The sequence below is a fragment of the Streptomyces sp. NPDC031466 genome, from assembly GCF_055581265.1.
The window spans coordinates 580,425-622,783 of sequence record NZ_JBVIJT010000006.1 but is presented as its reverse complement, the minus strand read 5'-3'; the positions used below and the strand labels follow the sequence as shown (position 1 = coordinate 622,783).

The 42,359-nt window shown below is 72.6% G+C and carries 34 protein-coding genes (1 of these 34 only partly in view); 15 read left to right on the top strand and 19 right to left on the bottom strand.

Annotated features, from left to right (window positions below; all coding sequences use genetic code 11):
• Positions 1-324: 324 nt before the first annotated feature.
• A complete protein-coding gene (locus tag ACZ5GP_RS18005; protein WP_468751761.1) occupies positions 325-1,329 on the bottom strand; it encodes a stage II sporulation protein M in 1,005 nt (334 codons plus the stop codon).
• Positions 1,330-1,417: 88 nt separating this feature from the next.
• Between ACZ5GP_RS18005 and ACZ5GP_RS18000 the strand changes: the two genes are divergently transcribed.
• Positions 1,418-2,386 carry an RDD family protein gene (locus tag ACZ5GP_RS18000; RefSeq protein WP_468751760.1) on the top strand — a complete coding sequence of 323 codons (969 nt, stop codon included), beginning with the start codon at positions 1,418-1,420 and terminating at the stop codon, positions 2,384-2,386.
• Between the two features lie 35 nt (positions 2,387-2,421).
• Here ACZ5GP_RS18000 and ACZ5GP_RS17995 read toward each other — a convergent pair whose 3' ends face one another.
• The 8 genes from ACZ5GP_RS17995 to ACZ5GP_RS17960 all read right to left on the bottom strand — a co-directional run bounded on the left by ACZ5GP_RS17995 (position 2,422) and on the right by ACZ5GP_RS17960 (position 10,979).
• Entirely contained in the window at positions 2,422-3,036 is a 615-nt protein-coding gene (locus ACZ5GP_RS17995) for a hypothetical protein (RefSeq protein ID WP_468751759.1), read from the bottom strand.
• A 182-nt stretch (positions 3,037-3,218) separates the two neighbouring features.
• Positions 3,219-4,676 carry an adenosylhomocysteinase gene (ahcY, locus tag ACZ5GP_RS17990; protein WP_468751758.1) on the bottom strand — a complete coding sequence of 486 codons (1,458 nt, stop codon included), beginning with the start codon at positions 4,674-4,676 and terminating at the stop codon, positions 3,219-3,221.
• 341 nt (positions 4,677-5,017) lie between these two features.
• Complete coding sequence (locus ACZ5GP_RS17985) at positions 5,018-5,977, bottom strand: cation diffusion facilitator family transporter (RefSeq protein ID WP_468751757.1); 960 nt, start codon at positions 5,975-5,977, stop codon at positions 5,018-5,020.
• Positions 5,978-6,088: 111 nt separating this feature from the next.
• Positions 6,089-7,240, bottom strand: a complete 1,152-nt coding sequence (manA, locus tag ACZ5GP_RS17980; RefSeq protein WP_468751756.1) for a mannose-6-phosphate isomerase, class I — start codon at positions 7,238-7,240, stop codon at positions 6,089-6,091.
• Positions 7,241-7,391: 151 nt separating this feature from the next.
• Positions 7,392-8,591: an SIS domain-containing protein gene (locus tag ACZ5GP_RS17975; RefSeq protein ID WP_468751755.1), complete on the bottom strand. Its 1,200-nt coding sequence runs from the start codon at positions 8,589-8,591 to the stop codon at positions 7,392-7,394.
• Positions 8,592-8,675: 84 nt separating this feature from the next.
• Complete coding sequence (locus ACZ5GP_RS17970) at positions 8,676-8,852, bottom strand: Trm112 family protein (protein WP_358588566.1); 177 nt, start codon at positions 8,850-8,852, stop codon at positions 8,676-8,678.
• Positions 8,853-9,025: 173 nt separating this feature from the next.
• Positions 9,026-10,387 (bottom strand): phosphomannomutase/phosphoglucomutase, encoded by a 1,362-nt coding sequence (locus ACZ5GP_RS17965; RefSeq protein WP_468751754.1) that lies wholly within the window; start codon positions 10,385-10,387, stop codon positions 9,026-9,028.
• Positions 10,388-10,556: 169 nt separating this feature from the next.
• Positions 10,557-10,979 carry a DUF3499 domain-containing protein gene (locus ACZ5GP_RS17960; RefSeq protein WP_468751753.1) on the bottom strand — a complete coding sequence of 141 codons (423 nt, stop codon included), beginning with the start codon at positions 10,977-10,979 and terminating at the stop codon, positions 10,557-10,559.
• A gap of 261 nt (positions 10,980-11,240) precedes the next feature.
• Between ACZ5GP_RS17960 and ACZ5GP_RS17955 the strand changes: the two genes are divergently transcribed.
• Positions 11,241-11,693: a metallopeptidase family protein gene (locus tag ACZ5GP_RS17955; protein ID WP_468751752.1), complete on the top strand. Its 453-nt coding sequence runs from the start codon at positions 11,241-11,243 to the stop codon at positions 11,691-11,693.
• A 35-nt stretch (positions 11,694-11,728) separates the two neighbouring features.
• Here the strand turns inward: ACZ5GP_RS17955 and ACZ5GP_RS17950 are convergent, their stop codons facing one another.
• The 3 genes from ACZ5GP_RS17950 to ACZ5GP_RS17940 form a co-directional block, all read right to left on the bottom strand.
• Positions 11,729-13,225 (bottom strand): DUF5719 family protein, encoded by a 1,497-nt coding sequence (locus ACZ5GP_RS17950; RefSeq protein WP_468751751.1) that lies wholly within the window; start codon positions 13,223-13,225, stop codon positions 11,729-11,731.
• Positions 13,222-16,821: a glycosyltransferase gene (locus ACZ5GP_RS17945; RefSeq protein ID WP_468751750.1), complete on the bottom strand. Its 3,600-nt coding sequence runs from the start codon at positions 16,819-16,821 to the stop codon at positions 13,222-13,224. Before ACZ5GP_RS17945 ends, ACZ5GP_RS17950 begins: the two co-directional genes overlap by 4 nt.
• 237 nt (positions 16,822-17,058) lie before the next feature.
• Positions 17,059-17,322 carry a WhiB family transcriptional regulator gene (locus tag ACZ5GP_RS17940; protein ID WP_016642094.1) on the bottom strand — a complete coding sequence of 88 codons (264 nt, stop codon included), beginning with the start codon at positions 17,320-17,322 and terminating at the stop codon, positions 17,059-17,061.
• Positions 17,323-17,953: 631 nt separating this feature from the next.
• On the opposite strand from ACZ5GP_RS17940, the gene ACZ5GP_RS17935 reads away from it, so the two are divergent.
• The 3 genes from ACZ5GP_RS17935 to ACZ5GP_RS17925 are packed head-to-tail and all read left to right on the top strand — an operon-like array spanning position 17,954 to position 20,803.
• Entirely contained in the window at positions 17,954-18,469 is a 516-nt protein-coding gene (locus tag ACZ5GP_RS17935) for a cysteine dioxygenase (protein ID WP_468751749.1), read from the top strand.
• A 34-nt stretch (positions 18,470-18,503) separates the two neighbouring features.
• Positions 18,504-19,460 (top strand): 2-phospho-L-lactate transferase, encoded by a 957-nt coding sequence (gene cofD / locus ACZ5GP_RS17930; protein WP_468751748.1) that lies wholly within the window; start codon positions 18,504-18,506, stop codon positions 19,458-19,460.
• Positions 19,457-20,803 carry a coenzyme F420-0:L-glutamate ligase gene (locus ACZ5GP_RS17925; RefSeq protein ID WP_468751747.1) on the top strand — a complete coding sequence of 449 codons (1,347 nt, stop codon included), beginning with the start codon at positions 19,457-19,459 and terminating at the stop codon, positions 20,801-20,803. Before cofD ends, ACZ5GP_RS17925 begins: the two co-directional genes overlap by 4 nt.
• Positions 20,804-21,268: 465 nt before the next feature.
• Here the strand turns inward: ACZ5GP_RS17925 and ACZ5GP_RS17920 are convergent, their stop codons facing one another.
• From ACZ5GP_RS17920 to ACZ5GP_RS17910, 3 genes are all read right to left on the bottom strand, one after another.
• The gene (locus tag ACZ5GP_RS17920) at positions 21,269-22,264 is read right to left on the bottom strand and encodes a DNA-3-methyladenine glycosylase family protein (RefSeq protein WP_468751746.1); all 996 of its coding nucleotides are present in this window, start codon (positions 22,262-22,264) and stop codon (positions 21,269-21,271) included.
• A gap of 145 nt (positions 22,265-22,409) precedes the next feature.
• Entirely contained in the window at positions 22,410-23,492 is a 1,083-nt protein-coding gene (gene manB / locus ACZ5GP_RS17915) for a mannose-1-phosphate guanylyltransferase (RefSeq protein ID WP_468751745.1), read from the bottom strand.
• Between the two features lie 105 nt (positions 23,493-23,597).
• Positions 23,598-24,959, bottom strand: a complete 1,362-nt coding sequence (locus ACZ5GP_RS17910) for a peptidoglycan recognition protein family protein (protein ID WP_468751744.1) — start codon at positions 24,957-24,959, stop codon at positions 23,598-23,600.
• Positions 24,960-25,096: 137 nt separating this feature from the next.
• Here ACZ5GP_RS17910 and ACZ5GP_RS17905 point away from each other — a divergent pair, with 137 nt between their 5' ends.
• From ACZ5GP_RS17905 to ACZ5GP_RS17890, 4 genes are all read left to right on the top strand, one after another.
• Positions 25,097-25,849: a TIGR03089 family protein gene (locus tag ACZ5GP_RS17905; protein WP_468751743.1), complete on the top strand. Its 753-nt coding sequence runs from the start codon at positions 25,097-25,099 to the stop codon at positions 25,847-25,849.
• 198 nt (positions 25,850-26,047) lie between these two features.
• Complete coding sequence (locus tag ACZ5GP_RS17900) at positions 26,048-27,304, top strand: LCP family protein (protein ID WP_468751742.1); 1,257 nt, start codon at positions 26,048-26,050, stop codon at positions 27,302-27,304.
• Between the two features lie 226 nt (positions 27,305-27,530).
• Complete coding sequence (locus ACZ5GP_RS17895) at positions 27,531-29,279, top strand: LCP family protein (protein WP_468751741.1); 1,749 nt, start codon at positions 27,531-27,533, stop codon at positions 29,277-29,279.
• Between the two features lie 101 nt (positions 29,280-29,380).
• Positions 29,381-31,111, top strand: coding sequence for an LCP family protein (locus ACZ5GP_RS17890; RefSeq protein ID WP_468751740.1), 1,731 nt, complete (start codon positions 29,381-29,383; stop codon positions 31,109-31,111).
• Between the two features lie 15 nt (positions 31,112-31,126).
• Here ACZ5GP_RS17890 and ACZ5GP_RS17885 read toward each other — a convergent pair whose 3' ends face one another.
• Positions 31,127-32,164 carry a glycosyltransferase family 2 protein gene (locus ACZ5GP_RS17885; protein WP_468751739.1) on the bottom strand — a complete coding sequence of 346 codons (1,038 nt, stop codon included), beginning with the start codon at positions 32,162-32,164 and terminating at the stop codon, positions 31,127-31,129.
• Between the two features lie 205 nt (positions 32,165-32,369).
• Here ACZ5GP_RS17885 and ACZ5GP_RS17880 point away from each other — a divergent pair, with 205 nt between their 5' ends.
• Positions 32,370-33,854: an LCP family protein gene (locus ACZ5GP_RS17880; protein WP_468751738.1), complete on the top strand. Its 1,485-nt coding sequence runs from the start codon at positions 32,370-32,372 to the stop codon at positions 33,852-33,854.
• A gap of 17 nt (positions 33,855-33,871) precedes the next feature.
• Here ACZ5GP_RS17880 and ACZ5GP_RS17875 read toward each other — a convergent pair whose 3' ends face one another.
• Complete coding sequence (locus ACZ5GP_RS17875; protein ID WP_468751737.1) at positions 33,872-34,453, bottom strand: acyl-CoA thioesterase; 582 nt, start codon at positions 34,451-34,453, stop codon at positions 33,872-33,874.
• Positions 34,454-34,582: 129 nt separating this feature from the next.
• Between ACZ5GP_RS17875 and ACZ5GP_RS17870 the strand changes: the two genes are divergently transcribed.
• The gene (locus ACZ5GP_RS17870; RefSeq protein WP_468751736.1) at positions 34,583-35,935 is read left to right on the top strand and encodes an LCP family protein; all 1,353 of its coding nucleotides are present in this window, start codon (positions 34,583-34,585) and stop codon (positions 35,933-35,935) included.
• A 111-nt stretch (positions 35,936-36,046) separates the two neighbouring features.
• Complete coding sequence (locus ACZ5GP_RS17865; RefSeq protein ID WP_468751735.1) at positions 36,047-37,234, top strand: dipeptidase; 1,188 nt, start codon at positions 36,047-36,049, stop codon at positions 37,232-37,234.
• Between the two features lie 74 nt (positions 37,235-37,308).
• Here the strand turns inward: ACZ5GP_RS17865 and ACZ5GP_RS17860 are convergent, their stop codons facing one another.
• A complete protein-coding gene (locus ACZ5GP_RS17860) occupies positions 37,309-37,713 on the bottom strand; it encodes a VOC family protein (RefSeq protein ID WP_468751734.1) in 405 nt (134 codons plus the stop codon).
• A 187-nt stretch (positions 37,714-37,900) separates the two neighbouring features.
• Between ACZ5GP_RS17860 and ACZ5GP_RS17855 the strand changes: the two genes are divergently transcribed.
• Positions 37,901-39,112 (top strand): NAD(P)/FAD-dependent oxidoreductase, encoded by a 1,212-nt coding sequence (locus tag ACZ5GP_RS17855; protein ID WP_468751733.1) that lies wholly within the window; start codon positions 37,901-37,903, stop codon positions 39,110-39,112.
• 127 nt (positions 39,113-39,239) lie between these two features.
• Positions 39,240-40,142, top strand: a complete 903-nt coding sequence (locus ACZ5GP_RS17850) for an RNA polymerase sigma-70 factor (RefSeq protein ID WP_468751732.1) — start codon at positions 39,240-39,242, stop codon at positions 40,140-40,142.
• Positions 40,143-40,197: 55 nt separating this feature from the next.
• Here ACZ5GP_RS17850 and ACZ5GP_RS17845 read toward each other — a convergent pair whose 3' ends face one another.
• Complete coding sequence (locus tag ACZ5GP_RS17845) at positions 40,198-41,541, bottom strand: UDP-glucose dehydrogenase family protein (RefSeq protein WP_358587401.1); 1,344 nt, start codon at positions 41,539-41,541, stop codon at positions 40,198-40,200.
• A gap of 185 nt (positions 41,542-41,726) precedes the next feature.
• Between ACZ5GP_RS17845 and ACZ5GP_RS17840 the strand changes: the two genes are divergently transcribed.
• On the top strand, positions 41,727-42,359 hold the 5' portion of the coding sequence (locus ACZ5GP_RS17840; protein WP_468751731.1) for an acyl-CoA dehydrogenase. Its footprint extends 525 nt past the window's final position; the window shows 633 of its 1,158 coding nt (coding positions 1-633); the start codon lies at positions 41,727-41,729; the stop codon falls past the right edge of the window.

Sequence of the window (42,359 nt, the reverse complement as noted above, 5' to 3'; positions counted from 1 at the left end):
ATTTCGTGTTTCCAACCTTACCAGATCCGTTTTCCGTTCCGTTTCCGGTTCGGATTTCATTTCCGGTGGCCGTTGGAGGGCCTTTGCCTTTCGGCTGAACCGACTTTATCAGAGATTTTCCGCCGGTCTTACCGGCTTCAGTTCCGATTCATCGGGGGCGGCTTCTCGCGTTATGTGAATTCGAGAAGCAAGCAGACTTTAACTGCCGCCGCTGGACTTGTCCAGTTCTAGGCAACTGTTCGAATCTACCTCCCCGGTCCTGCCGTGTCAACGGTTTTTCCGGGGCGAAGAGGAGACTAGCAGCTCCCCCGGGGCTCGCGCACATCACGCAGCGGTGGGGACGGAGGCGCTGCGGTCCGGTCCGGCCAGGTCGCCCGTTTCGCCCGCGCGGGCCGCCCTGCCGCCCAGGATGTAGACGTACGCGAGGAACGCCAGCTCGGCGGCGACCCCGATGGTGACGCGGGCCCAGGTCGGCAGGCCGGAAGGGGTCACGAAGCCCTCGATGGCCCCCGACACGAACAGCACCAGCGCCAGGCCGATCGCCATGCCGAGGGCCGCCCGGCCCTCCTCCGCCATCGCTGTGCGGCGGGTGCGGGGGCCCGGGTCGATGAGCGTCCAGCCGAGGCGCAGGCCGGTGCCGGCGGCCACGAAGACGGCGGTCAGTTCGAGAAGGCCGTGCGGGAGGACCAGGCCGAGGAAGGTGTCGAGGCGGCCGGCCGAGGACATCAGGCCCATGCCGACCCCGAGATTGAGCATGTTCTGGAAGAGGATCCAGATGACCGGGAAGCAGAGGAAGGCGCCCAGGACGAGGCACATCGCCGCGGCTTGCGCGTTGTTCGTCCAGACCTGGGCCGCGAAGGACGCGGCGGGGTGGCTGGAGTAGTACGTCTCGTACTCACCGCCCGGTCGGGTCAGCTCCCGCAGTTCGCCGGGGGCGGCGATCGAGGACTGGACCTCGGGGTGGGTGGCGACCCACCAGCCGATGACGGTCGCGAGAACTGTCGAGAGCAGCGCGGCGGGGACCCACCAGTGGCGGGAGCGGTAGACCGCCGCGGGGAAGCCCTCTGTGAGGAAGCGGGTCGCGTCACGCCACGAAGCGCGGCGGGTGCCGGTCACGGTGCTGCGGGCGCGGGCCACCAGCTGGGTCAGGCGTCCGGTCAGCTGCGGGTCGGGAGCGCTGGACCGGATCAGGGAGAGATGGGTCGCGGTGCGCTGGTAGAGGGTGACCAGCTCGTCCGCCTCGGCTCCTGTGAGGCGGCGGCGGCGCAGCAGGGCCTCCAGTCGGTCCCACTCGGCTCGGTGGGCGGTCACGAAGACGTCGAGGTCCATCGGGTGGCTGCTCCTCGTACTGCGGCGCGTGACTGCTCAGCTTGGCAGACTGGCCCCTCCTACGGCAGGGCGGGGAAGGGCGGCGGGCGTGAGTGAGCTGGTGACGGGTGAGGCGGTGGCGTTGGAGCTGCGCCCCGCGAAGCTGCCGAGCCGGGCGCTGGCCCTGCTGCTCGACCTGGTCGTGGTGTGGGCGGTGTATCTGGCGGTGATGGTCGGGGTCGTCGCCTCGACGTCCTCGTTGGACGACGCGGCGGCCGCGGCGGTCGCCGTCGCCGCATTCGTCCTCATTCCGGTCGGCGGGCCGATCGCGGTGGAGACGCTCAGTCACGGGCGTTCGCCGGGGAAGCTGGCGTGCGGGCTGCGGGTGGTGCGGGACGACGGCGGGCCGATCCGGTTCCGGCACGCGCTGGTGCGGGGCGCCGTCGGCGTCGTGGAGATCCTCATGACGTTCGGGGTCGTGGCCTGCGTCGCGTCGCTGGTGTCGGCGCGGGGGCGGCGGCTCGGGGATGTGTTCGCGGGCACGCTGGTCGTACGTGAACGGGTGCCCGCGGGGCGGCCGGTATTCGTGCCTCCGCCGCCGCCCTGGCTGATGGGGCGGTTCGCCGGGCTCGATCTGTCCGGGGTGCCGGAGGGGCTGTGGCTCGCGATCCGTCAGTACCTGACGCGGATGGGACAGCTGGATCCGCGGGTGGGTTGGTCGATGGCGGAGCGGCTGGCCGGTGATCTGGCGGAGCGGACGGGGGCTCCCGCGCCCGAGGGCGTACCGCCGGCCGCCTATCTGGCGGCTGTCGTGCACGAGCGGCAGGCGCGGGATGCGCGGCGGATCTTCGGTGGGGAGGCCGGCCCCGGTGGGTTCCTGGCGGGGCCCGGCGGTGGAGGTGCGGCGCCTGGGCTTGTGCGGTACTCGCCTGCTTCCGATGCACCTGCTCCGGATACGGCTGCTCGGCCCCCCGCCGCTGCGGACTGGCCCGCTCCGAACGAAGTGGCGCCGCCACCGGGTGGGGCGGGGGGCCACGAGGCCGCGCCTCCGTCGACGGGCTTCGTACCGCCGGCCTAGCCGGGCGTCAGGCATCAGGTATCAGACACCCGGCTTCAGTTGAAGGTCGACGGCGGTGTTTCGAGGTGTTCGAGTTCGATGCCGGGGGCCGCGAGGACGACGTCGCCGGTGAGGTGGACCGCGTGCTGTTCGCCGGTGTCCAGGGCCGTGACCTGGTATTCGTCCACGGTCAGCGGGCCGTTGTCAGTGGCGTGTGTTTCCGTTTTCAGCAGGGCCCAGGACTGGTCGAGGGTGCGGGGGGCGAGGACCGGATCCGTGAAGGCGACCAGGCGGACGCGGGTCACGGGGGAAGCGGGGGTCAGCTGCAGGAGCCGGGCCGTCGCGACGAGGAAGGCGGGGGATGTGCCGGTGAAAGCGTGGGCGGGCGCGTTGTCCTCGGTGGCGTGGGCGCCGGTGGGGTCGGCGCGGACCCAGGTGACGCCGTTGAGGGCGGCGGCGCGGACCTGCCAGTCGCCCGCGTGCAGTTCGAGACGGATGGGGCGGCCCCGGTCGTCGAGCGCGAGGTCGACGGAGCCCGCGGGGGTGCCTGCGGAGGTGGTCCTCTGGGAGACGTAGCGCCAGCCGGAGGGGCCGGGTGCGCAGTGGAAGTGTTCTTCGCCGAGGGGGGTGTGATCGTGCGGATCATGGAGCGAATATCGGCCGCGGGGCATGGGCTTGGGTCCTGGTCCTCGGTCGGGTTGCTGCGGTGGGAATCCGGGTGGCCGCGGGGAAAGCCGCGCTACTTCACCGGGCGCTGATCGCTGACGCCGGGCGCCGTCGTGGGCAACGGGGGCAGGCCCCCGCCACGGGGGCGAGGGCCTGCTGAAGTGGGGCCGAACTGCGGGCGCAGCCGTCAGTAGCGGTAGTGGTCCGACTTGTACGGGCCCTCGACCTCGACACCGATGTACGCGGCCTGCTCGGGACGGAGCGTCGTGAGCTTCACGCCGAGCGCGTCGAGGTGCAGGCGGGCGACCTTCTCGTCCAGGTGCTTGGGGAGCACGTAGACATCGGTCGGGTACTCCTCCTGCTTGGTGAACAGCTCGATCTGGGCCAGGGTCTGGTCCGCGAACGAGTTGGACATCACGAAGGACGGGTGGCCGGTCGCGTTGCCCAGGTTGAGCAGGCGGCCCTCGGACAGCACGATCAGGACCTTGCCGTCGGGGAACGTCCAGGTGTGGACCTGCGGCTTGACCTCGTCCTTGACGACGCCGGGGATGGCGGCCAGGCCGGCCATGTCGATCTCGTTGTCGAAGTGGCCGATGTTGCCCACGATCGCCTGGTGCTTCATCTTGGCCATGTCCGAGGCCATGATGATGTCCTTGTTGCCCGTGGTCGTGACGAAGATGTCGGCCTTGTCGACGACCTCGTCGAGCGTGGTGACCTGGTAGCCGTCCATGGCGGCCTGCAGGGCGCAGATCGGGTCGATCTCGGTGATGATCACGCGGGCGCCCTGGCCGCGCAGCGACTCCGCGCAGCCCTTGCCCACGTCGCCGTAGCCGCAGACGACGGCGGTCTTGCCGCCGATGAGGACGTCGGTGGCGCGGTTGATGCCGTCGATGAGCGAGTGGCGGCAGCCGTACTTGTTGTCGAACTTCGACTTGGTCACGGCGTCGTTCACGTTGATCGCCGGGAACAGCAGGGTGCCGTCACGGTGCATCTCGTACAGGCGGTGGACGCCGGTCGTGGTCTCCTCGGTCACGCCGCGGATCTCCGAGGCGAGCTGGGTCCACTTCTGCGAGCCCTCGGTGATGGTGCGGTTGAGGAGCTCAAGGACGACGCGGTGCTCGTCGGAGTCGGCGGTGTCGGGCGAGGGGACCTTGCCGTCCTTCTCGTACTCGACGCCCTTGTGGACCAGGAGCGTGGCGTCGCCGCCGTCGTCCAGGATCATGTTCGGGCCGCCGGTGGGGGTGTTCGGCCAGGTCAGCGCCTGCTCCGTGCACCACCAGTACTCCTCGAGGGTCTCGCCCTTCCAGGCGAAGACCGGGACGCCCTGGGGGTTGTCCGGGGTGCCGTTCGGGCCGACGGCGATGGCCGCGGCGGCGTGGTCCTGGGTGGAGAAGATGTTGCAGGAGGCCCAGCGGACCTCGGCGCCGAGGGCGACCAGGGTCTCGATGAGCACGGCCGTCTGCACGGTCATGTGCAGGGAGCCGGTGACGCGGGCGCCGGCGAGCGGCTGCGTGGCGGCGTACTCCTTGCGGATCGACATCAGGCCGGGCATCTCGTGCTCGGCGAGCGTGATCTCCTTGCGGCCGAACTCGGCGAGGGAGAGGTCGGCGACCTTGAAGTCCTGGCCGTTGGTGGCAGTCGTCATGAGTTGAGCTGCTCCTCGTGTGGTGGGTCGAGGGTGGGCATGGCTGACCTGCGGCGTCGGGTACGAGGACGCACCGACGCGCGCAGCGCAGTCCGTCGGAGGCCCTCTCTCCCTCGGCCGGTCCGTGCGCGGACCGCCCGACCGCCATCAGCAGCGACGTCTGGCTCAGTCACCCAAGCTACACCGGGGGACCCGGCGAACCACAGCCCGCCTCCGCGGCCGCGGCCCGAAGCCGCCGGGCTCCGCTTGCGCGGAGGGGCTCCCCCGCACGCCGATGGGCCCCGCACCAGCGCGGTGCGGGGCCCATCGGCAGCGGGGTCCGGCGTGCGGACGGCAGACGGTCAGTGTCCGCCGGGGGTCTTGGCCGGATTGCTGCCCTCGGCCGCCGCGGTCTCGCTGTAGATGTCCGGTTCGAGGTAGATCACGCGGGCGATCGGGACCGCCGTGCGGATGCGGTCCTCGGCGGCGTTGATGGCCGCGGCGACCTTCGCCGCGGTCTCGTCGTGCCGGACGGCGACCTTGGCGGCGACGAGCAGCTCCTCGGGGCCGAGGTGCAGGGTGCGCATGTGGATGAGCTTGGTGACGGTGTCGCCGTCGACCAGGGCCTTCTCGATCTTCCTGACCTCCTCGACGCCCGCGGCCTCGCCGAGCAGCAGCGACTTGGTCTCCGCGGCGAGGATGATCGCGATGGCGATGAGCAGGACGCCGATGCAGAGCGTGCCGATGCCGTCCCAGACGCCTTCGCCGGTGGCGAGCGCCAGGCCGACGCCGCCGAGGGCGAGGATCAGGCCGACGAGCGCGCCGAGGTCCTCCAGGAGGACGACCGGCAGCTCGGGGGCCTTGGCGCGGCGGACGAACTCCCGCCAGGAGAGGTTGCCGCGCGTGTGGTTGGACTCCTTGATGGCGGTCCGGAAGGAGAAGCCCTCCGCGAGGATCGCGAACACCAGGACGCCGACGGGCCAGTACCAGTGCTCGATCTCGTGCGGGTGCTTGATCTTCTCGTAGCCCTCGTAGATCGCGAACATGCCGCCGACCGAGAAGAGGACGATCGAGACGAGGAAGGCGTAGATGTAGCGCTCGCGGCCGTAGCCGAAGGGGTGTTGCGGGGTCGCCTCGCGCTGGGCCTTCTTGCCGCCGACGAGCAGGAGTCCCTGGTTGCCGGAGTCGGCGAGCGAGTGGACGCTCTCGGCGAGCATCGAGGACGAGCCGCTGAAGATGAACGCGACGAATTTCGCCACCGCGATCGCGAGATTCGCGCCGAGTGCCGCGACGATCGCCTTTGTTCCGCCTGACGCGCTCATAAGTGCCGGGGGTCCCTTCGCCTTCGTGTGTGCTCGGCCGTCGCCGACGGGCAGTGCTTTGCCCGCCCTTTGCGGTGGGTCATTGTTGCAGCACGGCAGGGTGCTGCCGCGTCAGGCCACCACAGTGGCCCGGAAAACCGTGCCCGACCCGGACACTTCCGCCGTTTCTCCCGCGGGGACGAAGACGGACTGCCCGGGCGTCAGGGGCAGTGCGCCCGCGTGGACCTCGCCCGCGGCGCAGAGCAGGATCTGCGGGGTGGGGGCGGTCAGGTCGTGCGGGGCCGCGCCGTCGGACAGGACGAAGCGGGAGAGCCGGAACTCGTCGATCGGGGTGTCGTAGACCTCTTCGCCGGCCGCCGTCGCCTCGGGGCGCAGGACGCCGGGGTCGGTCGCCTCGAAGCGGACGACGCGCAGCAGCTCCGGCACGTCCACGTGCTTGGGGGTCAGGCCGCAGCGCAGGACGTTGTCGGAGTTGGCCATGATCTCGACGCCGAGGCCTTCGAGGTAGGCGTGCGGGACGCCGGCGCCGAGGAACAGGGCCTCGCCGGGCTGGAGTCGTACGTGGTTGAGCAGCGCCGCGGCGATGACGCCGGGGTCGCCGGGGTAGTGGTGGGCGATGGCCGCGTAGGGCTCGTAGACCCCGCCGAGGCGCTGGGCGGCGGCCGTGAACTCCGCGACCGTCGCGGCCATCTCCTCGGGGTCGGCGCTCAGCACGGCCGTCAGGACCTCGCGCAGGGCGCCTTCCTCGGGATGGGCGCGCAGCAGATCGACGTACGGCTTGAGGGAGTCGACGCCGAGGGCCTCCAGCAGGTCGGCGGTCCGCGCGGGGGCGCGGAAGCCGCACAGGCCGTCGAACGGCGTGAGGGCGCAGATCAGTTCGGGCTTGTGGTTGGCGTCCTTGTAGTTGCGGTTCGGGGCGTCGATCGGGACGCCCCGGCGCTCCTCGTCCTCGTACCCCTCCTTCGCCTGGGCCAGATCCGGGTGGACCTGGAGGGAGAGCGGGGCGCCGGCCGCGAGGACCTTGAGGAGGAAGGGCAGGCGCGGGCCGAACCTGGCGACGGCGGCCGCGCCCAGCTCGCGCTCCGGGTCCGCGTCGATGAGGTCGTGCAGCGCGCCGCGCCCGGTGCGCGAGGGCGCGCCCGGGTGGGCGCCCATCCACATCTCGGCCTGCGGTTCCCCGCTCGGCGCCACCCCCAGGAGCTCCGCGATGGCGGTGGTCGAACCCCAGGCGTAGGGGCGGATGGTGTTGGTGAGGCGGTCCACGGAGGGGGTCTCCCTTACTGGTGCTGCGTACGCGGCTGCTGGCGGGCGGGCGACGTCACCGCGGCCGGCATCCGTGCCGGGATCGGTACGGCCGGCATCGTTGCCGGAGCCGGTACGGCCGGTGGCGCCGCGGTCCTGGCCCGGTGTCCGGTCATGATCGGTCCCCGGCGGCGAGCGCCAGGTAAACGGCGGCGAAATCCGTGACGGCGATCAGTTCCGCGAGGGCTTCCAGTTCGTCGCCGTCCTCCGGCTCCAGCTCGCTGAGCGCGACGTCGTGGCCGTGCGCCAGTTCGCGGGCGGCGGGGGCCGCGGAGAGGCCTCCGGCGTCCACCGGCCGGTCGCGGAGCAGCACCACGCGCGCGCGAAGGGCGGCCGGGTCGTCGACGCGGTCGCGGAAGAAGTCGTCGGTGTCGTCGCCGCCGGCGGGGTTGCCCGCGAGCAGGCAGCCGTGGGCGGGCAGGGCCTCGGGCAGTTCGGCGGCGAGCGCGGCGCGCCCGGACAGTTCGGCGAGGGTGGCGGCGAAGCGGCGGCCCGCGGCGGCCGCGGACCGGCCCTCGGTCCAGATGAGCGGGAGCGCGTCGGCCAGCTCGGCGGCGAGTGTCTTGGCGGGGTTGCTGTACGTGGCGATGGCCGGGCCGCAGCGTTCGGCGACGCGGTCGAGGCGGTCGGCGACCTTGTGCAGCGCGTCGACCGGGGCCCCGATCAGGCCGGTGCGGTCCAGGAGCACGAGGAGCGGCACGAGGAGGGCCCACAGGGTGCCGGGAGCGCCGGGGGCGGCCTCGTCCTCCACGCGGCGCGCCTCGTACGAGAGGGAGTCGCGGTCGGTGTCACCGTGCGCGCCCTCGTAGGCGCCGTAGGGCGAGGTGGCCAGGGGGACGGTCAGGCCGTGGCTGCCCGCGACGCCCTCGGCCAGCGGGGTGCGCGCGGGGGCGACGGCCACGACCGTGCAGCCGCGGCGGTAGGCCTGCTCGGCGAGGAGCGTCAGGCCCGGTTCGGAGCCGTCCGGTGTGGCGATGAGCAGCAGGTCGACGGGGCCCGCCCAGCCGGGCAGCGCCCAGCGCAGGGCGCCCGCGGCGGGGGCGACGCCGGTGGGGGCCAGGCGTACGACGGGGCAGCCGGCGCCCGCGAGGCCGTCGAGCAGGTCGGCGACGCAGACGGCCGCGGTGCCCGGTCCCGCGATGAGGATGGCGCGGGGGCGGCCGTCCGGCTTCAGCTCGGTCAGACCCGATTCGGTGGCGTGCCGGACCGCTGTGCGGACCCGGGCGCCCGCCTCGGCCGCGCCGCGCAGCAGGCCTCGGCGGTCGGCCCGGGCCAGGGCCTCGGGGGTGTCGAGCAACGACTCGTCGAGCATGAGGTGCGGCCTCCGATCGCCGTACGCGGCTTTCCGCGCACGCTGCTGGGTCGTGCCGGAGCGTATGCCCTGCGCGGGGTGCCGTTACGCGGGGCGGCGGGCCTCGTCGACCAGCAGGACGGGGATGCCGTCGCGGACGGGGTAGGCCAGGCCGCACTCCTTGGCGTCCGCCGTGCAGATCAGCTCGGTGTCCGTCTCCTTGAGGGGGGCGTGACAGGCCGGGCAGGCGAGGATCTCCAGGAGGCCGGCTTCGAGCGCCATGGGGTGGGTCCCTTCGAGCTGATGCGGTGCGGTTCTCGCGGCGGACGCGAGGCGGTGTGCCGCTGACCCTGCGAGGCGCCGCGCCGCGGTCCCCCGGGTGCGGGGTTTAGCGGGGCCGCCTCACAGGATGCGGCCTGGTCAGCCTACCTCCGCGCGAGGCGGCCCGGGGGCCGTCAGCCGCGGATGATCGCGAGGGCCTCGTCGCGCACCTTGGCCATGGTGGGCTCGTCGCGGGCCTCGACGTTCAGCCGCAGCAGGGGCTCGGTGTTGGAGGCGCGGACGTTGAACCACCAGTCGGCTGCGGTCACCGTCAGGCCGTCCAGCTCGTCCAGGGTGACGCCGTCCTGGGCGGCGTACGCGCTCTTGATCGCGGCCAGGCGGGCGGTCTGGTCGTCCACCGTGGAGTTGATCTCGCCGGAGCCGGCGTAGCGGTCGTACTGGGCGACGAGCGCGGACAGCGGCCCGTCCTGCTCGCTGAGGGCCGCGAGGACGTGGAGGGCGGCGAGCATGCCCGTGTCCGCGTTCCAGAAGTCCTTGAAGTAGTAGTGCGCGGAGTGCTCGCCGCCGAAGATCGCGCCGGTCCTGGCCATCTCCGCCTTGATGAACGAGTGGCCCACGCGCGTGCGCACGGGCGTGCCGCCGTTCTCCTTGACGACCTCCGGGACCGACCAGGAGGTGATCAGGTTGTGGATGACCGTGCCGCCGCCGTGCTTGGCCAGCTCGCGGGAGGCGACCAGGGCGGTGATGGCCGACGGGGAGACGGGGGCGCCGTTCTCGTCCACCACGAAGCAGCGGTCCGCGTCGCCGTCGAAGGCGATGCCGAGGTCGGCGCCCTCGGCGCGCACCCGCTCCTGGAGGTCCACGATGTTGGCCGGGTCCAGGGGGTTCGCCTCGTGGTTGGGGAAGGTGCCGTCCAGCTCGAAGTACATCGGCACCAGTTCCAGGGGCAGGCCCTCGAAGACGGTGGGGACGGTGTGGCCGCCCATGCCGTTGCCCGCGTCGACCACGACCTTCAGCGGGCGGCTGCCGGTGAGGTCGACCAGGCCGCGCAGGTGCGCGGCGTAGTCGGTGAGGGTGTCGCGCCGGGTGAGGGTGCCGGGGGTCGCCGCGGGCTCGGGGGTGCCGGTCTCGGACCAGCCCTCCACCAGGGCGCGGATCTCCGCGAGGCCGGTGTCCTGGCCGACCGGGGCCGCGCCCGCGCGGCACATCTTGATGCCGTTGTACTGGGCGGGGTTGTGGGAGGCCGTGAACATCGCGCCCGGCAGGTTCAGCGCGCCCGAGGCGTAGTACAGCTGGTCCGTCGAGCACAGGCCGATCTCGGTGACGTCGACGCCGCGCGCCGCCGCGCCGCGCGCGAAGGCCCGCGAGAGGCCCGGCGAGGAGGGGCGCATGTCGTGGCCCACCACGATCGCGTCCGCCGATGTGACCTGCGCGAAAGCCGCTCCGAACAACTCGGCCAGGGTCTCGTCCCACTGGTCCGGGACCACCCCGCGAACGTCGTACGCCTTCACGATCTGGGACAGATCAGCAGTCACGGCCAACCCTCTCTGCAAGTTCCGCGAGTTATGTCGGTACGTCGGTCACCCCACGCCGGTCGTCCCAAACCTACCCGCACCGGACGACGACGAACGGGGGGCGACGAACTGTGAGCGGCGTCAAACCGCGGCGGGGTGAGGCGTGAGGACGTGCGGCCGCGGATTCCGGTCAGGAGTCGGGCGAGCGCAGCACGCGGAGGTGGCCGCGCCGGGCGACCTCCATGGGGTCCGCCCTGCGGGCTCCGCCGCCCGCCTCGGCCGCGCGCTCCTGGGGGCGGGCCGCCTCGCGCACGGCGTTGGCCAGCGCTTCGAGGTCGTCGCCGGAGGGGCGGGCCGGACCGGAGGCGTCGGCGAGCCGGACGACCTCCCAGCCGCGGGGCGCGGTGAGGCGCTCGGAGTGCTCGGCGCACAGGTCGTAGCAGTGGGGTTCGGCGTAGGTGGCGAGAGGGCCGAGGACCGCGGTCGAGTCGGCGTAGACGTACGTCAGCGTCGCGACGGCGGGACGGCCGCAAGCGGTGCGCGAACAGCGACGTACAGGGCTCACGACGTTGGACGGTACCGCACTCTTGAGCGGGCCGCGACGACTCTCCATCAGGTCACTCCACCGTGTCGTGCCGCGTCCCGCGATCCGGCCCGTCCCGCGAGTACGGCATTGACCTGCGCAGACGCCAGTTGCCGGTGGGGCACGTGGTGTTGAATCCGGTCACCACATGGCGCGAATCACGTCATTTGGCGTGAGATCGACGGTCTTGGAGAGATACGGAATTGAGTCCAAGTTCGGCCGGAACGGTCAGGAAGCGACATGCCGCGTACCGTGCGGAAAGGGCGATCTCGTGACTACGCTTCGTCAGTGATGGACGACCCCGTGCAGCCCCGTTCCGCAGACCCGAGGCCCCGCCGCCGCGACCGCCACGGCAGAGGCATGCGCGGGCCCGTGGCGCCTCCCCAGGTGCCGCTCTCGGCGAGCCGCGCCGAGGCCTTCACGGACCTCGTGCAGGACTCCGTGGAGCGTCTCGAACGGCGCTGGCCCCAGCTCGCCGACGTCGACTTCCTGGTGCTAGAGGTGCCGCCGCTCGGCGGGGCCGACGGGGAGTGGCGTGACGAGGTGGTGCCGCTGGGCGCCTCCCTCTCGGCGTCCGAGGGGCGCCCCGCCCGCGTCGTCATCTACCGCCGGCCGGTGGAGATCCGCACCAAGGGGCGCGACGAGCGCGCCGCCCTGGTGCACGAGGTGGTCGTGGAGCAGGTCGCCGACCTGCTCGGCCTCTCCCCCGAGTCGGTCGACCCGCGCTACGGCGACGACGACTGACCGGCGGGCCCGCGAGCCGGACGGGGCCCGCCCGGCTACTTCTCCAGCACCCGAAGGTCCCGCTTCGCGCGCGGCACCGCGACCGTCCCCCGGTCGTCCGGCAGCGTCTGCACGGTGAACATCGGGATGCCGTCCTCGGGCAGCGCCAGCATCCGCGAGCCGTGCACCTCGCCGCCGGACACCGGCTCCACGGTGAGGGCGTACGCGCCCTTGAGGCCGCTGGGCACCGGCGGGTGCGCGATCTCCAGGGTCGTGCCGCCCTTGACGGTGTACGTCTTGGCGACCGGTGAGCCGCCCTCGGTGCCGGACGAGGCCGTGACCTTCACCTTCGCCGTCGTGTCCGGGGCCACCAGGGAGAGCGTGGAGCCCTTGGCGCGGTTGTCGGCGACCGTCGCCCGCGCGCCGACCGCGTCCGTCGCCGGGATGAACGCCGTCTCCTGGGCGCCGCCCTTGCCCCGGGTGACGCGCAGCGCCGCCACCACGGGCACCGGCTCGTCGGCCGGGGACAGCAGCAGCGAACCGGCCTCGCCCTTGGTGACGTCGCCCAGATCGACGGCCGCCGTCATCCCGGCCTTCACATGGAGGGTCTCGTGTCCGGCCGGGGTGAGGGTGCCGGTCGGCGAGGCGAGCTGCACCTTCAGGTCCGCGTCCTCGGAGCCGGGCGCGAAGGCGATCAGCCGCACCGACGTGGCGTCCTTCGGGATGCCGGGCAGGACGGCGCCCGGCGAGGGGTCGGCGGCGGCCGGCAGCCAGTCGCCGCCGAGCTTGGCGTCGGAGGACTGCACGGCGGCGGCGACCCGGCCGCTGCGGGCGCTCACGTGCATCGTGAGGTTGGTGTACGCCTTGTCGGCGAGCGTGGACAGCAGCACCGGGACGCTGGAGTGCGGCTGGACCTGGATCGCCTCGCCCACGGGGGAGGTGACCTCGCCGTCCGGACCGAACAGCTCCACGTCGACGACGGCCGCGGAGTCGTCGGGGTTCGTCAGGTGGATGTAGTCGCTGCGCCCCTTGGCGGTGCTCGTGCCCGGGAACCAGAAGTCCGTGTCGGGCGCGGTGCAGTTGGTGCCCTGGGCGCCGCGGCCGCTTCCGGCGGAGTAGGTCGTGGTCTGCTGCACGGTCCAGCCGGGGGCGAGCGCGCCCTCGGCGGTGCCGATGAGGACGGGCGCCTCGCCCCCCGACTCCTCGCCGCCGACCGCCTCGCCCGCCGTGCCCTGGGTCAGGAAGGGCTTGGCGCGCTTGCCCTTGACACCCTCCTGCGGGGCGTCCGTGAGCTGCTTGGTGACGGGGACCAGCTCCGCCTTGCCGGTGCTCCCGGCGCCGCTCGTGCGCGGGCTGAAGGCGGTGTACGAGGTCTCGGCCAGGTCGGAGGCGCTGGGCGCCGGGCAGAGCAGGCTGGTGCGCTCGACGGGCAGGCGCGCGGCGGTCTTCGCCCGGTCCTCGCCCGCGCCGTCGGTGCCGCTGGACGCGGCGTACCCGGTGACGGCGCCGAGCACGACGACCACGGCGATCAGGGACTGGGTGGCGCGGTTCACTGTCGGCTCCCGTCGGGGCGCTCGCTGTCGGTGCCGTGCGGCGGCGGCACAGGGGGCTGCTGCTGGTCGTACGAGGGGTAGGAGACGTACGGGTCGTACTGGCCGCCCTGGTGGGGCTGCGCCCGGTACGGGTCCTGAGGGGCCGGCTCGTAGGTCTCGGCGGGGTAGGCGCCGTCCTGGTACTGCTGGTCGGCGCCGTACCCGCCGTAGTCGGCGCCGGTGGGGGCGGGCGCCTCCCAGGCGTCGTACGACTGCTGCTGCGGCAGGACGGCGTGCGTGTCCGGGGACGAGGGGGGCGGCGGCACGTCCTGCCCCACCTCCGGTCCGGCCTGCTCGCTCTGGGCCCGCAGCCTGCGCGCCCTGCGGCCCTCGCCCTCGACCGCCTGGGCCGGGACGACGGGCTCGTCGGGCAGGTCGTCGTCGACGTGGCGGCGGCGGCCCGGCAGCGCGAGCACCACCAGGACGACGGCGAGCGCGCCCTGCGCCCACAGCCAGGCGGTGTGGCCCAGCGGGGCGTCGTAGGTGACGTCGAGGCGGCCGCCCCCGGCGGGCAGTTCGAAGCCCTGCGCCCAGCCGTCCAGCGTGGTGCGCGGCAGCGGGCGGCCGTCGAGGGTCGCCGTCCAGCCCGGGGCGGCGGAGTCGGCGAGGCGCAGGACGCGGCCCGCCTCGCCCGAGGGGATCTTCGTGTGCAGTTCGACGGGGCCCGCGGCGACGGGCTCCGGGTCGCCGCCCTTGGGGATGATGGCGGCCCGGGAGACCTGCCGGTCCACGCGCCACAGGGCGCTGCCGTCCTCCTGGCTGAGCCGGGTCAGGCCGGGGGTGGCGTCGAGGGTGCGGCTCATCTGGCGGGGCGCGCCCTGGCGTACGAGGACGTAGCGGACGGCGTAGCCGCCGAGGTGGTCGGCCTGGTCGGCTCCGGAGCCCGCGACGAGGCGGGCGACGATGCCGTCGAGCCGGTCGTCGGTCCCGGCCGCCGCGGCCAGTTCCGCGTCGCCGAGCCGGGCGCCCGAGCCGCGTACGAGCGTGTAGGAGATCTCGGCCGGCGACCCGCTGTCGAGCACGAGGGTGCGGGCCTGGTCCTGCGTGCCGCTCTCCTCCGCCACGAACGCGGGGACCTGCACCGGGTCGCGCCGCTCCAGGGGCCCGTCGGCGCCGCGGATCATCCACCCGGCGGCGCCGAGCAGCGGACCGGCGGCCGCGGCGAACGCGATGAGCGCGGCGGTCGGCTGGCGCCAGCCGAAGCTCTGTTCGGCGACACGCGCGCGTGCCCCGTCGGCGCCGAGGGCGGCGGCGGCAAGGAGGGCGAGGCCGTAGCCGAGGGTGGCGGGGCCCGCCCACGCCGAGTCGTTCGACAGGACGGCGAAGACCAGCGAGACGAGGGCGGCCGTCCAGGCGGTGCGGATGGCCGGCTGCCGCTCGGCGCGCAGCAGGGCGCCGAGGGCGGCGAGGACGACGCCGGCGAGCAGCAGCCCGTGCACGGTGCCGGGGCCGCCGGGGCTGGTGCCGAGCAGGTCGAGCGCGCTCGCGGAGCCGGCGCCGAACTCCAGGCCCGCTTCCTTGAAGAAGCCGAACGGCAGCAGCGTCAGCGACCACGGGGCGAGCAGGAGCAGCGGGGTGCCGAGCGCGGCGAGGAAGCGCGGCCCGTATCCGACGAGGTCGCGGCGGCGCAGCACGAGCAGGGCGAGGCCGAGCACCAGGGCGATCGGCCAGACGATCGGCGTGAAGGCCGTGGCGAGGGTCAGCAGCAGCGCGTACGCCCAGGTGGCGCGCCAGGTCCCGCGGGCGCCCCCGGAGGCCGTGAGACCGGCGGCCGCGACGCCCGCGCGGGCGATGAGCGGCAGCAGGACGGCGAGGACGGCGGTGCCGATGCGGCCGCCCGCGAGCGCGCCGGTCGCGGCGGGCAGGAAGGCGTACGCGACGGACGCCCAGGCGCGCAGCAGGCGCGAGGTGACCAGGGGGCGCGAGGCGAAGTACGCGGCGAAGCCGGCCAGCGGCACGGACCCGACGAGCAGCACGGTGACCGCGAGGCCGGTGGAGCCGAACAGCAGGCTGGACAGGCTCGCGAGGAGCGCGAGGTAGGGCGGCGCGGCCTGGGTGCCGCCCGTGCCGACGGGGTGCCAGGCGTCGAGGTAGCGCGCCCACAGGCCCGAGGAGTCGGCGGGGGCGGGCAGCAGCGCGCCGCCCGCGAGCGCCCCGCCGCCGAGCAGGGCCCGGCAGGCGACGAGGGAGACGAACAGGAGCACCACGAAGAGCACCGGTCCCGGTTTGCGGGCGACGCGCTTGAGGCGGGCGAACTGCTCGATCTCCAGGAAGTCGGCGTCGTCGCCGCCGGGCCCGGACTCGACGGCGCCGTGCCGTCCCGCTCCCGTGGGGGCGTCGGTGTCGGAGCGGCCGAGCAGGCCGCCGGCGGCCTGTTCGACGGTGGCCCGCACGGTGGCGCCGGGGGGCGGGAACAGGGCCCGCGTCTCCCCCGCGTCGAGCACCGACCTGCCGCGCTGTTTGCGGGCGGCGAGGATGCGCCCCGGCCGCAGCAGCGTCACCAGCAGTCCGGCGATCTCGTCGAGGGCCTGGCCGGGCGCCTTGCCGACGAGGTAGGTGACCGTGCGCAGGAGCGTGCCGAACACGAGCCGGAAGAGGACCCACGGCAGCACGGCGGACCGGGCGTTGGCCAGCAGGGTGTAGGCGGCGCCCGCCTTGTCCACGCGGTGCGGTGAGGTCGCCGTGCGGCCGACGCAGTCGACGGTGCGGCGCTCGCGCGAGGAGGCCTCGGCGTGGCGCACGACGGCGTCGGGGGCGACCAGGACGCGGTGTCCCGCGGCGTGGGCGCGCCAGCACAGGTCGACGTCGTCGCGCATCAGCGGCAGGTAGCGGTCGAAGCCGCCGAGCTGCTCGTACACGTCGCGGCGGATGAGCATGCCGGCGGTGGACACGGAGAGCACGGGGCGTACGTGGTCGTGCTGGCCCTGGTCCTGTTCGCGGCGGTCCAGGCCGGTCCAGCGGCGGCCGCTGTTGGCGATGGAGACGCCGACCTCCAGGAGCTGCCTGCGGTCGTACCAGCCGCGGAGCTTGGGGCCGACGACGGCGACGTCCTTGCCCAGTGCGTGTTCGTTCTCGACGGCGCGCAGCAGTTCGGCGAGGGCGTCGGGTTCGGGGGCGCAGTCGTCGTGCAGGAGCCAGAGCCACTGCACCGGTTCGCCGTGCGGCAGGTCCGGCATGTCGTACGCGTCGTCGCGCCAGGTCCGGCTCACCGGGTCCCAGCCACTCGGCCGCTTCAGGTACGGCAGCTCTTCGGGGGTCGGCGTCGCGGCGGCGCGGACCGCCTCCTCGACGGCGGTGCCGAAGCCGGAGCGGCGGGCGAGGTGCAGTACGCGGTCGGGGCCGAGGGCCTCGGTGAGCAGGCGGGCGGAGTCGTCCGCACTGCCGGTGTCCGCGGCCACGGCCCGCTGCACGGGCCGCTCCTGGCCGAGCAGCCCGGCCAGGGCGTCCGGCAGCCAGCGGGCGCCGTCGTGGGAGACGAGGACCGCGGTCACGACGTGCCGCGGGAACTCAGGGGCGGCAGCGTCGTGGTGGGCTGCCGGATGGCTGTGCACGGACATCGAGGTACGGGCCCCGGTTCGCTGGACTGTGGGGGACGCCTGCGCCCTGCGGGGGCGCCGGGGCGTCTTGGACGGGGCCCCACACTAACGGCTGGCACCAGGACGGCCCGCCGCCTGTGGATGACCCACGGGCGACGGGCCGTTCGTCGCACACTGTTCGGGAGAGACGCGGTCGGGGGAGGTGTGTGCCGAATTGACGGGTCGACACCCGCGCGGACGCGCTCGCACGCGCTCCGCTCACACCGCCGCCTTCTTCAGTCTGCGGCGCTCACGCTCCGACAGGCCGCCCCAGATGCCGAAGCGTTCGTCGTTCGCGAGTGCGTATTCAAGACATTCTGAGCGGACCTCACAGGCGAGGCAGACCTTCTTGGCCTCGCGCGTGGAGCCGCCTTTCTCGGGGAAGAAGGACTCGGGGTCGGTCTGGGCGCACAGCGCGCGCTCCTGCCAGCCGAGTTCCTCGTCCGCGTCCTCGACCAGCAGTTCCTGAACCAGCTCGGTCATGTGCGCCCCTCGTCTGTCTGTGCGTCCCCGTGGTGCTGCCGTTACCGGTTTCGGCTGAACGACACGAGTGAAATTACAAGTGCGCCGATCCGGGCCAGTCAAGCCGAGATCTGCTATTGGGCCTCTTATTCACTCTGCGGAACCAAGGCTATGCGGAAAGTGTTCAAATCGGCATAAACCATGACACCCATCGACGGGCCCGCCGGCACCGCCCTCCCGAGGAGCCTCACCGGAGGCCGCACCGAGGAGGACGTCGATGTTTGAGTGCCGGTTGCTGCGCCATGTGTCCCGTGCACCCGGTGCACAAACCTTTCACCTGACCGAACAACCGGATGAGGTGAAAGCTATCCCACATATCGGACATTGAGTTGACAGTGAGAGGTGTGAGCGGGTGTCCTGATGGGCATGCTCGCGAACCTGGCTCTTTCGATGACCCGCACCAGCGGGTCCATCGGTGCTGCCCACGCGCGCTGTCGCTGTTCCTGCTCCAGCTGTTGAGTCCATCCAGCTGTCGAGCCGCTCTCCCCGCCTCACCCTGCTGGGCCCTGCCCCGCGCTTGCCCGCCTTTCCCCCGCGCTCCACCCATCCTTCGCGACACCCCGACACTCTTACGTTGAGGAACCACCGCACGATGAACAGCGACAGCGACCTCCAGATCGCCGGCGACATCCTCGAAGTCCCGCACCTGCTCCAGCCCGCCCGCGAGCACCCCGCGACCGTGGCCGAGTTCGTCGGCCTCGCCCGCACCATCGCCGCCGACCGCTCCCAGTGGGAGCACCTCGTCCGCTACGACGCCACCAGCCGCTGGTACCACCGCCTGCGCACGGGGCCCGGCTACGAGGTGTGGCTGCTCTCCTGGGTGCCCGGCCAGGGCAGCGGCCGCCACGACCACGGGCGCTCCTCGGGTGTACTGACCGTCCTGCGAGGCGAGTTGTCCGAGCGCACCGGCAAGGGCGCACGGTCGCTCGGAGCGGGCGCGCAGCGCGTCTTCGCGCCGGGGTACGTCCACGAGGTCGTCAACGACCGCCTCGAACCGGCCGTCAGCCTGCACGTCTACTACCCCGGCCTGACCGAGATGCCGATGCACGCGGCCCAGTGCGCCGCGGTCACCGCCGACGGCGTCGCGGAGGATGTCGTGACCGCCTGACGCGCTGTCGCACCCGCCTGACATGCTGGGCACCATGCGCATTGTGGTTCTGGCCGGCGGCATCGGCGGCGCCCGTTTCCTCCGCGGGCTCAAGAAGGCCGCGCCCGACGCGGACATCACGGTCATCGGCAACACCGGTGACGACATTCACCTGTTCGGGCTGAAGGTCTGCCCCGACCTGGACACCGTGATGTACACGCTCGGCGGCGGCATCAACGAGGAGCAGGGCTGGGGGCGTACGGACGAGACGTTCAAGGTCAAGGAAGAGCTGGCGGCCTACGGGGTCGGGCCGGAGTGGTTCGGGCTGGGCGACCGGGACTTCGCCACGCACATCGTGCGGACGCAGATGCTGGGCGCCGGCTATCCGCTCAGCGCCGTCACGCAGGCGCTGTGCGAGCGGTGGCAGCCCGGCGTGCGGCTCATCCCCATGTCCGACGACCGCGTCGAGACGCATGTCGCCGTCACGGTCGACGGCGAGCGGAAGGCCGTGCACTTCCAGGAGTACTGGGTACGGCTGCGCGCCTCCGTGGACGCGCACGCCATCGTGCCCGTCGGCGCCGACCAGGCCAAGCCGGCGCCCGGCGTCCTCGAAGCGATCGCCGAGGCCGACATCATCCTCTTCCCGCCGTCGAACCCCGTGGTCAGCGTCGGCACCATCCTGGCGGTGCCCGGCATCCGCGAGGCCATCGCCGAGGCGGGCGTGCCCGTGATCGGCCTCTCCCCCATCGTCGGGGACGCGCCCGTGCGCGGCATGGCCGACAAGGTGCTCGCCGCCGTCGGCGTGGAGACCACCGCCGCCGCCGTCGCCGAGCACTACGGCAGCGGGCTGCTCGACGGATGGCTGGTCGACAGCGTCGACGCGGGCGTCGTGGAGCAGGTGGAGAGCGCCGGGATCCGGTGCCGGGCCGTGCCGCTGATGATGACGGACGTCGACGCGGCGGCGGAGATGGCCCGCCAGGCGCTCGCGCTCGCCTCGGAGGTGCGGGCGTGACCACGCGGGGCGCGGCGGGGCCGTCCTTCCGGGTGTGGGCCGTGCCCGGGCTGCCCGAGGTGCGGGAGGGCGACGACCTCGCCAAGCTGATCGCGGCCGCCGAACCGGGGCTCGCCGACGGGGACGTCGTCCTCGTCACATCCAAGATCGTCAGCAAGGCGGAGGGGCGGCTCGTCGCGGCCGACGACCGTGAGGCGGCCATCGACGCGGAGACCGTGCGGGTCGTCGCGCGGCGCGGGACGCTGCGGATCGTCGAGAACCGGCAGGGGCTCGTGATGGCCGCGGCCGGCGTCGACGCCTCGAACACTCCTGCGGGGACGGTCCTGTTGCTGCCGGTGGACCCGGACGCCTCGGCCCGCGCCGTGCGTCAGGGGCTGCGGGAGGCGTTGGGCGTGGACGTCGGTGTGCTCGTCACCGACACCTTCGGGCGGCCCTGGCGGGCCGGGCTCACCGATGTCGCCATCGGTGCCTCGGGGGTGCGGGTCCTGGACGACCTGCGGGGCGGGGTCGACGCGTACGGCAATCCGCTGAGCGCGACCGTCGTCGCCACCGCCGACGAGCTGGCCGCCGCGGGGGATCTCGTCAAGGGGAAGGCGGCGGGGCTGCCGGTCGCGGTGGTGCGGGGGCTCGGGCATGTGGTGGGCGGCCGCCTGGACGCTGACGCCGATTCTGGGGCCGGGGTCGATTCCGGGGCGCGGGCGCTCGTGCGGGACGCGCGGGACGACATGTTCCGGCTCGGCACGTCCGAAGCGGTGCGGGAGGCGGTGGCGCTGCGGCGCACCGTGCGGGAGTTCACCGACGAGGAGGTCGACCCCGGGGCCGTGCGGCGCGCCGTCGCCGCGGCGGTCACCGCGCCGGCTCCGCACCACACCACTCCGTGGCGGTTCGTGCTCGTGGAGTCCGCCGCCGCGCGCCTGGAGCTGCTGGACGCGATGCGGGACGCGTGGATCGCGGATCTGCGGCGGGACGGGAAGTCGCCGGAGGCCATCGCCAGGCGGGTGCGGCGCGGGGACGTCCTGCGCGACGCGCCCTATCTGGTGGTGCCCTGCCTGGTGATGGACGGCTCCCATACGTACGGGGACGCGCGGCGGGATACGGCCGAGCGGGAGATGTTCGTGGTCGCGGCGGGGGCCGGGGTGCAGAACTTCCTGGTCGCGTTGGCCGGGGAGCGGCTGGGTTCCGCGTGGGTTTCGTCGACGATGTTCTGCCGGGAGGTCGTGCGGGACGTTCTGGGGCTGCCGGGGTCGTGGGATCCCATGGGGGCGGTTGCCGTGGGGCATCCGGCGGGGGCGCCTCCGGCGCGGGGGGAGCGGGATGTGGGGGGTTTTGTCGCCGTGCGGTAGGGCGTTGGCCGTTTTTGGGGTTTTGCGCCGTTCCCCGCGCCCCTGAGGTTGCCCTCTCGCCGTGCGTCTGTGCGGGTTCGTTGGGGGTTTTGCGCAGTTCCCCGCGCCCCTGAGATGCCCTCTCGCCGTGTGAGCGTGCGGGTGCGTGGGGGTTGTTCGCGCAGTTTCCCGCGCCCCTGAGGTCGCCTTCTCGCCGTGCGTCCGTGCGGGTTCGTTGGAGGTTTTGCGCAGTTCCCCGCGCCCCTGAGATGCCCTCTCGCCGTGTGAGCGTGCGGGTGCGTGGGGGTTGTTCGCGCAGTTCCCCGCGCCCCTGAGGGGGGCTTCTCGCCGTGCGTCCGTGCGGGTTCGTTGGAGGTTTTGCGCAGTTCCCCGCGCCCCTGGAGGGGGCTTTCCGGCGTGCGTCTGTGCAGGTGCGTTGGGGGTTTTGCGCAGTTCCCCGCGCCCCTGGAGGGGGTTCTGGGGGTGTTAGAGGAGGGCGATGTTTGTTTTGCGCATTCGGGGGGCTCTGCGGGGTGGGGTGTGGCCGCTCAGGAGGATCAGGCGGGTGGCTCGGTGGCGTTGGCCGGGGTAGGGGGACAGGAGGGCCAGCATCGCCTCGTCGTCCGCGTCGCGGTCGTTCGCCAGGGCGTGGCCGATGATGCCCGGCAGGTGCAGGTCACCCACCGTCACCGCGTCGGGGGCGCCGTTGCTGCGCTGGACGGTCTCCGCCGAGGTCCAGGGGCCGATGCCGGGGACGGCCTCCAGGCGGGTCCGGGCCTCGGGCGGTTCCATCGCCGCCGCTTCCTCCAGGCGCCCCGCCACCTTCACGGCGCGCAGGATCGTCGAGGCCCGCTTGTTGTCCACGCCCGCCTTGTGCCACTCCCAGGAGGGGATCAGGGACCAGGTGCGGGGGTCCGGCATCACGTACATCCGGGGGGCGGGGCCCGGAGCCGGCTCGCCGTGGCCGCTGACGAGGAGGCGCCAGGCGCGGTAGGCCTCGTCCGCCGTGACCTTCTGTTCCAGGATCGAGGGGATCAGGGACTCCAGGACCAGGCCGGTACGGACCAGGCGCAGCCCCGGCCGGCGGCGGGCCGTCGCGGCGACCAGGCGGTGGCGGGGCACGAACACCGAGGGGTCGTCCGACTCGCCCAGGAGGGTGGGCAGGCGGTCGAGGAACCAGTCGGCCCCCGGGCCCCACGCCTCCGCCTCCACGGTGCCGGCGCGCTGCGCCACGCGGAGGGTGCCGGGGCCCTCGGGCGTCCGGGCGGCGCGCCAGACCGAGCCGTCGGGGGTCATGCGGAAGGTGGGGTCGGCGGGCCCGCGTCCCAGCGGACCGAGGGTCACGCCCAGGTCCAGCGGGAAGGGCGGCCGCCACGCGCGCGTGCGCGGCGCCGCGGCCTGCCGGGGGACGCCCGCCGGTACGGCTGTCCCGCCGCCGCGCACAGGGGTGCGGGAGGGGCGCGGGGCGAAACGGGAGGACATTCTTACGAGGGTAGGCGACGCGGGGCCGCGCCGGTGAGCCGTCACCCTGCGCCGAGGCGACGGCCACCGATCGGGCCGAGCCGCCGTCAGAGCCGACGACCGAGCCGCCGAGCGGGGTCGCCGGCCGGGTCGGGAGCGGCGCGTCTCACTGGTCCGAGGAGAAGCGGACCGCCCCCGGAGGGAGGGTCGCCCCGCACCAGACGCGTACGCCCTCGCGCAGTTCGTTGTCGGCACCGACGCTCGCTCCGTCGCCGATCACCGCGCCGGTGAGGACCGCGCGGGCGCCGACGCGGGCGTTCACGCCGACGAGGGAGTCCGTGATCACCGCGCCCGGTTCGACGACCGCGCCGGCCAGGACCGCGCTGCCGCGGATCCGCGCGCCCTCGCCGACGTCGGCGTTCTCGCCGATGACCGTGCCGCCGGTGAGCTTGGCGTCCGGAGCGACGGAGGCGGTGGGCAGGACGAGGCTCTCGCCGCGCCGCCCGGGGACCGCCGGGGAGGGGGCGCGGCCGAGGACGAGGTCGGCGGAGCCGCGTACGAACGCCTGGGGCGTGCCGAGGTCCAGCCAGTACGTGGAGTCGACCATGCCCTGCAGGTGGGCGCCGCGGGAGAGGAGATCGGGGAACGTCTCGCGTTCGACGGAGACGGGCCGGCCCTCGGGGATCGTGTCGATGACCGAGCGGCGAAAGACGTAGGCGCCCGCGTTGATCTGGTCGGTGACGATCTCCTCGGGGGTCTGCGGCTTCTCCAGGAAGGCCGTGACCCGGCCGGTGGCGTCCGTGGGGACCAGGCCGTACGCCCTCGGGTCCGCGACCCGGGTCAGGTGCAGGGAGACGTCGGCGCCGGACCTCTCGTGCGTGGCGACCAGGGCGCGGATGTCCAGGCCGGTGAGGATGTCGCCGTTGAAGATCAGGACGGGTTCACCGGGCCCCGAGCGCAGCCGCGACGCCACGTTGCGGATGGCGCCGCCCGTGCCCAGGGGCTCGGTCTCGGTGACGTACTCGATGTGCAGGCCGAGCGCGGAGCCGTCGCCGAAGTACGGCTCGAAGACCTCGGCGAGGTAGGAGGTGGCGAGGACGATGTGCTCCACGCCCGCCGCGCGGGCCCGTGCCAGCTGATGGGTGAGGAACGGGACGCCGGCCGCCGGGACCATCGGTTTGGGGGTGTGGACCGTGAGCGGCCGCAGCCGGGTCCCCTTGCCGCCGACCAGGAGGATCGCTTCTGTCACCTGTCGTCTCTGCTTCCTGCTGGGGCCGGCCGAACGTGCGTTTCGGCCGGCCAGTGTATGCAGACGGATGTGCAGATGGTGCGGTTCACGCGGTGCGGCCCGGCGTCAGCGGCCCTGCATGCGGGCCGAAGCGGACCGAGCGGTTCCGAGCTTGCCGTACAGGCGGCTGCCGGGGCAGTCGGTGGCGAATCCGTCCCGGTGACCCGAGATCACCTGGAGTCGGACGTTCGTTCCCTTCTTGTAGAGATTGCCGCCGCCGGACTTCAGGAGCGTGGTGCCGCTCGGGTCGGCGCCGTACAGGCCGAGCTTCCACGCGGTCAGCCGGGCGATGGCGTTCACGGCCGCCTTCGGCGGATTGGACCTGCTGTACGTGCCGAGGACGGCGATGCCCGTGCTGTTCGCGTTGAAACCGCGAGTGTGGGCCCCGAGGACCGGCTTGGCCACACCTCCGGCACGTCCTTCGTAGATGTTTCCGCACTTGTCGACGGCGAAGTTGTAGCCGAAGTCCCGCCAGCCGCTGCTCTTGACGTGGTAGCGGTAGATGCTGCGCAGCACGGATCCCGCCTGTGAGCAGCTGTAGTTGTTGCCGGAGGCGCTGTGGTGCACGAAGGCGGCCTTCACGGTCTTGGTGTACGCGAAGTTCTTCTCGCGGATCCGCTCGTCCGCGCCCCAGCCCTTGCGCGTGATGATGCGCGGGCGCGGGCCGATGTAGGGCCGCGCCTTGGCCGCGTCCTCGGGGGCGCCGCGGGCGGCGGTCAGGTCGTCCTCCGTCTGCTGCTTGGTCAACTCGGGGATGACGTCGGCGCCGAGCGGGGCGAGCTCGGCGTTGACGGCGGAGGCGGCCGCCGACTCGACGGTCATGGCGGTGGCTTGCGCGGCCTGGGCCTGGCTGCCGCGCGGCGGGGGCTCGTCACCCGGATCGATCAGTTCCAGGCGCAGCCCATCGGGGAGCAGGGACTCGGCGGGGCCACGGCTCGTACGCCGGTCGGATTCCGCCCGTACGCGGATCTCCACGCCGTCGGAGTGGCCGACCCACAGGGGCGCCGTCGAACCGCGGGCCTTGCCGGTGCCGCCCTCCAGGGTGCCCGGGTCGGCCGCGTGTTCGTGGTTGTGCGTCTCGACGCCCTGCCAGCCGGACCAGGTGCGGGTGCCGCTCGCCCGGGTGCGGACCTGGACGGTGCCGTGCAGTTCGTCGGCCGGATCGTCCCAGACGACGCCCACCAGGGAGAAGGGGCGGACATTGCGCCGGGCGAGGCCCTGTTCGCGGTCCGCGGGGCCGAGCGAGCGGTCAGTGCCGAGCGGGGCGAGCGGCAGCGACTGGGTGCTGCCGGGGATCGCCTCGGCGGGCCATCCGGCGGGCGGCGCGCCGGGGGTCGCGGCCCAGGCGCCGGACGAGGGCAGGGTGAGGGGCAGGGCCAGTGCGGCCGCGCAGGTGACACCGATCGAGGAAGCAAGGAATCCACGCATACGTCTGATCGTCGGCATACCGGAACATATCTGTCCATCGGGGAATTGACGGACCGTCGGCCGGGAGCGGCCGTACCGGCGGCCCGCGCTCCCCCGCCAACCCGGCGCCGCGCCGTCGCCCGCGTACCCTTGCGCCCGTGAACGCCAACGACCGCACCCCCGCCGACCTGCTGCGATCCGCGCTCGCCGCGGATCCCGGCCGTCCCCTGGTCACCTTCTACGACGACGCCACGGGTGAGCGCGTGGAATTGTCCGTCGCCACCTTCGCCAATTGGGTGGCCAAGACCGCCAATCTGCTCCAGGGCGACCTCGCCGCCGAGCCCGGCGACCGGGCCGTGCTGCTGCTGCCCGCGCACTGGCAGACGGCCGTGTGGTTGCTCGCCTGCGCATCGGTGGGCGTGGTCGCGGATGTCGGCGGCGACCCGGCCGCGGCCGATCTCGTCGTCAGCGGCCCCGACGCGCTGGAGGCCGCCCGCGCCTGTTCCGGGGAGCGGATCGCGCTCGCCCTGCGGCCGCTCGGCGGGCGCTTCCCGCAGCCGCCCGAGGGCTTCGCCGACTACGCGGTGGAGGTGCCGGGCCAGGGCGACCGGTTCGCCCCCTACGCGCCCGTGGACCCGGACGGGCCCGCCCTCGCCGTCGACGGCCTGGAACTGACCGGCGCGCAGCTGGTGGAGCGCTCTCGCGCCGACGCCGCACGCCTCGGCGTCGGGCCGGGCACGCGGATCCTGTCGGGGCAGTCGTACGCGACCTGGGAGGGCCTGAGCCACGGCCTGTACGCGGCACTGGCCGCGGGCGGCTCCGTGGTGCTGTGCCGGCACCTCGACCGGCTCGCCGAGGGCGGCCTGGAGAAGCGGATCGCCGACGAGCGGGTGACGGTCACCGTCCGGTGAGCCTCGCGGGGCCGGGGGCGCTCTGGACGGGCGGCCGCGCCCGCGCCTCAGGGCCGCGCGGTTCCCCGCGCCCCGTGGCGCCGCGTCGCCCGTTCGGCGTACAGCGGTACCGGGCCCAGAGGCCCCCCGCCCCGCGTCGGTCCATGGTCGTAGGGGACGCACCACGCGCCGACGCAGCCAGGAGGGGTGGACGCAGACGTGACCGACACCGCGGGCCCGCCTGTGGGACCGGACGAGCCGCCGGCCCCCGGGTCCGGTGCGCCCGGGCCGAAGGGCACGTACGGCCCGGGGGCGGGTGCGAGCCCCTCCGGGGCGGGCACGGCGCGTCGCAGGAACCGCTGGTTGGGCGGGATCGCGCTCGGCGTGTCCGTGCTGGTGCTCGCCGCCGGGGGCGCGGGCTGGGTGGCGTACCGGAAGCTGGACGGCAACATCACGCGGGACACCGACGCCGCCGCCGAGCTGGAGCGCTACGAGAAGGAGCGGCCGACGCCGCTGGTGCACGACGCGCAGAACATCCTGCTCATCGGTTCCGACACGCGCGCGGGCGAGGAGAACCGCAAGTACGGCAGGGACGCGGGCACCCAGCGCTCGGACACCACCATCCTGCTGCACCTGGCCGCCGACCGGCAGAGCGCCACCGCCGTGTCGATCCCGCGCGACCTGATGGTGGACATCCCCGGCTGCCTCAGGCCGGACGGCTCGCGCACCCGCGCCCAATTCGCGCAGTTCAACTGGGCGTTCGAACTCGGCGGGACGGCCTGCACGATCCGTACCGTCGAGAAGCTGACCCGCATCCGCGTGGACCATCACATGGTCGTGGACTTCGCCGGGTTCAAGGACATGGTCGACGCGGTCGACGGCGTACAGGTGTGCGTCAAGACGCCCATCGACGACGAGGACGCGCAGGTGCGGCTCGCTCCCGGGCCACGGACCCTGGACGGCGAACAGGCCCTCGGCTACGTCCGCGCCCGCAAGAGCCTCGGCAACGGCAGCGACACCGAGCGGATGGACCGCCAGCAGGAGTTCCTCGGCGCGCTCGTCAACAAGGTGCAGAGCAACGACGTGCTGCTGAATCCGACGAAGCTCTACCCGGTCCTCGACGCGGCGACCTCCTCGCTGACGACGGACCCCGGGATCGCGAGTCTGCGCGGGCTGTACGAACTGGTGCGCGGCATGCGCGACATCCCCACGGAGCGGGTGCAGTTCCTCACCGTCCCCCGGAAGTCGTACACGTACGACGCGAACCGCGACGAACTGGTGGAGCCGGCGGCGGAGCAGCTTTTCACACGGCTGCGCGCCGACACCCCGGTCGCCGTGATCCCGGAGAAGCCGGTGAAACCGGCACCGAGCCAGGAACAGGCACGCGGCGACGGGAAGCCGGACGACCCCACGCATACGCCCTCACCGGCGCCGACATTCCGGGGCAACACCGCCGCGGAGACCGCCTGCGAGTAAAGCGATCCCCAAAGGAAAGCCGTCCGCGACCAAGAAATGGGGCGGATTGCCCAGTTGTAGGGGAGTGGAATTTGTCACCGGCGTCGTCCGGCGCTGAACTGGGCGGATAGTGTGAGCGATCCGGTGCACCGGGCCCTTGGGGCCGCGCACCGCTGGACCGACTGACCGAGCGCCTTCTTGAGGGGGGTAAGGCGCCGCGTGGCCCCGACGGAGGACGCAGAAAACCGTGGACGCGCAAGGCCGTGGGCGGGCAGAGAACATCGACCCCGCAGACCAGTGGGTGCTCAATCCGGACACGGGTGATTACGAGCTGCGACTGAGTCCTTCCACAGAGCAAGGACCTTCGACGGTCCCGGGGCCCCGTAAGGCCCCCTCCCGTCAGGGCGGCCGAGGCCGCACCCCGACGGGCCGTGACCGTGAGCGCCCGCGCCCGGGCGAGCGCGACGCGCGCCGCGAGGTGCCCGGACAGCGCAGGCGCCGGGGCAAGGAGCCGGAGGCGGCCGGTGGCAGGCGCAAGCAGAAGCCGAAGAAGTCCGCGGGCAAGAAGGTCATGGTCTGGACCGGCGGCACGCTGGCGTTCCTGCTGGTCTCGGGGTGTGTCGGCGGGTATCTCTACTACCAGCACCTGAACGACAACATCACGTCGATCAACGACGACGGCGCGGGCACCGGCGGCTTCAGCAAGGACCGGCCCATCAACATCCTGGTGATCGGCACCGACAAGCGCAGCGGCAGCGGCAACAAGGGCTACGGCGACGAGGGCAGCCTCGGCCACGCGGACACCACGATCCTGCTGCACGTCTCGAAGGACCGTACGAACGCGACGGCGCTGAGCATCCCGCGCGACATGATCACGGACATCCCGGACTGCCCCACCACCATGGAGGACGGCAGCCAAAAGACGATCCAGGGCTCGCAGAACGTCCGCTTCAACCAGAGCCTCGGCCAGAGCGAGCGCACCCCGAGCTGCACGATGCGTACGGTCACGAAGATCACCGGGATAAAGCTCGACCACTTCATGGTGGCCGACTTCAACGCGGTCAAGACGCTCTCCAGCGCGGTCGGCGGGGTGGAGGTCTGCCTCGCCAAGGACATCGACGACCCCAAATCGCATCTGAAGCTGTCCAAGGGCAAGCACACGGTCGAGGGCGAGCAGGCGCTGGCGTTCGTGCGCACCCGGCATGCCGTGGGCAACGGCGGCGACTTGAGCCGCATCGCGCTGCAACAGCAGTTCCTCAGCGCGCTGATGCGCAAGCTGAAGTCGAGCGACACCCTCACCAGCCCGAAGAAGATGTTCTCCCTCGCGGAGGCAGGCACCGAGGCCCTCGCCGTCGACTCCAAGATCGCGGACATCATGAAGCTCCGTGACCTCGGCATGGAGTTGGGCAAGCTCGACATGAAGAACCTGACCTTCGCCACGCTGCCGGTGAAGGACAACCCCGCCGAGAAGACCCCCATCACGGTCGTTCCCGACCCGCCCAAGGCGGAGCCGCTGTTCGCGATGTTGCGGGCCGACCAGTCGCTGACCGAGGTCAAGAAGAAGCAGAAGAAGGAGAAGGCCGCGGTGGCCGCCCGGCTCAAGGGCCCCAAGGCCGACGCCGCCGACGTGCGCGTCGACATCTTCAACGGCAGCGGCAAGACCGGCGCCGCTCAGACAACTCTCACGTGGCTGCAGAACAATGCGGGCGTGCTCAAGTCCAGCCAGCAGGGGAACGCGCCGTCGGTCATCGAGAAGACGACGCTGGAGTACGGATCGGCCCAGGCGGACCAGGCCCGTCGGCTCGCCGCCATCATGGGGCTGCCCGCCTCCGCCATGAAGCCGGGCAAGAGCGAGAAGAACGCACAGGGGCTCCCTGCCCTGAAGCTGACGCTCGGCGGCGACTTCGAGGGCGCGGGGGTGCCCATCGCCCCGCCGTCGAAGGCGCCGGACGGGGTCCAGAAGGTCGAAGCCGACAAGACTGTGTGCGCCAAGTGACCTGAAGCGGTCGTTCTGCGTCTAACAACGCGCCGAGGGCACATGGGCCCAGGCGAAGCGGAACGGCCGCGGTGCAGGGACAGGGCGGGGAGGGGCTGGGGATGAGGCAGAACAGCGTGCGTAAGGAGGGGGCTCGATCACGTGCCCCGCACGCAAGTGATCACGGCTGGGGCAGAGGCAAGCAGGACGGGAAGCGCTCCGACGAGGCCTCGTCCGACGCCGCAGCGCGCTCCGGTTCCGCCGCGCGCTCGGAGAAGTCCTCGGCGGGCGCCGGCGCGGCCGCCCGGGGCGATGGCCGGCCCCCCGGTCACCGGCGGCGGCGCGGCGCGGGCGGTGAGGGCCGCCCGCCGCGCCGCAAGCGCCGGGTCCTGCGCTGGTCGGCGACGATCCTGTCCGTCCTGATACTCGGCACGGCCGGCGCCGGATACCTGTACTACCAGCACCTCAACGGCAACCTGGAGACCGACGACCTGAACCTCGGCGAGCACCGGGCCCCCGAGCCCACGCCCAACGCCGCCGGGCAGACGCCGCTGAACATCCTGCTCATCGGGTCGGACGCACGGGACTCCAAGGCGAACCAGAAGCTCGGCGGCGCCAAGAACACCTTCGGCTCCCCGCCGCTCGCGGACGTACAGATGCTGCTGCACCTCTCGGCCGACCGCAGCAACATGTCCGTGGTCAGCATGCCGCGCGACACCCTCCTCCAGATCCCCAAGTGCACGGACCCCGACGACGGCAAGGTCTATCCGCAGACCGGGCCGCGGTTCATGACCAACGAGTCCCTGGGCCGAGGCGGCCCCGGCTGCACGGTCGCCACCTGGGAGAAGCTCACCAACATCCACATCGACCACTTCATGATGGTCGACTTCTCGGGTGTGGTCTCCATGGCCGACGCCATCGGCGGCGTACCGGTCTGCGTGGACAGGAACATCCACTCGCGCGACAGCCAGGGCCACGGCTCGGGTCTGAAGCTGAAGAAGGGCACCACCGAGGTCAAGGGCGAGCAGGCCCTGCAGTGGCTGCGCACCCGCTACGGCTTCGAGGGCGGCACCGACATCAGCCGCGCCAAGGCCCAGCACATGTACATGAACGCGCTGGTCCGCAAGCTTCGCGAGAACACCGGTCTGACCAGCCCCAACCAGCTGCGCAAGCTCGCCGAGGAGGCCACGAAGGCGCTGAAGGTGGACGACGGCCTCGGCACCATCAAGGAGCTGTACGACCTCGGCAACGAGCTGAAGAAGGTCTCCCCCTCCCGTACGACGATGACGACCATGCCCTTCGAGTACGTCGGTGCCCGCGTCGTCCCCAAGCCCGGCGACGCGGAGCAGCTCTTCCGGCTGGTGCGCGACGACATCCCGCTGGACGGCAAGGGCAAGAAGAAGAAGGCCGAGGAGAAGCTCTCGGACGACCCGGCGGCCGCCGACGACCAGATCGCGATCCAGGTCCAGAACGGCACCCGGACCGCCACCGAGCCGCCGACCTCCGGCCGGGCGAACACCGTGGCGCAGCTCCTGACCGGCAAGGGCTTCAAGAAGGCCACGCCGGACACGACGACGGTCCTGACCGAGGGCAAGACCGTCATCCGCTACCCGTCGGCCGAGCTGGAGGGCGATGCCCAGCGGATCGCCAAGGCGCTGAAGCTGCCGCTGAGTTCGGTGAAGAAGTCCACGGACGTCTCCGGGGTCACGCTGATCGTCGGCGCCGACTGGCGCGAGGGCGACAAGCCGCCCAAGCCGTCGAAGAAGGACGACAGGACGCCGGATTCGGCGGACGCGCTCAGCGGGTCCGACAAGAAGGCGTGCATGAAGGTGGACCCGGACTTCTCCTGGTAGCCGCCCCGCGAGCCGTCAGGCCTCCTGGGTCTCCCCCAGGACGGCCGGGCGACGCGAGGCGATGACCTTCCTGGCGAGCGAGCGCGGGCTGGTCAGGAAGCCCCAGCCCCACGACATGTGCATGGTCGCGAGCGCCACCGGGATCTGGAGCCGCGCCTTCAGGGGCAGGCCCTTGCCCGCCGGGACGGAGCCCGCGACGATCGCCGCGAGGTAGCCGCCGGGGATCACCAGGCCCCACGGCGTCAACGCCGCGCCGACCACCAGGCCCGCCGCTATCGCGCAGAGCGCGGTCGGCGGCGCGAGGTAGCGCAGGTTGATCGAGCCCTCGTGGTAGCGGGCGACGACGTGCCGCCAACGGCCGTAGTCCTTGTACTGCTTGGCCAGCGCCTGCACGCTCGGGCGCGGGCGGTAGGAGACCAGCAGGTCGGGCGAGAACCAGATCAGGCCGCCGGCCTCGCGGATGCGGAAGTTCAGCTCCCAGTCCTGGGCGCGGATGAACTCCTCGTTGTAGCCGCCCTGCTGCTCCAGCGCCTCGCGGCGGAAGACACCGAGGTAGACCGTCTCGGCCTGCTGGGGCTCGCCCCCGGTGTGGAAGGCGGCGTTGCCCACGCCGATCTTCGACGTCATGGCGGCGGCGACCGCGCGCTCCCAGTCGTTCTGGCCCTCGGCGTGCATGATGCCGCCGACGTTCATCGCGCCGGTCTCCTCCAGGAGGCGGACGGCGGTCGTGATGTAACCCGGCGAGAGCGCGGCGTGGCCGTCGACGCGCACCACGATCGGGTGACGTGAGGCCTTGATCGCGGCGTTGAGCGCCGCCGGCGTGCGCCCCGTCGGATTCGGGACCGTGTGCACCCGCGGATCTTCCCTGACCAGCTCCGCGGCGATCTCGTCGGTGCGGTCGGCGGAGGGGCCGAGGGCGAGCACGACCTCCATCTCACCCGCGTACTCCTGCCGCAGGATCGCGTGGACGGCCTCGCGCAGATGCCGCTCCTCGTTGAGGACGGGCATGATCACGGATACGGCGGGCGGCTGCGCCCCAGACTTCGCGTTCATCACGCGTCACGTTACCGCGAATGGGGGACACGGTCGCGCGCCGCAGGGGTCGCTGCCCCGGGCCGCATTTCGTATGGGCTTACGTTTCTCGGGTTCCCCCGCTCCCGTCCCGGGCCGGCCCCGCCCCCGTCCTCGATTCCGCCGCTCCCGCCGCTCCCGCCGACCGCCCGCAGCCATCGCCCGTCTCCGCGGAGGTGTCCCCCACGTGCCCACACCGCCCCGCCACCCCGCTCCCCCGCCGCGCCGCCCGCAGCCGCAGGGTCACAGGCCGCCCGCACGCAGGCCGGCCGCGCGGGGCAAACGGCGGCCGCGCTGGGCCATGCGGGTCACGACCGCCTGCTCGGTGGCGGTGCTCGCGGCGGCCGGGATCGGGCACACCGTGGTCACCGGTCTCGACACGGGGATCAAGCGGGTCGACGCCTTCAAGGACATGAAGAACAGGCCCGCCTCGGGCCACGGCATGAACGTCCTGCTCGTCGGCACCGACGGCCGCGACAAGATCTCCCCCGCGGACAAGCAGAAGTACCGCCTGGGCGGCGCGCCCTGCCACTGCACCGACACGATCATGATCGTGCACATCTCGGAGGACAAGGACCGCGCCAGCGTCGTCAGCCTGCCCCGGGACTCCTACGCCGAGCTGCCCGCGCACACCGACCGGATCACCGGGAAGAAGCACCGCCCGCATCCCAACAAGATCAACGCCGCGTACGCGGAGGGCGGGCCGAACCTCACGGTGCGCACCGTGGAGCACATGACCAAGGTCAAGATCGACCACTATCTGGAGGTCGACTTCACCAGCTTCATCAAGACCGTGGACGTGGTCGGCGGCGTGGAGATCTGCACGACCAAGAACCTGGTCGACCCCAAGACCGGCCTCAACATGGCGATCGGCTCGCACGCCATGAACGGCGGCGAGGCCCTTCAGTACGTGCGTTCGCGGTACGTCGACGGGGCCTCCGACCTGGGCCGGATGCAGCGCCAGCAGCGGTTCCTCGCGGCGCTCATCGCCAAGGCGACCAGCAGCGGCGTGCTGCTGAACCCCGTCAAGTTCCGGGACGTGACGCGCACGCTCCTCGGCTCGGTGCGGGCCGACCAGGGCTTCGGGACGAGCGACATGCTGGCCCTCGGACAGGCGATGCGGGGCTTCTCGCCGTCGTCCTCGGAGTTCACGACCGTGCCGCTGAGCATCCAGGCGCAGGTCCTGCCGGGCATCGGCTCGACGCTGAAGTGGCATCCCGTGAAGTCCGCGAAGCTGTTCGAGGCGCTGCGCGAGGACCGCCCGCTGGCCTCGCACCGCGGCCGCTCCAAGGCCGCGCTGGTGGACGTCTCACCACAGCAGATCCAGGTGCAGGTGGAGAACGGTTCGGGGGCGCCGGGGCTCGGCAAGCGCGTCGACGCGGAGCTGCGGGCCACCGGGTTCCGCACGACGGGCCTGCCCACGGACGCGCCGAACGCGGCGGCGGCACCGGCCCCGCGGACCGTCGTCGCCTACGACCCGCGCTGGGACCGCTCGGCGAAGACCCTCGCGACGGCTCTGCCGGGCTGCGAGATGCGCCAGGTCGAGCGACAGGGCGCGGTACTCAAGGTGATCGCGGGCAAGGACTTCAGGGCGGTACGGCCGGTGCGCGCGGAGGACGAACTCCAGGGGGAGTTCGGGGCGGTCACCGGGGACGAGGTCATCTGCCCGTAGCCGCTCCGGCGCCGGCCTCAGTCGTCGAACCCCTCGGCCGCGCGCGCCTCCCGCAGCTCCTTGATCGCCCGGCGGCGGGCGAGGCGGTGGGTGCGGCGGATCTGGGCCTCCTGGTAGCGGCGGCGGTCGCGATCCGTCTCCGGCAGCACCGGCGGAACCGTCCGGGGCCTGCCGTCCGCGTCGACGGCGGCGAAGACGAGATAGGCGGAGCCGACCTGCTGGGCGGGCGTCGACTCGTTCCACCGCTCGGCCAGAACCCGGACGCCGACCTCCATGGAGCTGCGTCCGGTCCAGTTGACCTGGGCCTTCACATGGACGAGGTCCCCTACGCGGACCGGTTCCAGGAAGACCATCTCGTCCATCGACGCGGTGACCGCGGGCCCGCCCGAGTGGCGCCCGGCGACGGCGCCCGCCGCGTCGTCCACCAGTTTCATGATCACACCGCCGTGCACCGTACCGAGGAGGTTGGTGTCGTTGTGGGTCATGATGTGGCTGAGTGTGGTGCGGGACGCCGAGGTCGGCTTGCCCGGAACCGCCTCGGGGGCCCGGACGCTTTCCGCAGCGCCGGACGCCGCCGGGCGGGAGGCCTGATCAGTCATGCCCTCCACCCTATGCCGGGCGGGTGGACGTGCTCTCCCCGGCCGCTTTGCATCAGCTCTGCAACAGGCTGGGCCCGAATTGTCGACCTCCCTGTATGCGGCGCGGTCCGGCACTGCACACTGGGCCACATGAGCGATTGGCCAGACAATCAGGCGGGCGGCCGTGGCTACGGCCGCGGCAGCGGGGACTCCCAGCCCGACGGCGCCCGCGTGATGCGCCACATCCAGCGCGGCGGCCCCGCCCGCCCCGCCGGGCCGCCGCCGGGTGGCGTCCCGCAGCAGCCCGCGTACGACGACGGACACGGCGAGCGCTACGGCGACGGGCAGCCGTACGGCGACGCCCGCGACGAGGTCTTCGAGCCCCGCGCCCCGCGCCGGGACGCGTACGGCCAGAGCCACGACAGCGGCTACAACACCGGCCAGGTGTACGGCCAGCCCGCCTCGGGGTCCGGCCGGGGTGGAGGCGGCACCGAGGGGCGGTCGCGTGGCCCGCGCCCCGCGCCGGACTGGCGGCGCCGCATCAAGATCGGCTCGATCACCCTCGTGTCCGTGCTGCTCGTGACGTCCGTGGCGACGTACTTCTGGGCCGACGGCAAGCTCAAGCGCGAGGTCGACCTCTCCAAGGTCATCGAGCGGCCCGAGGGCGGCGCGGGCACGAACTACCTGATCGTGGGCTCCGACAGCCGCGAGGGCATGTCCGACGAGGACAAGAAGCGGCTCCACACGGGTTCCGCCGACGGCAAGCGCACGGACTCGATGATGATCCTGCACGTCGCGGACGACGGCGGGAACACGATGATCTCGCTGCCCCGCGACTCGAACGTGACGATCCCCTCCTTCAAGGGCGCCGAGTCCGGCAAGCTCTACCCGAACCAGGGCCGCCAGACGAAGCTGAACGCCGCCTACGCGGAGGACGGCCCCGAGCTGCTCGTGCGGACCGTCGAGTACAACACCGGCCTGCGCATCGACCACTACGCCGAGATCGGCTTCGGCGGCTTCGCCGAGATCGTGGACGCGGTCGGCGGCGTGGAGCTGGACATCCCCAAGGGCTTCAAGGACAAGAAGTCCGGCGCCGACTTCGAGGCGGGCAAGCAGACCCTCAACGGCGAGCAGGCCCTCGCCTTCGTCCGCACCCGGTACGCGCTGCCGGGCAGCGACCTGGACCGCACGAAGAACCAGCAGAAGTTCCTCGCGGCCCTCGCGAACCAGGCGGCGACGCCCGGCACCGTCATGAACCCCTTCAAGCTCTACCCCACGATGAGCGCGGGCCTGGACACGCTGATCGTCGACAAGGACATGGGTCTGATGGACGTGGCGTCCATGTTCTGGGCCATGAAGGGCGTCACCGGCGGGGACGGCAAGTCCATGAACATGCCGATCGCCGGTACGGCGGGCGGCAACCTCCTGTGGGACAAGGCCAAGGTCAAGCAGCTGGTCAACCAGCTGAACAACGACGACAAGGTGACGGTCGCGGGCAACTGAGCCCGCGAGGGGCCCTTCGCCGTACTCCGAACGGCCCCTCCGTCGCGACCCTCGGGCTCCGGCATGTCACGGTGGTGCACACCTGCTACCCCCGACGTCCGGAGCCCTGCCATGGCAGACCTGCAGGACGAGATCAACTCCACCGCCGAGGCCGGGAAGCTCGACGAGTCCCCCGGCCCGGACTACTCCCGGCCGGACCCCCGGCCCGACCCGCCCGCCGCGGCGCCGAGCGATCCCGGTTCCGCAGGGCCGGGGCCCGCGCGGGCGGACGACACGGGGCCCGCGTGGGCGAAGGACCCCTACGCGCGAGCCCGCGCCGTGCTCGGCGAGCATCCCGTCGCCGACGGGTACTGCGGCCTGCCGGGGGCGCTGCGCGACCTTCCCTGGTACGACTTCGAGACGGGCGACAGCGGCCTGGAGAGCGACCTGCCGCGGCTGCGCGCCGGGCGGGTCGGGGCCCAGCTCTGGTCCGTGTACGTGCCGGAGCGGCTGGGCGCCGACCGCGTCGTGCGCGCCACCCTCGAACAGATCGACCTCGTGAAGCACGTCGTCGGGGCGCACCCCGAGGGGCTGCGGCTCGCCCGGGACGCCTCGGAGGTCACCGACGCCCGCAACTGCGGCCGCATCGCCACGCTGATCGGCCCCGCCCGCGGGGTCGCGATCGGCGACTCGCTGGGCACGCTGCGCGCGCTGCACAGCCTGGGCCTGTGCGCGCTCACCCTGCGCGGCACGACGTGGGCCGGGCCGGGCGGCCTGTCGGCCTTCGGCGAGGAGGTCGTACGGGAGATGAACCGGCTCGGGATCCTCGCGGACCTGTCCGGCGCGTCGGAGGCGACGGTGCGGCGGGTGCTGGCCATCTCCAAGGCGCCGGCGATCTTCACCCGCTCCGGTGCGCTCGCCCTGCGCGACCATCCGGACAACCTGTCCGACGAACTGCTCGCCGAGGTGGGCGCCGCCAAGGGGCTGTGCATGGTGCCGCTGGCCGCCGGGCGGACCGGTGCCTCCGTGCGCGAGGTGGCGGACCACCTCGACCATGTGCGCCGCGTCGCCGGACCGGAGTGCGTCGGCCTGTCGGGGACGTACGACACCCCGGAGGAGCACCCGGAGGGGCTCGACGACACGTCGGGCTATCCGCGGCTGATCACCGAACTGCTCGAACGCGACTGGACCGAGGCCGAGGTGGCCGGGCTCACCTGGGGGAACCTCCAACGCGTCCTGCGCAGCACGGACTTCACGGCCCGGGCGGCGCGGGAGCGCAGGACGGCCTCCACGGCGAAGATGGAGCGGCTGGACGGCTAGCGGCGGGTCCGGGACCTCCCCGTCAGGGCCCTCACAGGGACCTCCCCGTCAGGGCCCCCACGGGGGCTTCCCCGTCAGGAGAACTTGCAGAGGCAGAACGGGTGCCCCGCGGGGTCGGCGTACACGCGGAAGTCGCGCTTGCCCCCGTCGTCGTCCAGGTCGAGGGGGCGCGCGCCGAGGGCGAGCACCTTCTCCTGGGCGGCCGCCAGCTCCTCGTCGGTGCTGCCGATGTCGAGGTCCAGGTGGATCTGCTGGGCGTTGAGGTCGGCGCGCGGCCACTCGGGCGGGCGCAGGTCCGGCACCCGCTGGAACGACATCTTGGCGCGGCCGGCGGCCACCACGTCGACCCAGTCGTCGTCGCCCTCGATGGTGCCGCCCAGGATCGCGGCGTAGAACTCCGCGAGTTCGCGGGGGCGCGGGCTGTCGAAGACGACGTTGTGCAGACGGGCGATGGGGGCGGCGTCGTGCTGGTCGCTCATGACTCTCCTCCTTCTCGGCAGGCTCAACAGGCGCAGAGGCAGAACGGGTGCCCAGGCGCATCGGCGTAAACACGCCACTCCCGACACAGCACAGCGCAGCCGTAGAAGTGATGCCCATCACATTCGGTCACAGCCGTGAGGGGTCCGGTGTCTTGAGGTCGAACCCCTGAAGCGGAGGAGAGACACCATGGCTGAGAACACCGATGTGGTCGTGATCGGCGGCGGTTACGCCGGCGTGATGGCGGCCAACCGCCTGACCCTGCGCGGCGACGTGAACGTCACGCTGATCAACCCCCGCCCGTCCTTCGTGCACCGGATCCGCCTGCACCAGCTGGTGGGCGGGACCGGTGAGGCGGTCGTCGACTACCGCGAGGTCCTGGCCGGGCGCGTGCGGCTGGTCGTCGACTCCGTGGAGCGGATCGACGCGCCGGGCCGGACCCTGGCCCTGGCCTCGGGCGGCACGCTCGCCTACGACTACCTGGTCTACGCGGTGGGCAGCGCGAGCGCCGACCCGGGCGTGCCCGGAGCGGCCGAGTTCGCCCACCCCCTCGCCTCCCTGGAGGACGCGCGGCGGCTGCGGCCGGTCCTCGACGCCACGCCCGCGACCGCCCCGGTGACGGTCGTCGGAGCCGGTCCCACCGGCATCGAGACCGCCGCCGAACTGGCCGAGGCGGGGCGGGCCGTGACCCTGGTCTGCGGCGGCCTGCTCGGCCCCTACCTGCACGCCAAGGGCCGCCGGTCGGTGGCCGCGCGCCTGGCCCGGCTCGGGGTCGTCGTGCTGGACGGCGCCGGCACGAAGGCGACGGAGGTGACTCCCGACGCCGTACGGCTCGCCGACGGCCGCGAGCTGCCGAGCCAGGTCACCGTATGGACCGTCGGCTTCGGCGTGCCCGACCTGGCCGCCCGGAGCGGGCTGCGCACCGACGCCCTGGGCCGCCTGCTCACGGACGAGACGCTGACCAGCGTGGACGACGAGCGCATCGTCGCGGCCGGGGACTCTGCGGTGCCGTCGGGGCTCGCGCTGCGGATGAGCTGCCAGGCCGCGATGCCGATGGGCGCGCGGGCCGCCGACACCGTGCTCAGCCGGCTCGCCGGCGAACGGCCCGCCGACCTCAAGCAGCCGTTCGGGGCGCAGTGCGTCAGCCTCGGCCGGGGCGAGGGCATCTTCCAGTTCGCCAACAGGTCCGACGTGGCGGTGGGCTTCCACATCGACGGCGGCCTGGGCGCGAAGGTCAAGGAGGCCATCTGCTCGAGCGTCCTCAAGCACCTGGCCGACGAGGGGAGCAAGCCGGGCGCCTACCGGCTGCACCGCATCCCCGGTGACACCAGGCGCCGTCGGGTGCTCCAGGCCGGTGCCGGGCAGGGCGAGACGTCCGCGCCCGTCGAGCAAAAGGCCTGACCGGACACCGGCGGGTGGGGCAAGATCGTTCGGCTGCCAACGATCCGCCACCGACCCGCCACCGACCCGTCAGACCCGCCAGAGCCGCCAGAGCCGCCAGAGCCGCCCACGATGAGGACGTCGAGCCATGAGCGAGCACCCCGTCGATCCCGCGACCGAGACATTCGTCGCCCACCGCAACCTCCTGTTCACCGTCGCCTACGAGATGCTCGGCTCGGCGGCCGACGCCGAGGACGTCCTCCAGGAGACCTGGCTGCGGTGGGCCGGGGTCGACCTGGAGCAGGTGGACGACAAACGCGCCTACCTCGTCCGGATCACCACCCGGCAGGCGCTCAACCGGCTGCGCACCCTCAAGCGCCGCAAGGAGGCCTACGTCGGCCAGTGGCTGCCCGAGCCGCTCCTCACCGCGCCGGACGTGGCCGAGGACGTCGAGCTGGCGGAGAGCGTGTCGATGGCGATGATGCTCGTCCTCGAGACGCTCTCCCCGACCGAGCGCGCCGTCTTCGTGCTACGCGAGGCCTTCGACATCGGCTACGACGAGATCGCGGCCGCCGTCGACAAGAGTCCCGCCGCCGTGCGCCAGATCGCCCACCGCGCCCGCCGGCACGTCGAGGCCCGCCGCCCGCGCCAGACGGTCTCCCCGCGCAGGGCGCGGGCGGCCCTTGACGCCTTCCGGCAGGCCCTGGAGACCAGGGACCTGCAGAACCTGCTTGACGTGCTCGCCCCGGAGGTCGTCCTGGTGAGCGACGGCGGCGGCATCAAGCAGGCCGCGCTGCGCCCGATCATCGGCGCCCTGAAGGTGGCCCGCCTCTACCTCGGCGGTTCCGCCAAGACCCGCGCCACGATCACCACCGAGCCCACCGTGGTCAACGGCAGCCCCGCGCTCCTCGTACGCCTGGACGGGGAGCTGGACGGCGTCATGGCGGTCCGCGTCGCGGAGGACGGCGAGCGGATCACCGGCCTCTACTACGTGCGCAACCCGGAGAAGCTGTCCCGCGTCGAGGCGGAGACGCCGCTGGCCCTGCGGTGATCCCCTCGCTGGGCCGGTGACGCCTGCGGGGCCCCCGGCCCTGCGGTGAGCCTCGCTAGGCCGCCGGCCTGCCCATCGCGCGGTAGGTCCAGCCGGCCGCCCGCCAGGTCTCGGGGTCCAGCGCGTTGCGGCCGTCCAGGATGACCGGGGCGGCCGCCACGGAGGCGAGCGCCGCCGGGTCCAGCTCGCGGAACTCGCGCCACTCCGTGAGGTGCAGCACGACGTCCGCGCCGCGCACGGCGTCCACCGCCGTGTCCGCGTAGCCGAGGGTGGGGAAGAGCCGGCGGGCGTTGGCCATGCCCTTGGGGTCGTAGACGGTGACCTGGCCGCCCTGGAGGTGGATCTGCCCGGCGACGTTGAGCGCCGGGGAGTCGCGGACGTCGTCCGAGTCCGGCTTGAAGGTGGCGCCGAGCACCGCGACCCGCTTGCCGAGGAAGGAGCCGCCGCCGAGCGCCTCGCGGGCCATCTCGACCATCTGGCCGCGCCGGCGCATGTTGATGGAGTCGATCTCGCGCAGGAAGGTCAGGGCCTGGTCGGCGCCCAGCTCGCCGGCCCGGGCCATGAAGGCGCGGATGTCCTTGGGCAGGCAGCCGCCGCCGAAGCCGATCCCGGCGCGCAGGAACTTCTTGCCGATCCGGTCGTCGTGGCCGAGCGCCTCGGCGAGCTTCACGACGTCGCCGCCCGCGGCCTCGCACACCTCCGCCATGGCGTTGATGAAGGAGATCTTCGTGGCGAGGAAGGAGTTCGCGGAGGTCTTCACCAGCTCCGCCGTCGGGAAGTCGGTGACGACGAAGGGCGAGCCCTCGGCGACCGGCGTCGCGTACACCTCGCGCAGCAGCTTCTCGGCGCGCTCGCTGCGCACGCCGACCACGATCCGGTCGGGGCGCAGCGTGTCCTGCACGGCGAAGCCCTCACGCAGGAACTCGGGGTTCCACGCCAGCTCGACCGCGTCGCCCGCGGGGGCCAGCTCCAGGATGCGGGCCGCGAGCCGGTCCGCGCTGCCGACGGGCACGGTGGACTTGCCGACGACCAGGGCGGCCCTGTTCAGGTGCTTGGCCAGCGACTCCACCGCCGCGTCGACGTACGACATGTCGCACGCGTACTCCCCGTGCTTCTGCGGGGTGTTCACGCAGATGAAGTGGACGTCACCGAACTCGGCGACCTCCGCCGGGTCCATGGTGAAGCGCAGCCGGCCGCTGGAGCCCTCGATGCCGGCGACGTGCTTGCGGAGCAGTTCCGCGAGGCCGGGCTCGTACATGGGCACTTCGCCCCGCTGGAGCATGTCGACCTTCTCCGGCACGACGTCAAGACCGAGGACCTCGAAGCCGAGTTCGGCCATGGCCGCGGCGTGCGTGGCGCCGAGATAGCCGGTGCCGATCACGGTGATCTTGAGGGCCATGCGGTGCTCCAGAGGGTCTGCGGGGCTGACGGCTGCGTGCGCTGACCGAGCATAGTCGGGCGTATCCGGGCCTCTCACCGGGCACGATTCCCGCTGTCGCCAAGCTCACGTATCCGTCGCAGGGGTGACACCACTAAAATTTGGGTTACTTAACGGTAATTAGCATCCTTGGAGCGTGAGAGACCTTGGCCGGATCGGCTGATTTCGACCTGTACCGCCCGTCCGAGGAGCACGACATGCTCCGGGACGCGATCCGCTCGCTGGCCGAGGCGAAGATCGCGCCGTTCGCCGCCGCGGTCGACGAGGAGGCCCGCTTCCCGCAGGAGGCCCTCGACGCGCTGGTCGCGAACGACCTGCACGCCGTGCACGTGCCGGAGAGCTACGGCGGTGCGGGCGCGGACGCCCTGGCGACCGTCATCGTGATCGAGGAAGTGGCCCGCGTCTGCGCCAGCTCCTCCCTCATCCCGGCCGTGAACAAGCTCGGCTCGCTGCCGGTCATCCTCTCCGGCTCCGAGGAGCTGAAGAAGAAGTACATGGCGCCGCTCGCCAAGGGAGAGGGCATGTTCTCGTACTGCCTGAGCGAGCCGGACGCGGGTTCGGACGCCGCCGGCATGAAGACGAAGGCGGTCCGCGACGGGGACAGCTACGTCCTCAACGGCGTGAAGCGCTGGATCACCAACGCGGGCGTCTCCGAGTACTACACGGTCATGGCCGTCACCGACCCGACCAAGCGCTCCAAGGGCATCAGCGCCTTCGTCGTGGAGAAGTCCGACGAGGGCGTCTCCTTCGGCGCCCCGGAGCGCAAGCTCGGCATCAAG

Coding starts and splice junctions, on each gene's coding strand:
- ACZ5GP_RS17975 (WP_468751755.1), bottom strand. CDS start 8,591: ATGCTCGACGAGTCGTTGCTCGACACCCCCGAGGCCCTGGCCCGGGCC.
- ACZ5GP_RS17985 (WP_468751757.1), bottom strand. CDS start 5,977: ATGAGCGCGTCAGGCGGAACAAAGGCGATCGTCGCGGCACTCGGCGCG.
- ACZ5GP_RS17995 (WP_468751759.1), bottom strand. CDS start 3,036: ATGCCCCGCGGCCGATATTCGCTCCATGATCCGCACGATCACACCCCC.
- ACZ5GP_RS17875 (WP_468751737.1), bottom strand. CDS start 34,453: ATGACTGATCAGGCCTCCCGCCCGGCGGCGTCCGGCGCTGCGGAAAGC.
- ahcY (WP_468751758.1), bottom strand. CDS start 4,676: ATGACGACTGCCACCAACGGCCAGGACTTCAAGGTCGCCGACCTCTCC.
- ACZ5GP_RS17960 (WP_468751753.1), bottom strand. CDS start 10,979: ATGGAGAGTCGTCGCGGCCCGCTCAAGAGTGCGGTACCGTCCAACGTC.
- ACZ5GP_RS17890 (WP_468751740.1), top strand. CDS start 29,381: ATGAGGCAGAACAGCGTGCGTAAGGAGGGGGCTCGATCACGTGCCCCG.
- ACZ5GP_RS17970 (WP_358588566.1), bottom strand. CDS start 8,852: ATGGCGCTCGAAGCCGGCCTCCTGGAGATCCTCGCCTGCCCGGCCTGT.
- cofD (WP_468751748.1), top strand. CDS start 18,504: ATGCGCATTGTGGTTCTGGCCGGCGGCATCGGCGGCGCCCGTTTCCTC.
- ACZ5GP_RS17920 (WP_468751746.1), bottom strand. CDS start 22,264: ATGTCCTCCCGTTTCGCCCCGCGCCCCTCCCGCACCCCTGTGCGCGGC.
- ACZ5GP_RS18005 (WP_468751761.1), bottom strand. CDS start 1,329: ATGGACCTCGACGTCTTCGTGACCGCCCACCGAGCCGAGTGGGACCGA.
- ACZ5GP_RS17885 (WP_468751739.1), bottom strand. CDS start 32,164: ATGAACGCGAAGTCTGGGGCGCAGCCGCCCGCCGTATCCGTGATCATG.
- ACZ5GP_RS17850 (WP_468751732.1), top strand. CDS start 39,240: ATGAGCGAGCACCCCGTCGATCCCGCGACCGAGACATTCGTCGCCCAC.
- ACZ5GP_RS17940 (WP_016642094.1), bottom strand. CDS start 17,322: ATGACCGAGCTGGTTCAGGAACTGCTGGTCGAGGACGCGGACGAGGAA.
- ACZ5GP_RS17935 (WP_468751749.1), top strand. CDS start 17,954: ATGAACAGCGACAGCGACCTCCAGATCGCCGGCGACATCCTCGAAGTC.
- ACZ5GP_RS17860 (WP_468751734.1), bottom strand. CDS start 37,713: ATGAGCGACCAGCACGACGCCGCCCCCATCGCCCGTCTGCACAACGTC.
- ACZ5GP_RS17855 (WP_468751733.1), top strand. CDS start 37,901: ATGGCTGAGAACACCGATGTGGTCGTGATCGGCGGCGGTTACGCCGGC.
- ACZ5GP_RS17845 (WP_358587401.1), bottom strand. CDS start 41,541: ATGGCCCTCAAGATCACCGTGATCGGCACCGGCTATCTCGGCGCCACG.
- ACZ5GP_RS17945 (WP_468751750.1), bottom strand. CDS start 16,821: ATGTCCGTGCACAGCCATCCGGCAGCCCACCACGACGCTGCCGCCCCT.
- ACZ5GP_RS17870 (WP_468751736.1), top strand. CDS start 34,583: ATGAGCGATTGGCCAGACAATCAGGCGGGCGGCCGTGGCTACGGCCGC.
- ACZ5GP_RS17955 (WP_468751752.1), top strand. CDS start 11,241: ATGGACGACCCCGTGCAGCCCCGTTCCGCAGACCCGAGGCCCCGCCGC.
- ACZ5GP_RS17910 (WP_468751744.1), bottom strand. CDS start 24,959: ATGCGTGGATTCCTTGCTTCCTCGATCGGTGTCACCTGCGCGGCCGCA.
- ACZ5GP_RS17865 (WP_468751735.1), top strand. CDS start 36,047: ATGGCAGACCTGCAGGACGAGATCAACTCCACCGCCGAGGCCGGGAAG.